At 45.8% G+C, this 57671-nt stretch carries 54 protein-coding genes and 1 other annotated feature (2 of these 55 running past the window's edge); of the genes, 43 read left to right on the top strand and 11 right to left on the bottom strand.

Going from position 1 to position 57671, the window contains the following annotated elements; genetic code table 11:
- The 8 genes in view from MHI44_RS07925 to MHI44_RS07890 are tightly spaced (at most 4 nt apart) and all read left to right on the top strand, a layout consistent with a single transcriptional unit that may run on beyond the window.
- Positions 1-949, top strand: the 3' portion of a protein-coding gene (locus MHI44_RS07925) for a glycosyltransferase family 2 protein (protein WP_181217455.1). 86 nt of this gene lie to the left of the window's left edge; the window shows 949 of its 1035 coding nt (coding positions 87-1035); the start codon falls outside the window, past its left edge; it ends in the stop codon at positions 947-949.
- 4 nt (positions 950-953) lie between these two features.
- Entirely contained in the window at positions 954-2030 is a 1077-nt protein-coding gene (locus tag MHI44_RS07920) for a polysaccharide pyruvyl transferase family protein (protein WP_181217454.1), read from the top strand.
- A complete protein-coding gene (locus MHI44_RS07915; protein WP_192858021.1) occupies positions 2027-3061 on the top strand; it encodes a glycosyltransferase in 1035 nt (344 codons plus the stop codon). Before MHI44_RS07920 ends, MHI44_RS07915 begins: the two co-directional genes overlap by 4 nt.
- Complete coding sequence (locus tag MHI44_RS07910) at positions 3058-4575, top strand: MATE family efflux transporter (RefSeq protein WP_033883458.1); 1518 nt, start codon at positions 3058-3060, stop codon at positions 4573-4575. The genes MHI44_RS07915 and MHI44_RS07910 overlap by 4 nt, the downstream gene beginning before the upstream one ends.
- Positions 4572-5180, top strand: coding sequence for a sugar transferase (locus MHI44_RS07905; RefSeq protein ID WP_014480945.1), 609 nt, complete (start codon positions 4572-4574; stop codon positions 5178-5180). Before MHI44_RS07910 ends, MHI44_RS07905 begins: the two co-directional genes overlap by 4 nt.
- On the top strand, positions 5177-5827 hold the full coding sequence (locus MHI44_RS07900; protein ID WP_144458782.1) for an acetyltransferase: 651 nt from the start codon (positions 5177-5179) through the stop codon (positions 5825-5827). Before MHI44_RS07905 ends, MHI44_RS07900 begins: the two co-directional genes overlap by 4 nt.
- A 4-nt stretch (positions 5828-5831) precedes the next feature.
- Positions 5832-6998, top strand: coding sequence for an aminotransferase class I/II-fold pyridoxal phosphate-dependent enzyme (locus MHI44_RS07895; protein ID WP_339203280.1), 1167 nt, complete (start codon positions 5832-5834; stop codon positions 6996-6998).
- The gene (locus tag MHI44_RS07890) at positions 6977-7945 is read left to right on the top strand and encodes a polysaccharide pyruvyl transferase family protein (RefSeq protein ID WP_247470804.1); all 969 of its coding nucleotides are present in this window, start codon (positions 6977-6979) and stop codon (positions 7943-7945) included. The genes MHI44_RS07895 and MHI44_RS07890 overlap by 22 nt, the downstream gene beginning before the upstream one ends.
- Positions 7946-7954: 9 nt before the next feature.
- On the opposite strand, the gene yvfG is transcribed toward MHI44_RS07890, so the two are convergent.
- Positions 7955-8173, bottom strand: coding sequence for a protein YvfG (gene yvfG / locus MHI44_RS07885; protein WP_003219905.1), 219 nt, complete (start codon positions 8171-8173; stop codon positions 7955-7957).
- Between the two features lie 78 nt (positions 8174-8251).
- Here yvfG and rpoN point away from each other — a divergent pair, with 78 nt between their 5' ends.
- Complete coding sequence (gene rpoN / locus MHI44_RS07880) at positions 8252-9562, top strand: RNA polymerase factor sigma-54 (protein WP_041055204.1); 1311 nt, start codon at positions 8252-8254, stop codon at positions 9560-9562.
- A 26-nt stretch (positions 9563-9588) separates the two neighbouring features.
- On the opposite strand, the gene lutP is transcribed toward rpoN, so the two are convergent.
- On the bottom strand, positions 9589-11280 hold the full coding sequence (lutP, locus tag MHI44_RS07875; protein WP_069322915.1) for an L-lactate permease LutP: 1692 nt from the start codon (positions 11278-11280) through the stop codon (positions 9589-9591).
- A gap of 227 nt (positions 11281-11507) precedes the next feature.
- Here lutP and lutR point away from each other — a divergent pair, with 227 nt between their 5' ends.
- From lutR to ganB, 7 genes are all read left to right on the top strand, one after another.
- Positions 11508-12230 (top strand): L-lactate utilization/bacilysin biosynthesis transcriptional regulator LutR, encoded by a 723-nt coding sequence (lutR, locus tag MHI44_RS07870; RefSeq protein WP_029318374.1) that lies wholly within the window; start codon positions 11508-11510, stop codon positions 12228-12230.
- A 182-nt stretch (positions 12231-12412) separates the two neighbouring features.
- Positions 12413-13405: a galactan degradation operon transcriptional regulator GanR gene (gene ganR, locus MHI44_RS07865; RefSeq protein ID WP_122894729.1), complete on the top strand. Its 993-nt coding sequence runs from the start codon at positions 12413-12415 to the stop codon at positions 13403-13405.
- Positions 13406-13545: 140 nt separating this feature from the next.
- Complete coding sequence (gene ganS, locus MHI44_RS07860) at positions 13546-14811, top strand: arabinogalactan oligomer ABC transporter substrate-binding protein GanS (protein ID WP_032722554.1); 1266 nt, start codon at positions 13546-13548, stop codon at positions 14809-14811.
- 39 nt (positions 14812-14850) lie between these two features.
- Positions 14851-16107, top strand: coding sequence for an arabinogalactan oligomer ABC transporter permease GanP (gene ganP / locus MHI44_RS07855; RefSeq protein WP_029946017.1), 1257 nt, complete (start codon positions 14851-14853; stop codon positions 16105-16107).
- A gap of 3 nt (positions 16108-16110) precedes the next feature.
- Positions 16111-16962: an arabinogalactan oligomer ABC transporter permease GanQ gene (gene ganQ / locus MHI44_RS07850; RefSeq protein ID WP_015714737.1), complete on the top strand. Its 852-nt coding sequence runs from the start codon at positions 16111-16113 to the stop codon at positions 16960-16962.
- 18 nt (positions 16963-16980) lie between these two features.
- The gene (gene ganA / locus MHI44_RS07845) at positions 16981-19044 is read left to right on the top strand and encodes a beta-galactosidase GanA (protein ID WP_116315842.1); all 2064 of its coding nucleotides are present in this window, start codon (positions 16981-16983) and stop codon (positions 19042-19044) included.
- 79 nt (positions 19045-19123) lie between these two features.
- Positions 19124-20419 carry an arabinogalactan endo-beta-1,4-galactanase gene (ganB, locus tag MHI44_RS07840; RefSeq protein WP_029318379.1) on the top strand — a complete coding sequence of 432 codons (1296 nt, stop codon included), beginning with the start codon at positions 19124-19126 and terminating at the stop codon, positions 20417-20419.
- Between the two features lie 53 nt (positions 20420-20472).
- On the opposite strand, the gene rsbP is transcribed toward ganB, so the two are convergent.
- Complete coding sequence (rsbP, locus tag MHI44_RS07835) at positions 20473-21684, bottom strand: phosphoserine phosphatase RsbP (protein WP_116315844.1); 1212 nt, start codon at positions 21682-21684, stop codon at positions 20473-20475.
- A 35-nt stretch (positions 21685-21719) separates the two neighbouring features.
- Positions 21720-22529 (bottom strand): sigma factor SigB/phosphatase RsbP regulator RsbQ, encoded by an 810-nt coding sequence (rsbQ, locus tag MHI44_RS07830; RefSeq protein WP_003228292.1) that lies wholly within the window; start codon positions 22527-22529, stop codon positions 21720-21722.
- Between the two features lie 284 nt (positions 22530-22813).
- Here rsbQ and MHI44_RS07825 point away from each other — a divergent pair, with 284 nt between their 5' ends.
- The 9 genes from MHI44_RS07825 to MHI44_RS07785 all read left to right on the top strand — a co-directional run bounded on the left by MHI44_RS07825 (position 22814) and on the right by MHI44_RS07785 (position 32161).
- Positions 22814-23719: an ABC transporter ATP-binding protein gene (locus tag MHI44_RS07825; RefSeq protein WP_167560416.1), complete on the top strand. Its 906-nt coding sequence runs from the start codon at positions 22814-22816 to the stop codon at positions 23717-23719.
- Positions 23720-24457, top strand: coding sequence for an ABC transporter permease (locus MHI44_RS07820; RefSeq protein ID WP_339203274.1), 738 nt, complete (start codon positions 23720-23722; stop codon positions 24455-24457).
- A 3-nt stretch (positions 24458-24460) separates the two neighbouring features.
- Positions 24461-25576: a two-component system sensor histidine kinase YvfT gene (gene yvfT / locus MHI44_RS07815; RefSeq protein WP_029318384.1), complete on the top strand. Its 1116-nt coding sequence runs from the start codon at positions 24461-24463 to the stop codon at positions 25574-25576.
- Positions 25577-25592: 16 nt separating this feature from the next.
- Complete coding sequence (gene yvfU / locus MHI44_RS07810) at positions 25593-26195, top strand: two-component system response regulator YvfU (RefSeq protein WP_230488649.1); 603 nt, start codon at positions 25593-25595, stop codon at positions 26193-26195.
- 174 nt (positions 26196-26369) lie between these two features.
- Positions 26370-27086 (top strand): lactate utilization iron-sulfur protein LutA, encoded by a 717-nt coding sequence (gene lutA / locus MHI44_RS07805; RefSeq protein WP_014480927.1) that lies wholly within the window; start codon positions 26370-26372, stop codon positions 27084-27086.
- 26 nt (positions 27087-27112) lie between these two features.
- Positions 27113-28552 carry a lactate utilization iron-sulfur protein LutB gene (gene lutB, locus MHI44_RS07800; protein WP_014480926.1) on the top strand — a complete coding sequence of 480 codons (1440 nt, stop codon included), beginning with the start codon at positions 27113-27115 and terminating at the stop codon, positions 28550-28552.
- A complete protein-coding gene (lutC, locus tag MHI44_RS07795; protein ID WP_339203271.1) occupies positions 28552-29274 on the top strand; it encodes a lactate utilization protein LutC in 723 nt (240 codons plus the stop codon). The genes lutB and lutC overlap by 1 nt, the downstream gene beginning before the upstream one ends.
- Positions 29275-29381: 107 nt before the next feature.
- On the top strand, positions 29382-30416 hold the full coding sequence (locus MHI44_RS07790) for a glycoside hydrolase family 18 protein (protein ID WP_339203269.1): 1035 nt from the start codon (positions 29382-29384) through the stop codon (positions 30414-30416).
- 97 nt (positions 30417-30513) lie between these two features.
- Positions 30514-30749: a binding site (T-box leader), on the top strand.
- A 68-nt stretch (positions 30750-30817) separates the two neighbouring features.
- Positions 30818-32161: an amino acid permease gene (locus MHI44_RS07785; RefSeq protein WP_003228313.1), complete on the top strand. Its 1344-nt coding sequence runs from the start codon at positions 30818-30820 to the stop codon at positions 32159-32161.
- Positions 32162-32201: 40 nt separating this feature from the next.
- Here the strand turns inward: MHI44_RS07785 and MHI44_RS07780 are convergent, their stop codons facing one another.
- Positions 32202-33119 carry a DMT family transporter gene (locus MHI44_RS07780; RefSeq protein ID WP_003228315.1) on the bottom strand — a complete coding sequence of 306 codons (918 nt, stop codon included), beginning with the start codon at positions 33117-33119 and terminating at the stop codon, positions 32202-32204.
- Between the two features lie 99 nt (positions 33120-33218).
- Between MHI44_RS07780 and MHI44_RS07775 the strand changes: the two genes are divergently transcribed.
- A complete protein-coding gene (locus MHI44_RS07775) occupies positions 33219-34097 on the top strand; it encodes a LysR family transcriptional regulator (protein WP_277736699.1) in 879 nt (292 codons plus the stop codon).
- A 156-nt stretch (positions 34098-34253) separates the two neighbouring features.
- On the top strand, positions 34254-35264 hold the full coding sequence (locus MHI44_RS07770) for an LLM class flavin-dependent oxidoreductase (RefSeq protein WP_151870045.1): 1011 nt from the start codon (positions 34254-34256) through the stop codon (positions 35262-35264).
- Between the two features lie 48 nt (positions 35265-35312).
- Here the strand turns inward: MHI44_RS07770 and araR are convergent, their stop codons facing one another.
- A complete protein-coding gene (gene araR / locus MHI44_RS07765; RefSeq protein WP_003243070.1) occupies positions 35313-36401 on the bottom strand; it encodes an arabinose utilization transcriptional regulator AraR in 1089 nt (362 codons plus the stop codon).
- A 203-nt stretch (positions 36402-36604) separates the two neighbouring features.
- Between araR and araE the strand changes: the two genes are divergently transcribed.
- The 7 genes from araE to eno all read left to right on the top strand — a co-directional run bounded on the left by araE (position 36605) and on the right by eno (position 45516).
- A complete protein-coding gene (araE, locus tag MHI44_RS07760) occupies positions 36605-37999 on the top strand; it encodes an arabinose-proton symporter AraE (RefSeq protein ID WP_003243899.1) in 1395 nt (464 codons plus the stop codon).
- A 297-nt stretch (positions 38000-38296) separates the two neighbouring features.
- On the top strand, positions 38297-39319 hold the full coding sequence (gene cggR / locus MHI44_RS07755; RefSeq protein ID WP_009968188.1) for a gapA transcriptional regulator CggR: 1023 nt from the start codon (positions 38297-38299) through the stop codon (positions 39317-39319).
- 46 nt (positions 39320-39365) lie between these two features.
- On the top strand, positions 39366-40373 hold the full coding sequence (gene gap / locus MHI44_RS07750; RefSeq protein ID WP_003219957.1) for a type I glyceraldehyde-3-phosphate dehydrogenase: 1008 nt from the start codon (positions 39366-39368) through the stop codon (positions 40371-40373).
- 316 nt (positions 40374-40689) lie between these two features.
- Positions 40690-41874, top strand: coding sequence for a phosphoglycerate kinase (locus MHI44_RS07745; RefSeq protein ID WP_003243051.1), 1185 nt, complete (start codon positions 40690-40692; stop codon positions 41872-41874).
- A gap of 30 nt (positions 41875-41904) precedes the next feature.
- Positions 41905-42666 (top strand): triose-phosphate isomerase, encoded by a 762-nt coding sequence (gene tpiA / locus MHI44_RS07740; protein WP_003243394.1) that lies wholly within the window; start codon positions 41905-41907, stop codon positions 42664-42666.
- Entirely contained in the window at positions 42659-44194 is a 1536-nt protein-coding gene (gpmI, locus tag MHI44_RS07735; protein WP_003228330.1) for a 2,3-bisphosphoglycerate-independent phosphoglycerate mutase, read from the top strand. Before tpiA ends, gpmI begins: the two co-directional genes overlap by 8 nt.
- 29 nt (positions 44195-44223) lie before the next feature.
- Positions 44224-45516, top strand: a complete 1293-nt coding sequence (gene eno / locus MHI44_RS07730) for a phosphopyruvate hydratase (RefSeq protein WP_003228333.1) — start codon at positions 44224-44226, stop codon at positions 45514-45516.
- 44 nt (positions 45517-45560) lie between these two features.
- Here the strand turns inward: eno and MHI44_RS07725 are convergent, their stop codons facing one another.
- Positions 45561-46022 carry a GNAT family N-acetyltransferase gene (locus MHI44_RS07725; RefSeq protein WP_021480624.1) on the bottom strand — a complete coding sequence of 154 codons (462 nt, stop codon included), beginning with the start codon at positions 46020-46022 and terminating at the stop codon, positions 45561-45563.
- Positions 46023-46147: 125 nt separating this feature from the next.
- Here MHI44_RS07725 and MHI44_RS07720 point away from each other — a divergent pair, with 125 nt between their 5' ends.
- Entirely contained in the window at positions 46148-47965 is a 1818-nt protein-coding gene (locus tag MHI44_RS07720) for a zinc ribbon domain-containing protein (RefSeq protein ID WP_088272512.1), read from the top strand.
- A gap of 35 nt (positions 47966-48000) precedes the next feature.
- On the opposite strand, the gene MHI44_RS07715 is transcribed toward MHI44_RS07720, so the two are convergent.
- Both MHI44_RS07715 and MHI44_RS07710 read right to left on the bottom strand, forming a co-directional pair.
- Positions 48001-48699, bottom strand: coding sequence for a zinc ribbon domain-containing protein (locus MHI44_RS07715; protein ID WP_038829386.1), 699 nt, complete (start codon positions 48697-48699; stop codon positions 48001-48003).
- A 131-nt stretch (positions 48700-48830) separates the two neighbouring features.
- Positions 48831-49445, bottom strand: coding sequence for a PH domain-containing protein (locus MHI44_RS07710; protein WP_003228342.1), 615 nt, complete (start codon positions 49443-49445; stop codon positions 48831-48833).
- A 149-nt stretch (positions 49446-49594) separates the two neighbouring features.
- Between MHI44_RS07710 and MHI44_RS07705 the strand changes: the two genes are divergently transcribed.
- The gene (locus MHI44_RS07705; protein WP_339203264.1) at positions 49595-50230 is read left to right on the top strand and encodes an NAAT family transporter; all 636 of its coding nucleotides are present in this window, start codon (positions 49595-49597) and stop codon (positions 50228-50230) included.
- A gap of 17 nt (positions 50231-50247) precedes the next feature.
- Here the strand turns inward: MHI44_RS07705 and opcR are convergent, their stop codons facing one another.
- The gene (gene opcR, locus MHI44_RS07700) at positions 50248-50805 is read right to left on the bottom strand and encodes an opuC operon transcriptional regulator OpcR (RefSeq protein ID WP_003228345.1); all 558 of its coding nucleotides are present in this window, start codon (positions 50803-50805) and stop codon (positions 50248-50250) included.
- A 263-nt stretch (positions 50806-51068) separates the two neighbouring features.
- Between opcR and opuCA the strand changes: the two genes are divergently transcribed.
- From opuCA to opuCD, 4 genes are read left to right on the top strand one after another with little or no spacing between them, the layout of a single operon-like run.
- Positions 51069-52211: an osmoprotectant ABC transporter ATP-binding protein OpuCA gene (opuCA, locus tag MHI44_RS07695; RefSeq protein ID WP_128740728.1), complete on the top strand. Its 1143-nt coding sequence runs from the start codon at positions 51069-51071 to the stop codon at positions 52209-52211.
- A 22-nt stretch (positions 52212-52233) separates the two neighbouring features.
- Complete coding sequence (gene opuCB, locus MHI44_RS07690) at positions 52234-52887, top strand: glycine betaine/carnitine/choline/choline sulfate ABC transporter permease OpuCB (protein WP_003228349.1); 654 nt, start codon at positions 52234-52236, stop codon at positions 52885-52887.
- A 19-nt stretch (positions 52888-52906) separates the two neighbouring features.
- On the top strand, positions 52907-53818 hold the full coding sequence (gene opuCC / locus MHI44_RS07685; RefSeq protein WP_003228350.1) for an osmoprotectant ABC transporter substrate-binding lipoprotein OpuCC: 912 nt from the start codon (positions 52907-52909) through the stop codon (positions 53816-53818).
- Positions 53819-53835: 17 nt separating this feature from the next.
- On the top strand, positions 53836-54510 hold the full coding sequence (gene opuCD / locus MHI44_RS07680) for a glycine betaine/carnitine/choline/choline sulfate ABC transporter permease OpuCD (RefSeq protein ID WP_014478003.1): 675 nt from the start codon (positions 53836-53838) through the stop codon (positions 54508-54510).
- A 31-nt stretch (positions 54511-54541) separates the two neighbouring features.
- Here the strand turns inward: opuCD and MHI44_RS07675 are convergent, their stop codons facing one another.
- Positions 54542-55075 (bottom strand): GbsR/MarR family transcriptional regulator, encoded by a 534-nt coding sequence (locus MHI44_RS07675; RefSeq protein WP_003243347.1) that lies wholly within the window; start codon positions 55073-55075, stop codon positions 54542-54544.
- Between the two features lie 283 nt (positions 55076-55358).
- Here MHI44_RS07675 and opuBA point away from each other — a divergent pair, with 283 nt between their 5' ends.
- The 3 genes in view from opuBA to opuBC are tightly spaced (at most 16 nt apart) and all read left to right on the top strand, a layout consistent with a single transcriptional unit that may run on beyond the window.
- Positions 55359-56504 carry a choline ABC transporter ATP-binding protein OpuBA gene (gene opuBA, locus MHI44_RS07670; RefSeq protein WP_003228368.1) on the top strand — a complete coding sequence of 382 codons (1146 nt, stop codon included), beginning with the start codon at positions 55359-55361 and terminating at the stop codon, positions 56502-56504.
- A 16-nt stretch (positions 56505-56520) separates the two neighbouring features.
- Positions 56521-57174, top strand: a complete 654-nt coding sequence (opuBB, locus tag MHI44_RS07665; protein ID WP_003228370.1) for a choline ABC transporter permease OpuBB — start codon at positions 56521-56523, stop codon at positions 57172-57174.
- An 11-nt stretch (positions 57175-57185) separates the two neighbouring features.
- Positions 57186-57671, top strand: the 5' portion of a protein-coding gene (opuBC, locus tag MHI44_RS07660) for a choline ABC transporter substrate-binding lipoprotein OpuBC (RefSeq protein ID WP_131228115.1). The gene runs 435 nt beyond the window's last position; only the first 486 of its 921 coding nucleotides appear in the window; its start codon is at positions 57186-57188; the stop codon falls past the right edge of the window.

Genomic DNA, 57671 nt, shown 5'->3' with positions numbered 1-57671 from the left:
GACAGTGGACAATATTGAAATCATCATTGTCAATGACTGTTCAGCTGACGCCAGCCCGGATATCGCAGAAGAATACGCCAAAATGGACAACAGGTTCAAGGTGATTCATCAGGAAAACCAGGGACTCGGTGCGGTTCGGAATAAAGGCATTGAGGCGGCACGCGGCGAATTTATCGCGTTTATCGATTCAGACGATTGGATTGAGCCTGATTATTGCGAGCAGATGCTCCGGGCAGCAGGCGATGAAACTGATCTGGTCATTTGCAATTACGCCGCAGAGTTTGAGGACACTGGCAAAACCATGGACTCTGACATTGCCCAAACCTATCAGGATCAGCCGAAGGAGCACTATATCAAGGCGTTATTCGAAGGGAAGGTCAGAGGGTTTTCATGGAACAAACTGTACAGAAGAAGCATGATTGAAGCCCATCGGCTATCGTTTCCGCTCCGAGGCGAGCTGGAGCATGTCGAGGATCAGTTTTTCAGCTTCAGGGCTCATTTTTTCGCCCGCTCAGTAGCCTACGTAAAAACGCCGCTCTATCATTACCGAATTCACCTTTCCTCCATTGTGCAGCGCTATCAGAAAAAATTGTTTGAATCAGGACTTGCGCTGTATGAGGCGAATGCGGCGTTTTTACAGGAGAACAACAAACTGGAGGAGTATCGCAAGGAGCTTGATACCTTTATCGTTCTTCACAGCAGCATCTGCATGCTGAATGAATGGAAAACGAGCGGCAGCCGCCGACTGTTTGAAAAGCTTAGAAATGTTGGCGTGATATGCGCGGACCCGGTGTTTCAAGAAAGTCTTTCAAAAACGGGTACTGCTCCTTTTGACGCAAAACGGTCATGCCTGCTTCTGATGGCGAAATACAGAATGATTCCGTTCGTCGCGATGGCATCGGCTGTGTATCAGCGGGTGATCGAGTACAAAATGAGAAACAGAGGGTGAGGACATGTCGTTACAATCGTTGAAAATCAATTTTGCAGAATGGCTGCTGCTAAAGGTCAAATACCCGTCCCAATATTGGCTGGGAGCGGCAGATCAACCGGTAAAGGCCGCAGCACATCAGAAAAAAATCATACTGACCCTGCTGCCGTCCCATGACAATTTGGGAGATCACGCAATTGCTTATGCCAGCAAGGCATTTCTTGAGCAAGAATACCCGGACTTTGACATCGTCGAGGTTGATATGAAGGACATTTACAAATCAGCAAAAAGCCTGATCCGCTCGCGCCATCCGGAGGATATGGTCTTTATCATCGGCGGCGGAAACATGGGGGATTTATACCGTTATGAGGAGTGGACGCGCCGCTTCATCATTAAAACATTCCGTGACTATCGGGTTGTCCAGCTTCCGGCAACGGCTCATTTTTCTGACACGAAAAAAGGGCGCAAAGAGCTGAAACGGGCACAGAAAATTTATAATGCGCACCCCGGCCTGTTGCTGATGGCGCGGGATGAAACAACGTATCAATTTATGAAACAGCATTTTCAAGAAAAAACAATTTTGAAGCAGCCGGACATGGTGCTGTATTTAGATAGAAGCAAGACCCCCGCAGAACGCGAAGGGGTTTATATGTGTTTGCGCGAGGATCAGGAAAGCGTGCTTCAGGAGGACCAGAGGAACCGGGTCAAGGCTGCGCTATGTGAGGAATTCGGCGAGATCAAATCCTTTACGACAACGATCGGCCGCCGGGTCAGCCGCGATACACGCGAACAAGAACTTGAAGCACTGTGGTCTAAGCTGCAAAGCGCAGAAGCCGTCGTCACTGACAGGCTTCATGGCATGATTTTTTGCGCGCTGACAGGAACGCCGTGTGTTGTCATTCGCTCCTTTGACCATAAGGTGATGGAGGGCTATCAATGGCTTAAAGACATCCCGTTCATGAAGCTGATAGAACATCCGGAGCCAGAGCGCGTAACAGCCGCAGTCAATGAGCTTTTAACAAAAGAAACATCCCGTGCAGGCTTTCCGAGAGATGTGTATTTTAAAGGTCTGCGTGACAAAATTAGCGGTGAAGCGCAATGACCCCGCTCGTCAGCATTATTGTCCCGATGTATAATGTTGAACCATTTATAGGGGAGTGCATTGACTCTTTGCTTTGCCAAACGCTTTCGGATATTGAAATCATCCTCGTGAATGACGGAACACCGGATCGTTCAGGCGAAATTGCAGAGGACTATGCAAAACGGGATGCGAGAATCCGGGTCATTCATCAGGCAAACGGCGGGCTTAGTTCAGCGCGAAATACGGGAATAAAGGCCGCGCGGGGCACTTACATCGGCTTTGTAGACGGAGACGATTATGTATCATCCGCCATGTTCCAGAGGCTGACTGAAGAAGCGGAGCAAAATCAGCTTGACATCGTCGGATGCGGTTTTTACAAGCAGTCATCGGACAGGCGGACATATGTGCCACCGCAGCTTGAGGCAAACCGCGTGCTGACGAAACCAGAAATGACTGAACAGCTTAAACATGCTCACGAAACGAGATTTATCTGGTATGTATGGCGTTATCTTTACCGTCGTGAGCTTTTTGAAAGGGCGAATCTGTTGTTTGATGAAGACATCCGTTTTGCTGAAGACTCTCCCTTTAATTTGTCCGCTTTTCGCGAAGCGGAGCGGGTGAAAATGCTTGATGAAGGATTGTACATTTATCGTGAAAACCCGAACAGCCTGACAGAAATCCCTTATAAGCCGGCGATGGATGAACATCTTCAAAAACAATATCAGGCTAAAATCGCATTCTACAATCACTACGGCTTAGCAGGCGCATGTAAAGAAGATTTGAATGTGTACATTTGCAGGCACCAGCTTCCGATGCTTTTGGCAAATGCCTGTGCTTCTCCGAATTCGCCGAAAGACATCAAAAAGAAGATCAGACAGATTTTATCCTATGACATGGTGCGGCAGGCTGTCAGACATACACCGTTTCAGCATGAGAAATTATTAAGAGGAGAGCGTTTGGTATTAGCACTGTGTAAATGGCGGCTCACTTTTCTCATCAAGCTGTTTTTCGAGCAGCGGGGGACAATGAAAGGCAGTGCGAAGCAGGCATGAAATTCACGATAAATTTCAGCGCGAATCTCACGGCTTTTCTCTTGTCTGTTTTCCTATCGGTTTGGATGACGCCTTTTATTGTCAAAACGCTCGGTGTCGAAGCGTTTGGCTTTGTTCACTTGACACAAAATGTGATTAATTACTTTTCGGTTATTACCGTGGCGCTCAGCTCGGTTGTCGTTCGGTTCTTTTCTGTTGCTGCCCACAGGGGAGAGCGGGAGAAAGCAAATGCGTATATCAGCAATTATTTAGCGGCCTCTGTTTTGATTTCATTGCTGCTCTTGCTGCCGCTTGCGGGTTCGGCTTTTTTTATTGACCGCGTCATGAATGTGCCGCAAGCGCTTTTGGCAGATGTGCGTTTGTCGATTTTAATCGGCAGTGTGCTGTTTATTTTAACGTTTCTGATGGCGGGTTTCGGTGCTGCACCATTTTATGCCAACCGCCTTTATATCACCAGTTCCATTCAGGCGGTGCAAATGCTTATACGGGTGCTGTCTGTGCTGCTCCTGTTTGCATGCTTTGCGCCGAAAATCTGGCAGATCCAGCTTGCAGCTTTAGCTGGTGCTGTCATTGCGTCTGTGCTGTCTTTCTATTTCTTCAAAAAGCTGATTCCGTGGTTTTCGTTTCGTATGAAGGATCTTTCATTCCGCACAAGCAAGGAGCTGTTTCAAGCGGGCGCATGGAGCTCCGTCAATCAAATCGGCGTCCTGCTTTTTTTGCAGATTGATCTGTTAACCGCCAATTTGATGCTGGGGGCGTCCGCATCCGGGAAATACGCGGCGATTATCCAGTTTCCGCTGCTTTTGCGCAGCTTGGCCGGAACGGTCGCATCCCTGTTTGCGCCCATCATGACTTCATATTATTCAAAAGGCGATATGGAAGGGTTGATGAATTACGCCAATAAGGCAGTAAGGCTCAATGGTCTTTTGCTTGCACTTCCTGCTGCCTTATTGGGCGGATTGGCGGGACCTTTTTTGACAATCTGGCTCGGACCGTCCTTTTCAACGATAGCACCGCTTTTATTTATTCATGCCGGATACTTGGTTGTCAGCCTCGCCTTTATGCCGCTGTTTTATATATGGACCGCTTTTAATCAACAAAAAACACCGGCGATTGTTACCCTGCTGTTAGGTGCGGTGAATGTGGTGCTGGCGGTCACGCTGAGCGGGCCGGCTCATCTCGGTCTGTACGGCATAACGTTGGCAGGGGCCATTTCTCTTATTTTAAAAAATGCCATCTTTACGCCGCTTTATGTATCCCGCATTACAGGCTACAAAAAGCACGTTTTCTTTAAAGGCATAATCGGGCCTCTATCAGCCGCTGTGTTTGCCTGGACGGTCTGTAAGGCAATTCAGTTCGTTGTGAAGGTTGACGGATGGCCGTCACTGATAGCGACGGGAGTGACAGTCAGCTTTTGCTACGCTGTTTTCGCTTTTATGCTCGTTTGTACAAAAGAGGAAAGACAGCTGGTACTAAAACGGTTTCGAAAAACGAAAGGAGCTGTGAATCTTTGATCCTGAAACGACTTTTTGATCTGACGGCCGCCATTTTTTTGTTGTGCTGTACGAGTGTGATCATTCTGTTCACCATCGCCGTTGTCAGGCTGAAAATAGGATCACCTGTCTTCTTTAAGCAAGTAAGGCCAGGCCTGCACGGCAAACCGTTCACCCTATACAAGTTCCGGACAATGACGGATGAACGGGACAGTGAGGGAAATCTGCTGCCCGATGAAGTCCGGCTGACGAAAACGGGCAGGCTGATCAGAAAGCTAAGCATTGATGAGCTTCCGCAGCTCCTGAATGTCCTGAAGGGCGATCTTAGCCTTGTCGGGCCGCGGCCGCTTTTGATGGACTATCTGCCTCTTTATACAGAAAAACAGGCACGGCGCCATGAGGTGAAGCCGGGTATCACAGGCTGGGCGCAAATCAATGGCAGAAACGCGATTTCCTGGGAAAAGAAATTTGAATTAGATGTTTGGTACGTTGACAACCGGTCATTTTTTCTCGATTTGAAAATTTTATGTTTGACGGTGCGAAAGGTCCTTGTTTCAGAAGGGATTCAGCAAACCAATCATGTGACCGCGGAACGGTTTACCGGAAGCGGAGATGTGTCCTCATGAAAAACGTGGCCATTGTGGGTGACGGCGGTCATGGAAAGGTGATCAGGGAGCTGATAAACGCCCGCTCAGATACGCGCTTAGCCGCGGTGCTGGATGATAAATTCAAAACATTCGAAGGCGGAAAAGAATGGTACACAGGACCGCCGGAAGCCGTTACTGAACTGCGCAGGCTCATTCCTGATGTGCTGTTTCTGATTGCTGTTGGGAATAACAGTGTCAGAAAACAGCTGGCGGAGCGACTGGGTCTGGGGAAAGATGATTTTATTACATTGATTCACCCGTCAGCCATCGTCAGCAGGTCGGCTGTCATTGGGGAAGGGACAGTGATTATGGCGGGCGCGATCATTCAGGCGGATGTGCGCATCGGCGCCCACTGCATCATCAATACGGGTGCAGTGGCAGAGCACGACAATCAAATCAGCGATTACGTTCATCTGTCCCCGCGTGCCACGCTGTCAGGAGCGGTTTCCGTTCAGGAAGGCGCTCACGTCGGAACCGGTGCATCCGTCATACCGCAGATCACAATCGGGGCTTGGAGCATTGTCGGAGCCGGCTCCGCGGTGATCCGTTCCATACCGGACAGGGTAACGGCGGCCGGTGCTCCGGCACGCATCATTTCTTCCATTCAAACATCAAACAAAGGATGATTCTATGCATAAAAAAATCTACTTATCTCCCCCTCATATGAGCGGCAGGGAGCAGCACTATATTTCAGAAGCCTTTCGCTCAAACTGGATTGCGCCGCTTGGGCCGCTCGTGAATTCATTTGAAGAACAGCTGGCAGAACGAGTCGATGTAAAAGCAGCAGCTGCGGTCAGCTCAGGAACGGCGGCGATTCATCTCGCGCTGCGTTTACTTGAGGTAAAAGAAGGTGACAGCGTGTTTTGCCAGTCCTTCACATTTGTAGCAACCGCCAATCCGATTCTATATGAAAAAGCGGTGCCCGTCTTTATCGATTCTGAGCCTGATACGTGGAATATGTCGCCGACAGCCCTTGAAAGAGCATTGGAGGAAGCGAAAAGAAATGGAACACTGCCAAAAGCGGTGATTGCCGTCAATCTATATGGGCAGAGCGCGAAAATGGATGAAATCGTAAGCCTGTGTGATGCATACGGAGTTCCTGTCATTGAGGACGCAGCCGAATCTCTCGGCACAGTCTATAAAGGGAAGCAAAGCGGAACTTTCGGGCGCTTCGGCATTTTTTCATTTAACGGGAACAAAATCATTACCACATCAGGGGGAGGGATGCTTGTTTCAAATGATGAAGCAGCAATTGAAAAAGCAAGATTTCTCGCTTCGCAGGCACGAGAGCCGGCTGTTCATTATCAGCACAGTGAAATTGGTCATAATTACAGGCTGAGCAATATCTTAGCCGGCGTCGGCATTGCCCAGCTTGAGGTGCTGGATGAGCGAGTGGAGAAAAGAAGGACCATTTTCACGAGATACAAAAATGCGCTCGGTCACATAGCCGGCGTCCGCTTTATGCCGGAGTACGCAGCAGGCGTATCCAATCGCTGGCTCACCACGCTCACACTTGATAACGGGCTCAGCCCATATGACGTAGTTCAACGTCTTGCTGAAGAAAACATTGAAGCCCGTCCGCTGTGGAAGCCGCTCCATACCCAGCCGCTGTTCGATCCGGCTTTATTTTATTCTCATGAAGATACAGGAAGCGTATGCGAAGATTTGTTCAAGCGAGGAATCTGTCTCCCATCGGGGTCCAATATGACAGAAGATGAGCAAGGCCGGGTCATTGAAGTGCTACTGCACTTATTCCAAACTGCCGAGGTGAAGAAATGGACAGCAAGCATTCGATGATCAGCCTGAAACAGAAACTGTCCGGGCTGCTCGACGTCATACCGAAACAATCAGAGATTATATATGCTGACTATCCTCTATATGGGAATGTAGGGGATTTATTTATTATGAAAGGAACAGAAGCCTTCTTTAAAGAACACGGGATTCGGGTCAGAAAACGCTGGAATCCTGACAATTTTCCAGTCGGGCGAAAGCTGGATCCTCATCTCATCATCGTCTGCCAGGGAGGCGGAAACTTCGGGGATCTGTATCCGTATTATCAAGGCTTTAGAGAGAAAATCGTCCAAACCTATCCGAACCACAAAATTGTGATCCTGCCGCAATCGATTTATTTTCAAAATAAAGACAACCTCAAACGGACGGCAGAGATATTTTCTAAGCATGCGAACCTTCACATCATGACAAGGGAAAAAGCCTCCTATGCTACGGCGCAGGCTTATTTTTCAGGAAATCACATTCAGCTTCTGCCTGATATGGCTCATCAGCTGTTTCCCGTCATTCCCACGCAGCAGCCGTCCAATCAAAAGCTGAGATTTATCCGAACAGATCATGAAGCAAACCAGGCGCTTCAGGAACACGCAGAAGCGGAAAGCTACGACTGGCGCACGGTGCTGTCAGCTTCAGACCGCCGGACGATTGCTTTTCTCCAAACGCTGAACGTCCTGAATAAAAAAGCAGGCAACCCTTTGCCCATTGCGTATATATGGGGAAAATACTCGGATTATATCGTCCAAAAAGCCATTCGGTTTTTCAGCCGTTACGAATCGGTGGAAACATCAAGGCTGCACGGCCACATCTTGTCTTCTCTTCTTCAAAAAGAAAACACGGTCATTGATAATTCCTATGGGAAAAACGCCAATTACTTTCATACCTGGATGGAAGGAGTGCCGAGCACCCGGCTCATCCAGAACGCCTCAAAGAAGGAAAACCTTCCTGCTCACATGTGAGCGGAAGGTTTATTTTGATTCTCCACGTTTGACTTTGTTGTATGCTTCATCTAAATGCTGAATCCGTTTCAGGACAACTGCGTTTTTCGTCAGCTGGTCCTGCACTAGTGTTGAGACGACGGAACGGTAGTAGCTGTTCATCGCGTGGATTTTATCCTCAGACTGATTCATTTCAATATGCTGTTTTAAATTCTCAATAAAATAAGGGACGGAAAAAAGTTCAGACATTTCTTTGGCAGCTCCTTTTTCATAAATGTATACGGTGTGATCTCAATCATGTACAATGAAGAAAGGGGAGTGAGCAAGATGGATATGAAACTTCAGCAAGTACAAGTATTAAAGCCTCAACTGACACAGGAGCTCAGGCAGGCCATCACGCTGCTTGGCTATCATTCGGCAGAACTCGCCGAGTACATTGATGAGCTCTCACTGGAAAACCCTCTTATTGAACGAAAGGAAACAGACACACCGCCACTATCTTACCATAAAACAAACAAAAACAGGATGAATGCACAGGAAGCGGGCCTTCAATTAAGTAATCCGCAAAAAACATTGCAGGATGCGTTAAAACAGCAGTCACTCGATATGAATCTGACAAACACTGAAAAAAAGATTTTTAATTATCTGATTCATTCGCTTGATTCAAACGGGTACTTGGAAGAAGATATAGAGGAGGCAGCACGGCGATTATCTGTATCGGCCAAGGAAGCGGAGGCTGTTTTGGCAAAACTCCAGTCATTAGAACCGGCTGGAATTGGCGCGAGATCTTTGCAGGAATGCATCCTTCTTCAATTACAGCGGCTGCCGAACAGAAATGAACAAGCGGAAATGCTGGTTTCAGCTCATTTTGATGCTTTTGCGCAAAAAAAATGGAAAGCGCTTTCAGTGGAGGCAGGAATTCCGCTTCATACTATTCAAGATATCTCAGATGATATCGCGGCTCTTCATCCTAGACCTGGCCTTCTGTTTGCCCGGCCAGAGCAAGATGTGTATATTGAGCCTGACATTTTTATCACTGTAAAAAACGGGCACATCGCAGCGGAACTGAATACCCGCTCGTTTCCCGAGATCGATCTGCATCCGCAGTACAGAACGCTTTTATCATCCGGCTCCTGTCAGGATACTGTCTCCTATTTATCTGCGAAATATCAGGAGTGGCGCTGGCTGAGCCGCGCGCTGAGGCAGCGAAAACAGACAATCACGAGAATTATCAATGAACTGATCACACGCCAAAAGGATTTCTTTCTGAAAGGGCGAAGCGCAATGAAGCCGCTGACTCTGAGAGAGGTGGCGGACTGTCTAAGCCTTCATGAATCAACTGTGAGCCGGGCCATTAAAGGGAAAACAATACAAACGCCTTACGGGCTGTTTGAGATGAAGCTCTTTTTCTCAGCAAAAGCCGAGGCTTCAGGAGAGGGAGATGCGTCGAATTATGCAGTCAAAATGCATCTTGAAGACCTGATCAATCAAGAGGACAAAACAAAACCGCTTTCAGATCAAAAGCTTGTCGATTTGCTGTATGAACAACACGGCATCCAAATCTCGAGACGCACCGTGGCAAAATATCGCGATCAAATGAATATTCCGTCATCGGCAGCGAGAAAGCGATATAAATAAAATCCTCCCTAGACGGGAGGATTTTTTTAAGGAATCATCCAGCTGAATACGTGATGCTGCAAAAAGGTGATGATACAAACGAGCAGCAGCAAAAACAGACTGTGTTTAATGGTAAAGCGGAAAAGATCTGACTCCTTTCCGGCGAGTCCTACCGCGGCGCACGCCACCGCTATCGACTGCGGTGAAATCATTTTTCCTGTGACACCGCCTGAAGAGTTGGCGGCCACAGACAGAACGGGGTCCATGCCGACTGATAATGCGGTGACTTTCTGCAGGTTGCCGAACAGCAGGTTGGCGGAAGTATCCGAGCCGGTAATGAAGACGCCGAGCCAGCCGAGAACGGGCGCAAAGAAGGTAAACATCGAACCTGTCAGCGCGAGTGTCATCCCGAGTGTCGTGCTCATTCCCGAGGAGTTGGTGACATAGGCAAAACCAACGACAGAAGCAATGGTCAAAATCGGAAGCTTCAATTCTTGGACTGTTTCTTTAAAAACGGTTCCCCAGTCTTTCCATGAAATCGCCGTGATGAACTTTGACAGCACTGCGGCAATCAAAATCGCGGTGCCGGCCGAACCAAGCACCTCCAACTTGTAAACCGCTTCAATCGGTGTACCGTCAGCATTGACAATCTGATTGTTCAAAAAAGGCACACCTGGGGAAAAAGTCAGTTTTTCTCCAACAGCATTCAGCCACTTCAAGAACACCGCAGAGCCTTCATAATGCCCGGTCAGCGCGGATTTGACAGATGGAATGCCCCATACGGAAATCATCGCCGTCAGCAGCAGAAATGGCGACCAAGCCTTAAAAATCTGTCCGCCGCTGTACGCAGGCGCCGCCGGATTTGTGCGCGCCGTTTCAATTGAGGCGGCCGACTCTTGTTCACCGGCAAACCGGAATGTTGTTTTCGGCGTCCACCATCTCAAAAACACAGCAAGCGCAGCCATTGAAACAAGAGCTGACAAAACATCGGGCAGCTCAGGCCCTAAAAAATTGGAACTGAGATATTGAACAACGGCAAAGGAAACACCAGATACGAGAATCGCCGGCCAGATCTCCAAGGCTTTCCTGAACCCGCTCATGATGATGATTAAATAAAGAGGAATAAATACGGATAAAAACGGCAGCTGCCGCCCGACCATTTGCGAAATCTCCATCGCCGGAATCCCTGTCGGCCCTTCTACGGCTGTAATTGGAATCCCAATTGCCCCAAAGGCAACCGGCGCCGTATTGGCGATCAAACAGATCCCCGCAGCATAAAGAGGATTAAAGCCGAGACCGACCAGCAGCGCGGCAGAAATGGCGACCGGCGCTCCGAAGCCTGCTGCCCCTTCTAAAAAAGCCCCGAATGAAAAAGCGATCAAGAGAGCTTGAAGCCGTCGGTCATCAGTAATTGAGAGAACAGAGCTGCGAATGATATCAAACTGTCCCGTTTTCACAGTGATTTTATACAAAAAAACAGACGTCACAATGATCCAGCCGATCGGCAACAATCCGTATACGGCTCCTTGTGTCGCGGACATCAGCGCTTTTTCCGCCGGCATCCGATAAACCAATACAGCAATGATAAGGGCGATCCCCAATGTGGCCAAGCCTGCTGTATACCCCTTCATCCGTTTAATCGCGAGTGCCCAAAAAAAGAAAATAATCGGTACAAGTGCGGCAAGCGCTGATAATAGCAAATTTCCCCCTATAGGCGTATATGCCTGTGTCCATTGCATCCCAAACCCCTCCTTGAAACATAAACTGGCGCCATATGTAAGCGGTTTCTATAGATGATATGATCATCTGATGACTGGGTAATAAGACCAGTTACCTAGCATTATATTTTGAAAAAAATCAAAGTACAAGACTTTTTGACAAAATAGTCAAAATCTTTTGGCGGCCCACAAAACAGAGTATAATAGATCGTAAACAGCCAGACCTACAAGTTACGGGGTGAATTGCATTGAAATACAAACAGATTAAAACAAAAAAAATATATGAAGAAGTAGCGGATGCACTATTAGATATGATCAAAAACGGCGAATTGAAGCCGGGGGATAAACTGGACTCTGTTCAGGCGCTTGCTGAGAGCTTTCAAGTCAGCCGTTCAGCGGTTCGCGAGGCACTTTCTGCGCTAAAAGCGATGGGGCTTGTCGAAATGAAACAGGGAGAAGGCACGTACCTGAAGGAATTTGAGCTCAATCAAATTTCTCAGCCGCTCTCAGCCGCCCTTCTGATGAAAAAAGAGGACGTCAAGCAGCTGCTCGAGGTCAGAAAACTGCTTGAAATCGGAGTGGCTTCACTAGCGGCTGAAAAAAGGACAGAAGCAGATCTCGAAAGAATTCAGGATGCACTAAAGGAAATGGGCAGCATTGAAGCGGACGGGGAGCTGGGAGAGAAAGCAGACTTCGCATTTCATCTTGCGCTTGCGGACGCTTCTCAAAATGAACTTCTTAAACACTTGATGAATCACGTGTCATCATTGCTGCTGGAAACAATGAGGGAAACGAGGAAAATCTGGCTGTTTTCCAAGAAGACCTCCGTTCAGCGGCTGTATGAGGAGCACGAACGGATTTACAATGCTGTGGCTGCCGGGAACGGTGCAGAGGCGGAAGCCGCAATGCTGGCGCATTTGACGAATGTGGAAGATGTGCTTTCGGGATATTTCGAGGAAAATGTGCAATAACCAACTCATTTCCCGGGCAATTCCGTCGGTTCCGACTGATACGAACAACTGAGACTGAGCCGCGAATGGTTCAGTCTTTTTTACATGAGGCAGCCAGAGGGCTTTGTGCACTTGACATTTGCGAAAAAGAAAGTAGAATATTTTACTAAAACAATGCAAGCTGAATAATGGAGGCAGATGCAATGGCGACAATTAAAGATATCGCGCAGGAAGCGGGATTTTCAATCTCAACCGTTTCCCGCGTTTTAAATAACGATGAAAGCCTTTCTGTTCCTGATGAAACACGGGAGAAAATCTATGAAGCGGCGGAAAAGCTCAATTACCGCAAAAAAACAGTAAGACCGCTGGTGAAACATATTGCGTTTTTATATTGGCTGACAGATAAAGAAGAATTAGAAGATGTCTATTTTAAAACGATGAGATTAGAAGTAGAGAAACTGGCGAAAGCATTCAATGTCGATATGACCACTTATAAAATAGCGGATGGAATCGAGAGCATTCCTGAACATACGGAAGGGTTTATTGCCGTTGGCACATTTTCAGATGAAGAGCTGGCTTTCCTCAGAAATCTCACTGAAAATGGCGTGTTCATCGATTCAACTCCTGATCCCGATCATTTTGACTCGGTAAGGCCCGATTTGGCACAAATGACAAGGAAGACAGTAAACATCCTGGCTGAGAAGGGGCATAAGAGCATCGGTTTTATCGGCGGCACATACAAAAATCCGAATACCAATCAGGATGAAATGGACATCCGTGAACAAACCTTCAGATCCTATATGAGGGAAAAAGCCATGCTGGACGAGCGCTATATTTTCTGTCATCGCGGATTCTCTGTAGAAAACGGCTACCGCCTGATGTCAGCAGCGATCGACACATTAGGCGATCAGCTTCCGACTGCTTTTATGATTGCAGCGGACCCGATAGCAGTGGGCTGTCTGCAAGCCCTGAACGAAAAAGGAATTGCTATACCAAACAGGGTAAGCATTGTGAGTATCAACAACATCAGCTTCGCGAAGTATGTCTCGCCTCCTCTGACGACGTTTCATATTGATATACATGAATTATGTAAAAATGCTGTTCAATTACTGCTTGAACAAGTGCAGGACAAGAGAAGAACGGTAAAAACATTATATGTGGGCGCAGAATTAATCGTCAGGAAGAGTATGAATTAAGGATGACTTAGGACACTAAGTCATTTTTTATTTAGGTAAAAAAATTTACTCTATGAAGTAAATAGTTTGTTTACACATTTTCTCAGGCGTGCTATATTATCTTTAAAGCGCTTTCATTCCTACCGAAAGGGTGACAATCAATGAAAATGGCAAAAAAGTGTTCCGTATTCATGCTCTGCGCAGCTGTCAGTTTATCCTTGGCGGCTTGCGGCCCAAAGGAAAGCAGCAGCGCCAAATCGAGTTCAAAAGGGTCAGAGCTTGTTGTATGGGAGGATAAAGAAAAGAGCAACGGCATTAAAGACGCTGTGGCTGCATTTGAAAAAGAGCATGATGTGAAGGTCAAAGTCGTTGAAAAACCGTATGCCAAGCAGATTGAAGATTTGCGAATGGATGGACCGGCCGGCACAGGCCCTGACGTGTTAACAATGCCAGGGGACCAAATCGGAACCGCTGTCACGGAAGGATTACTCAAGGAATTACATGTCAAAAAAGACGTTCAATCACTTTATACTGACGCTTCCATTCAGTCTCAAATGGTAGATCAAAAGCTTTATGGACTGCCAAAAGCGGTCGAAACGACTGTGCTTTTTTACAACAAAGATCTCATCACAGAAAAGGAATTGCCCAAAACGCTGGAAGAGTGGTACGACTATTCCAAAAAGACTGCTGACGGCAGCAAATTTGGCTTTTTAGCCCTATTCGATCAAATTTATTATGCAGAAAGTGTGATGAGCGGATATGGCGGATACATTTTTGGAAAGGCCAAAGATGGGAGCTATAACCCGTCAGACATTGGAATCAATAATGAAGGAGCTGTCAAAGGTGCGGCGCTGATTCAGAAGTTTTACAAAGATGGCCTGTTCCCGGCTGGCATTATTGGAGAACAAGGGATTAACGTGTTGGAATCGCTGTTCACAGAAGGAAAAGCCGCCGCAATTATTTCTGGTCCATGGAATGTAGAAGCCTTTTCGAATGCAGGAATCAATTATGGCATTACGAAACTGCCGAAGCTGGAAAATGGGAAAAACATGAGCTCCTTTATCGGCGTCAAAAGCTACAACGTCAGTGCATTTTCAAAGAATGCAGAGCTGGCGCAAGAATTAGCCGTTTTCCTGGCAAATGAAAAAAATTCTAAAACACGATATGAAGAGACGAAAGAAGTTCCTGCTGTGAAATCCCTAGCCAATGACCCGGCTATTATGAAAAGCGAGGCGGCACGGGCAGTTACTGAACAATCCCGTTTCTCAGAGCCAACACCAAATATTCCGGAAATGAATGAAATATGGACGCCGGCTGATTCAGCATTACAGACGGTTGCCACAGGGAAGGCGGATCCGAAACAAGCATTGGATCAAGCCGCTGAAACCGCCAAAGGACAAATTAAGGCAAAGCACAGCGGAAAATAAAGAGAAAGCTAGATTTGTATTGTAAGAGAGGTGAAAACGGTGCAGCATCGTCAAGTCGCTTTGTTGCTTTCTATCATTCCGGGACTCGGGCAATTTTATAACAAGCAATGGATAAAAGGTATTGTCTTTCTTTTCTTAGGCGCATCGTTTTTTGCGGTCTTTGGAGATCTGCTCAATATGGGGTTTTGGGGAATCTTTACACTGGGAACAGAAGTGCCGCGGGATAATTCCGTTTTTCTGCTGGCGGAAGGAATTATTGCTGTCATCGTGACCTGCTTTGGCCTTGCGGTGTATTATGTAAATCTTCGCGATGCGTTCCAAAGCGGAAAACAGCGTGATGAAAACAAGCCATTAAGTTCGTTAAAGGAACAATACCAGCATATCATTTCTGAGGGCTATCCTTATGTCGTCAGCGGCCCATCTTTGTTTATTTTAATTTTCGCCGTGATCTTTCCTATCTTATTCAGCTTTGCATTAGCGTTTACAAACTATGATTTGTATCATTCTCCTCCTGCAAAATTAATTGATTGGGTCGGTTTTCAAACGTTCGCAAATATTTTCACAGTTGATATTTGGAGGTCGACTTTTTTTGATGTACTGGCTTGGACGGTGGTTTGGACACTTGCTGCATCCACACTGCAAGTCAGCTTGGGGATTTTTCTCGCGATCATTGTTAACCAGAAAGACCTTCGGTTTAAACGTTTTTTTCGGACCATTCTGATTTTGCCATGGGCCGTTCCCGGTTTTGTGACGATTTTAATTTTTGCGGGACTGTTTAATGATAGCTTCGGTGCGATGAATCACGACATCTTGGCTTTCTTTGGGATAGATCCGCTTCCGTGGATGACAGATGCCAATTGGTCGAGGCTTGCGTTGATTCTCATGCAGGGCTGGCTCGGATTTCCGTACATCTTTCTCGTCTCAACAGGCGTATTGCAATCCATCCCGGACGATCTGTATGAAGCAGCTACGATTGATGGCGCTTCTGTCTTTTCAAAGCTGAGATACATCACGCTTCCGATGGTGTTCATTGCAATGGCTCCGATTATCATTACTCAGTTTACGTTTAACTTTAATAACTTTAATATTATCTATCTATTCAATGGCGGAGGTCCGGCTGTAACCGGATCAACAGCCGGCGGGACAGATATCCTCGTTTCATGGATTTATAAATTGACAATGCAGTCAAGCCAATATTCACTTGCTGCGGCTTTAACCATTTTATTATCTGTATTTGTTATCTCCATCGCATTGTGGCAGTTCAGACAGACAAAGTCTTTTAAAGAGGAGGCATAAGGCATGCTGGCAGATATGAAGGTCAGAAAATATATCCGTCTCCTTTTCTCTTACTTGTTGCTAGCCTTTATGGCGGTCATCATTGTTTATCCTCTCCTTTGGACAGCAGGCGCAAGCTTTAACCCTGGCAACAGCTTAATCAGTACATCCATCATTCCGAAGCATCCGACATTCGACCATTACAAAGAATTATTTGCGGGCAAAGAAAGCCTTCAATATGTGCAGTGGTATGTCAACTCAATGAAGATCAGCCTGTTTACAATGGCAGGGTCTTTGCTCTGTGTGACGTTTACAGCCTATGCGTTTTCGCGCTTTCGCTTCAAAGGCAGAAAATACGCTTTAACGCTCTTTTTATTGCTGCAGATGATTCCTCAGTTTTCAGCTTTAATTGCCTTGTTTGTGCTGGCGCAAATCTTGGGAATGATCAATAGCCACTGGCTGCTAATCTTGCTTTATATCGGCGGCTTGATCCCGATGAATACGTATTTGATGAAGGGGTACATGGATTCCATTCCGATGGATTTAGACGAAAGCGCCAAGATTGACGGAGCCAGCAGCACCAGAATCTTCTTCCAGATCATTCTGCCATTATCAAAACCGATGGCGGCAGTCGTGGCCATGAACGGCTTTACCGGTCCGCTCGGAGATTTTGTGCTGTCCTCAACCATATTGAGAACGCCTGAATCATATACATTGCCCGTCGGTCTATTCAATTTAGTGAATGATGTCATGGGGGCCAGCTATACGACATTTGCGGCCGGAGCCCTGCTTATCAGCATACCGGTGGCCATCATCTTTATCATGCTGCAAAAGAATTTTGTATCCGGATTAACCGCAGGCGGAACGAAGGGCTAAGAGAACAAGGAGGAGAATGTGATGTCAAAGCTTGAAAAAACGCACGTAACAGAAGCGAAATTTATGCTCCATGGGGGAGACTACAACCCCGATCAGTGGCTGGATCGGCCCGATATTTTAGCTGACGATATCAAACTGATGAAGCTTTCTCATACGAATACGTTTTCTGTCGGCATTTTTGCATGGAGCGCACTTGAGCCGGAGGAGGGCGTATATCAATTTGAATGGCTGGATGATATTTTTGAGCGGATTCACAGTATAGGCGGTCGGGTCATATTAGCAACGCCGAGCGGAGCCCGTCCGGCCTGGCTGTCGCAAACCTATCCGGAAGTTTTGCGCGTCAATGCCTCCCGCGTCAAACAGCTGCACGGCGGAAGGCACAACCACTGCCTCACATCTAAAGTCTACCGAGAAAAAACACGGCACATCAACCGCTTATTAGCAGAACGATACGGACATCACCCGGCGCTGTTAATGTGGCACATTTCAAACGAATACGGGGGAGATTGCCACTGTGATCTATGCCAGCATGCTTTCCGGGAGTGGCTGAAATCGAAATATGACAACAGCCTCAAGACATTGAACCATGCGTGGTGGACTCCTTTTTGGAGCCATACGTTCAATGACTGGTCACAAATTGAAAGCCCTTCGCCGATCGGTGAAAATGGCTTGCATGGCCTGAATTTAGATTGGCGCCGGTTCGTCACCGATCAAACGATTTCGTTTTATAAAAATGAAATCATTCCGCTGAAAGAATTGACGCCTGATATCCCTATCACAACGAATTTTATGGCTGACACAGCGGATTTGATCCCGTATCAGGGCCTCGACTACAGCAAATTTGCAAAGCATGTCGATGTCATCAGCTGGGACGCTTATCCTGTCTGGCACAATGACTGGGAAAGCACAGCTGATTTGGCGATGAAGGTCGGTTTTATCAACGACCTGTACCGAAGCTTGAAGCAGCAGCCTTTCTTATTAATGGAGTGTACGCCAAGCGCGGTCAATTGGCATAACGTCAACAAGGCGAAGCGCCCGGGCATGAATCTGCTGTCATCTATGCAAATGATAGCCCACGGCTCGGACAGCGTTCTCTATTTCCAATACCGCAAATCACGCGGGTCATCAGAAAAATTACACGGAGCGGTTGTGGATCATGACAATAGCCCGAAGAACCGCGTCTTTCAAGAAGTGGCCAAGGTAGGCGAGACATTGGAACGGCTGTCGGAAGTTGTCGGAACAAAGAGGCCGGCTCAAACCGCGATTTTATATGACTGGGAAAATCATTGGGCGCTCGAGGATGCTCAGGGGTTTGCGAAGGCGACAAAACGTTATCCGCAAACGCTTCAGCAGCATTACCGCACATTCTGGGAACACGATATCCCTGTCGACGTCATCACGAAAGAACAAGACTTTTCACCATATAAACTGCTGATCGTCCCGATGCTGTATTTAATCAGCGAGGACACCATTTCCCGTTTAAAAGCATTTACGGCTGACGGCGGCACCTTAGTCATGACGTATATCAGCGGGATTGTGAATGAGCATGACTTAACATACACAGGCGGATGGCATCCGGATCTTCAAGCTATATTTGGAGTTGAGCCTCTTGAAACGGACACCCTGTATCCGAAGGATCGAAACGCTGTCAGCTACCGTAGCCAAATATATGAAATGAAGGATTATGCAACTGTGATTGATGTAAAGACTGCTTCAGTGGAAGCGGTGTATCAAGAAGATTTTTATGCGCGCACGCCAGCGGTCACAAGCCATGAGTACCAGCAGGGCAAGGCGTATTTTATCGGCGCGCGTATGGAGGATCAATTTCAGCGTGATTTCTATGAGGGTCTGATCACAGACCTGTCTCTTTCTCCAGTTTTTCCGGTTCGGCACGGAAAAGGCGTCTCCGTACAAGCGAGGCAGGATCAGGACAATGATTATATTTTTGTGATGAACTTTACGGAAGAAAAACAGCTGGTCACGTTTGATCAGAGTGTGAAGGACATAATGACAGGAGACATATTGTCAGGCGACCTGACGATGGAAAAGTATGAAGTGAGAATTATCGTAAACACACATTAGGCTGATGCTCCGCTCGATATGGGCGGATTCTTTTTTCTATAGAATGAAACCGCTTACTAAGTCTTGGGGGGATGAAATCATGAAAAGCAAAGTGAAAATGTTCTTTGCGGCTGCCATCGTGTGGAGTGCATGTAGTTCAACAGGATATGCCGCTGCCATTGAGAAGGAGAAGCACGTGTCAGAGCTTCGGACAGAGGATGAGGATCTTTTTGTTAAAAAAGTAGAGGGGATGAACAAGGATTTTATCAAAGGGGCAGATGTGTCCAGCGTTATTGCTTTGGAAAACAGCGGTGTCACCTTTTATAATACAAGCGGAAAACGTCAGGACATCTTTACAACCTTAAAACAGGCTGGGGTCAACTATGTTCGCGTCCGCATCTGGAATAACCCGTATGATTCAAATGGCAACGGGTATGGCGGGGGAAACAATGATGTTCAAAAAGCAATCGAAATCGGAAAAAGAGCGACAGCGAACGGAATGAAGGTGCTGGCCGACTTTCACTACTCTGATTTCTGGGCCGATCCAGCGAAACAAAAGGTGCCCAAAGCCTGGGCGAATCTCAGCTTTGAAGCAAAAAAAGCAAAGCTCTATGAGTATACGAAACAAAGCCTGCAAAAGATGATCAAGGAAGGCGTTGACATCGGCATGGTTCAGGTCGGAAATGAAACAACAGGAGGATTTGCCGGTGAGACTGATTGGACGAAGATGTGCCAATTATTTAATGAAGGAAGCCGAGCGGTCAGGGAGACAAATTCAAATATTTTGGTCGCCCTGCATTTTACCAATCCTGAAACGGCTGGAAGGTATTCATTTATTGCGGAAACACTCAGCAAAAACAAAGTGGATTATGATGTGTTTGCGAGCTCCTATTATCCTTTCTGGCATGGGACATTACAAAATTTGACCTCCGTGCTGAAGGCTGTTGCCAATACGTACGGCAAAAAAGTCATGGTGGCGGAAACATCGTACACCTATACCGCTGAGGATGGCGATGGGCATGGAAATACAGCGCCAAAAAGCGGGCAGACGCTGCCATATCCAATTTCTGTTCAAGGCCAGGCAACTGCAGTAAGAGATGTAATGGAGGCAGTGGCGAATACGGGCAAAGCAGGACTCGGTGTTTTCTACTGGGAGCCGGCGTGGATTCCAGTCGGGCCGAAGACACAGATAGAGAAAAACAAAGTGTTATGGGAAACATACGGGTCAGGGTGGGCGTCCAGCTATGCTGCTGAATACGACCCTGAAGACGCCGGGAAGTGGTATGGGGGAAGTGCTGTAGATAATCAAGCTTTATTTGATTTTAATGGACACCCGCTGCCTTCTTTGCAGGTGTTTCAATATGCGGAGTCAGGACATATTCCAAAGAAACGCTGAAACAAAAAAATCCATGAGATGTAACAAATCATTGTTATGTCTCATGGATCATTTTATTTTACATCAACTAATATAAAACATTCGTCATCACTCTTATGATGAGCTTCCTTTTGATGCTGCAGTGATGTAAGGATGTTCTCCTTCAGGTCAGCGATCGGCGAATCAGGATGATCCTTTAGTAAATCAAATAAATAACATGAAGCCGTAGGATCCATCACGCCATCCGTATACAGAAGCAATCTTCCGTCCTCCGTGTATGAAAGGCTGCTTGACTGAAACTCTAAGTCTTCAAACATCCCGATCGGAGGCGAGGTCGCGTGAAGCAGATGTTGAGTTCCGCTATCGTCCTGCCAAAGTGCCGGCGGATGCCCTGCGTTGACATAATCAATTCTTTGCCGTGCTATATCAATCTCGAGATAAATAGCAGTGCAATAATGTCTTGCTTCCTCATCATTTTGAAACAAGCTGTGAAGGTGCCGGTCCAATTCCTTCATAACTTTAACGGGGCTGAGACCTTGCGTGATCTGGCGCTGGAACAAAGGATGAAGAGACATCGTAATCAATGCAGATGAAATTCCGTGCCCCATCACATCAAGGATAATAATGCCGTAACGGTGTTCATCGATTTGATAATATCCGTAAAGATCACCTGACAATTCACTCGATGCGTTGTAATAAGAGTCAATCTGAACCTGATCGTTTACAATCGGTTCAGTCAACGAGTTTTTCTGGATCTTTCTGGCGAGTTCAAGCTCTCTTTTGGTGTTTAATTTAAATTGTTGATTTTGTTTATTGATCTCAAGAAGTTCTTCTTGTTTTGCTTTAAGCGTTTCCAAGGCAATTTTTAACTCCGCATTGGCTTTCTGTTTGGCAAGCAAAGCTTCCTGAGCCTCATTTCTGGCTATCAGCAGCTCATTTTCATATTCATTTCGCTTTCGCATTGGAATAAGAACACAATCAAAGACAGAAGCCTCGCTATCGTGTCTCGCAATAGCATTGATAAGGACGGGAATTTCTTCTCCATCTCTTGCTTTCAAGGAAATGTATATTTCTTCGATGTGATGCTCCAATTTCAAAAGCGGAAAAAAATAAAGCTGGCAGAAAAGCTGTGCGGGAATGGTCAACATCATATTCATGTGCTGGCCGATAACCTGCTCCGGTTCATAATCCAGAATCTTGATAAGGGTGCGGTTGGCAGCTATGATCGACCCCTCTTCTGACAAAGCGAGGAAACCGCATGGTGCATCATTCAATTGTTTGTCCATCTAAGAGGGTCACCTCTATCCCTTTCGTTCCTATATCACACGTGTGCTTTTAAATAATCGCCGATCAGCTGTATCGTCTCATCTGGATGGCTCATATGAGGGCAATGTCCGCGAGCCTCCATTTGTTTCAGACTGCTATAAGGCAGATGCTGATGCATATACTTACCTACTGTTGCAGGTGCGATGATATCATCTGCACATTGGAGAATAAGAGAGGGAACCGTTACCTTCGAAAGATCCTCTCGGTGATCAGAAAAAAACGCCGCTTTCGCGAATTGGCGGGCAATGACAGGATCAGTAGAACAAAAACGGCTTTCAAGCTCTTCCTTAATTTCAGGCCGATCTGGCTGATTCAGAACGGTTGCCGCAAATACAGTCGCCCAGCCGATATAATTTTTCTCCATCATCTCCAGCAAGCCAAGGAGCTGCTCCTCTTCAAATCCTCCGTAATACTCAGGCGGATCATTCAAATAGCAAGGAGAAGGCCCCACCATCACCAGATGGGAAAAAAGCTCCGGGCGGCGGATGGATGCAAGCATCCCAATCAAGGCCCCGACGGAGTGACCCACAAACACGGTTTCCTTCAGATCTAAAGCTTCACAAACATCAAGAACATCCTGGGCATAGCCGTCAAGTGTCTGGTAACGATTCAGGTCATATGCGCGCAAATCTGAATGTCCCGAACCGACGTAATCAAATAAAATCACCCGATGATCTTCTTCAAAGGCAGGTGCCACGGCATTCCACACGCTTTGATCGCATCCAAAACCAGGTGCGAACATGATAGATGCTTTGCCGCTGCCTTTCACCTTCACATGATTTCTAGACAAAATCGCTTCGTTCATGATTGGCTCCTTTCAGCCGGAAAGTAATATAAAGTTCAATAGATCTATCATAACACTCGGATGGTTTGAAGAGTGTATCTTTCTATGAATGTCACAGCAGTTTAAAAGAAAGAGGACATGGGAGATAAAAAAGGTGGATGAATTGGAAGATGCAGGAGGAGGATTGCCTAGATACCGGGGTGAGTAAGAAAATGACATTTGTCACTTCATCATCATGACACCCCATACTAACATCGTCTTCTCCGTCATTTTACAATCAATGTAAACGATCAGGAGGTGCTCATGTGATGAAAGAAGCAGTAACAGTAAGCAACGTGACAAAACATTTCCATCGAAAAACCGCTGTAAACCACATCAGCTTCAGTATTGAAAAAGGAGAAATTGCAGCCATTCTCGGGCCAAATGGGGCAGGGAAGACGACCGTCATCTCGATGATATTAGGACTGCTGAAACCGAGTGAGGGAGAAATCAAACTATTTAACCGGGTTCCCGATGATCAACAGGTTCGTGAAAAAATAGGTGTAATGCTTCAGGAAGTAAGTGTCATGCCGGGCCTTAAGGTGGATGAAATCCTTGAACTCTTCCGGAGCTATTATCCGAATCCATTGTCCATGAAAGAACTCGTTTCGTTAACAGCACTCACCAAAGAAGATTTGAAAACAAGAGCAGAAAAATTATCCGGCGGACAAAAACGCCGTTTGAGCTTTGCTTTGGCTCTTGCCGGGAACCCGGAGCTGCTTATACTTGATGAACCGACAGTCGGCATGGATACTTCATCAAGACATCGATTCTGGCAGACAATTCACAGACTGTCGGACCAAGGAAAAACAATTATTTTTTCAACTCATTATTTACAGGAAGCAGACGATGCCGCACAGCGAATCCTATTTTTTACTGAAGGACAGCTTGTTGCAGACGGCTCACCAATGCAAATCCGCTCAAGAATTCAAAAACAGTCTGTTTCCTTTACGCTTCATTCAAGTGAATCAGTGGAAAGACTGTCTTGTCACCCGGAAGTCGAGAGAGTGATCCACGAGCATGAGAGAACCATCATCCAGACATCAAATACAGACAAAGTGTTGGCGCTGATCTTTCAAGAAAACATCCCAGCACGAAATATTCGAATTGAGCAAGCAACGCTCGATGAGGCATTTCGCCAGCTGGCTGACGGCAACAGGGAGGCGATGTGAGTGAACGTGCTGCAAAAGCAAAGCATCGCTGAAATGAAAAGGGTGCTTAGGAACAAGTACTTTGTGCTTTGGTCTCTGATCATGCCGATTGCCTTTTATTATTTCTTTACAAATGTAGTGAATACCAACGTCCCTGATCAACGTGCATGGGAAGCCCATTACCTGATGTCGATGACAGTCTTCAGCGTGATGGGTTCCTCTATCATGACGCTTGGCATCCGAATGGTACAAGAACGGTCACAAGGCTGGGCCGCCTTTATCCGCCTTACGCCTCTTCCGGATCATATCTATTTATCAGCTCAGATGATCGGCCAAAGTGTCATTCACATTTTATCAATTACCGTCATATTTCTGTTCGGCGCAATCATCAATGATATTGCCTTGTCACCGTTTGAATGGATGATGAGCGGACTGTGGATTTTGTTTGGCGCATTGCCTTTTTTAGCATTAGGCACACTAATCGGCCTCATGAGAAAAGTAGAAACAGCGGCCGGAATCAGTAATGTGCTTTATATGCTGCTGGCTTTAGGCGGAGGGATGTGGATGCCGTTTGAGGTCATGCCTGACATGATGCAGAGCATTGGCCAGTGGCTTCCGTCTTATCATTTCGGGAGCGGAGCGTGGGAACTTGTCCAGGGTGGGAGTCCGACTTGGAAAAATATTCTGATATTAATCGCTTATATGATGCTCTTCATGCTACTATCTAAATATATAAGAAGAAAACAAGAAGCGGTGTAATACATGAAAAAGGCAATATCTATTTTCCCGAAGGAATTCGGGTTTTTCCCTTATATCTTTCTGGTGTATACGATTATGCCGTTCCTCTCTTTATTAAAAGAATCAGGGGTCAAACAGGGGATCGGATATGGCATGCTGCTCCTTTTTGTAGCGGCATATCGCCAGTTATTCTGCAGCGTGGGCAAAGCTTCGTTTACATATTGGCTTATCGTGCAAATGGCGGTTATTTTGATGTATAGTGTGTTTTACAATATCACCTATATATACTTAGGTTTTTTCCCGGCAAACTTTGTTGGCTATTTCAAAGAGAAAACGAATTTTAACCGTGCGTTCTGTGCTTTAATCTTTATACTGCTTTTTCCATGCCTATACCAATTTATCGCGAATTCGGTCTCGCTCCGGGAGCTTTTTTCTGTTCTCCCGTTTCTCGTCATTATGCTCATTTCTCCATTCGGCATTCGTTCTATGTTTCGGAGAATTGAGCTTGAAAATAAGCTTGCACAAGCCAACGAACAGATAAAAGAACTCTCTAAAAGAGAGGAGCGTGTTCGAATCGCCCGTGATCTTCACGATACTCTTGGCCACACCCTGTCGCTGCTTACATTAAAAAGCCAGCTCATTCAGCGGCTGGCTGCATCTGATCCAGAACGGACCAAGCTTGAGGCAAAAGAAATGGAAACCAGCTCACGCTCCGCACTCAAGCAAGTTCGAGAGCTGGTTTCTGATATGAGGACGGTCACGATAACAGAGGAGCTCGTAAACATTCAGCACATATTAAGAGCGGGGAACATTACCTTTCAATACGAAGGAGCCGACGACTTTTCAGCGATATCTCCCGTCACTCAAAATATTATCAGTATGTGTATGCGGGAAGCCGTGACTAACATTATCAAGCACAGCAAAGCAACCCACTGTGCCATCACCATTTCTCAGTTTGCTGACAAAATGAGGATCGTGATACGGGATGACGGAAAGGGAGCGCCGAAGGAGAAAATGTTTGGGAATGGCCTGCGGGGAATGGAAGAACGGCTCATGCTCATTGAAGGGGGATTAACGGTTTCAGATCATAACGGAACGGTTGTGGCACTGACGATTCCGCTTATTAAAAAAGCAGAATGATTGGAGGACGAAAAGAATGATTCGTCTGTTTATTGCTGAGGACCAGCGAATGCTTTTAGGCGCTTTGGGATCTTTGCTTGATTTAGAAGAGGATATGACAGTCAGCGGACAAGCATTAAACGGGGAAGAGGCGCTACATGCTATTTTGAAGCTGGAGCCGGATGTATGCATTATGGACATTGAAATGCCGGTTCGAAGCGGGCTGGATGTGGCAGAGGAATTAATGAAAAAAGGCTGCGTCAGCAAGGTCATTATTTTAACCACCTTTGCTCGCCCCGGATATTTTGAACGCGCCGTAAAGGCCGGTGCACATGGCTATCTGCTGAAAGACGGCGAAATTGACGATCTGGCCGATGCCATTCGAAAATGTGTAAAGGGAAAACGTGTCTTCAGCCCTGAGCTGACGTTTAATATGATGCGAGACGAAAATCCGCTAACCGTTAGAGAGCAAGAAATTCTGAGGCTTGCGGCTTTAGGCAAGACAACAAAAGACATTACGCTGGAGCTCTATTTATCTCAAGGCACAGTTCGAAACTATATCTCAGAAATCATCCAAAAGCTTAATGCGAAAAATCGGACAGAAGCCGCCAGCATTGCTGAGGAAAAGGGCTGGATTTAACCATATACTGCACTCCTGGGAGATCGGGAGTGTTTTTGATATGCCACAAATGAAAATATCCCTAGAAAACCCTTCCCTTCTATTATCAGAATAGTGTACGATATTCATATAGTTATTTTAACTCAGGTCATCAGATGACCTGATCATATATTGGGGATGAGAGAGGGGTTCATCATGAAAGTCTCACTTTTTGTCACTTGTCTTGTTGATATGTTTCAAACAAATGTCGGAAAAGCAACGGTTGAGCTGCTGGAGCGGCTTGGGTGTGAGGTTGATTTTCCGGAAGGGCAGATTTGCTGCGGGCAGCCGGCTTACAACAGCGGCTATGTACATGACGCCAAAAAAGCAATGAAACGGATGATCGAAACGTTTCAGGATTCCGAATATGTTGTCAGTCCTTCCGGTTCCTGCACAACGATGTTCCGGGAGTATCCGCACCTGTTTCAGGATGATCCGAAATGGGCCGATAAAGCGCAAAAGCTGGCGGATAAAACGTATGAACTGACAGATTTTATTGTGAACGTACTTGGAGTAGAGGATGTCGGCGCTACCCTTCATACAAAAGCGACCTTACATACGTCGTGCCATATGACAAGGCTGCTGGGTGTTCGGGAGGAGCCGATGAAGCTGTTGAGCCATGTGAAGGGCCTGCAGTTTACAGAGCTTCCGGGCAAACATAACTGCTGCGGATTCGGAGGAACGTTCTCCGTCAAGATGGCGCAGATTTCTGAGCAGATGGTCGATGAAAAAGTCGAATGTGTGGAGGAAACGGGAGCAGAGGTGCTGATCGGTGCTGACTGCGGCTGTTTGATGAATATCGGGGGACGGCTTGACCGAAAAGATAAGAATGTCAAAGTGATGCACATCGCCGAAGTGCTCAACAGCAGATAAAACTGGATTCAGAGGGGGAAAGGATCATGGCGATGAAAATCGGTACTGACGCTTTTAAAGAGCGGGTATCACAGGGGATTGATAATGAATTTATGAGAGGTGCTGTTTCGGGTGCACAGGAGCGTCTGCGGACGCGGCGCCTAGAGGCAGCAGAAGAACTGGGAAACTGGGAGGAGTGGCGCTCATTATCAGAGGAAATCAGGCAGCATGTCCTTGAAAACCTTGATTTCTATCTCGGACAGCTTGCCGAAAATGTGGCGAAAAGAGGCGGACATGTCTATTTCGCGGAAACAGCGGAAGAGGCGTCTTCCTATATTCGGGATGTCATTCAAAAGAAGAACGGGAAGAAAATTGTGAAATCTAAATCAATGGTCACAGAGGAAATCAATCTGAATGAGGTGCTGGAGAAGGAAGGCTGTGAAGTCGTAGAAACCGATCTCGGCGAGTATATTTTGCAGATTGATGATCACGATCCGCCGTCACATATCGTAGCGCCCGCCCTTCATAAAAATAAAGAGCAGATACGCGATGTGTTTAAAGAAAGACTGGACTATCAACATACAGAAAAACCGGAAGAGCTGGTGATGCATGCGCGCGCCATTCTCCGGAAAAAGTTTCTGGAAGCGGATATCGGCATTACCGGCTGTAACTTCGCCATCGCTGACACGGGTTCCGTCAGCCTTGTGACCAATGAAGGAAATGGACGGCTTGTGAGCACCTTGCCGAAAACACAAATTACCGTCATGGGAATGGAGCGGATTGTCCCGTCATTTTCTGAATTTGAAGTGCTAGTCAGCATGCTGACAAGAAGTGCTGTCGGACAGCGGCTGACAAGCTATATTACAGCTTTGACGGGTCCGAAGCTGGAAGGTGAAGTGGACGGTCCGGAAGAATTCCATCTTGTCATCGTTGACAATGGACGATCCAATATCCTTGGAACGGAATTCCAGTCTGTGCTGCAATGTATCCGCTGTGCCGCCTGTATCAATGTCTGTCCTGTGTACCGCCATGTCGGCGGACATTCATACGGCTCAATCTACTCGGGGCCGATCGGAGCGGTTTTATCACCGTTGCTCGGCGGTTATGACGATTATAAGGAGCTGCCGTACGCATCTTCACTGTGCGCTGCTTGTTCAGAAGCCTGCCCGGTCAAAATCCCGCTTCATGAGCTGCTACTCAAGCATCGTCAGAATATCGTCGAAAAAGAAGGCAGGGCGCCGATCAGTGAAAAGCTTGCAATGAAAGCATTCGGACTTGGCGCATCCTCCTTATCGCTTTACAAAATGGGCTCAAAATGGGCGCCGGCCGCCATGACGCCTTTTACAGAGGACGAAAAAATTTCGAAAGGGCCCGGCCCGCTTAAAAATTGGACCCAGATCCGCGACTTCCCGGCACCGCATAAATCGAGATTCAGAGACTGGTTTGCGGACAGAGAAACAAGTGAACGCACGAAGGAGGAGCAGTGATGACGAAGGGAACCATTCAGAATCAAGAGAGCTTTTTAAACCGAATCGCATCCAGCCTGGGCCGTGAAAGAAGAACAGGAGGCGTGGCAGCCCCTGAATGGGCGCATCAGCCGCAATATAAAACACTTGAAGGATATTCAGCTGATGACTTAGTCACAGTGCTCAAAAACCATTGTGTCAAAATCCATACAGAGCTGATTGAAACGGATTCAACCGGCCTTTACGATGCCCTGCGCGAGCAAGTCAGCCGCTTTTACGGAGGCCCTGTCATCATTCCGAAGGACCCCCGCTTTGAAGAATACGGGCTGAAAAGCCTGCTCACCAAGGACTGGCCGAGTGAAGGAACGCCGGTCTGGGAGTGGGATGCTGACAAAGGCGAGGAAAATATCAAAAAAGCGGAGCAAGCCAATGTAGGGATTACATTCAGTGAAATTACATTGGCTGAGTCGGGGACGGTTGTCCTCTTCTCCTCAAAAGACATCGGCCGCTCTGTCAGCCTTCTGCCGACGACTTATATTGCGATCGTGCCGAAATCAAGCATTGTACCGAGAATGACACAAGCCAGTGATATCATCCGCCAAAACATTGCGAACGGTGTCACTGTTCCTTCATGTATCAACTACATTACCGGACCGAGCAACTCAGCAGACATTGAAATGGATTTAGTTGTGGGAGTGCACGGACCTGTAAAGGCAGCATATATTCTCGTCTCTGACCGCTGAACTCAGGAAGCCCGGCAGGCATATGCCGGGCTTTTTGCTTGTAAAAACTTCAACTTCCAATTTTTTGGCCGATGAGAAGAGTATGACTTGAAATAGGAGGAAATGCGATGAAAAAATGGCTGATCATAGCGGTTTCACTGGCGATTGCGATTGTTCTATTTATGTATACAAAAACAGAAGCGAAGGCAGCCGGTATGACAGTAGGCTACACGACTGGGGATACGGCTTCATACAATGCTCTTACGAAATATCATACATACATGAATGCCATCGCAACCGATACATTTGCGTTTGAAAAAAACGGACAAATCATTGGCGATGCCCCAACTAAGCAGCTGACATATGCGAAAAAGAAAAAAATCAAGACATGGGCTGTCATTTCAAACTATAATGATGCCATTTATGATTTTGACGGAGATTTAGCGAGTCGGGTCATGAGCAATAAAACAGCGAAAAAACGATTCACAGATCAGTTAATTACACTGGCCAAAAAGCACTCATATTACGGAATCAATATCGATTTTGAAGCAGTAAATCCAGAAGACCGCGCTGCATACTCGAACTTCATTCAATATGTCTCACAGGCTTTGAATAAGAAACATATTAAAACAATGGTATCCGTTCCGGCCAAAAGCGCCGATGATAAAAATGATGACTGGAGCTGGCCGTATGATTATGCGAAAATCGGCAAATATGCCGACTTCGTACAAGTCATGACCTACGATGAACACGGCATTTGGGGTGAGCCGGGGTCAGTGGCAAGCACAAACTGGATCAAAAGCTCTCTGCAGTTTTCAGTCAAAAAGATCAAAGCCAATAAAGTCATCATGGGAATCCCTGCGTACGGCTATGACTGGGATGTAAAAGACGGAAGTACCAGCACAATAAGGGAATGGAATGAGCTCAAATCCCTCATCAAAAAACAAAAAGCAAAGCCGGCATTCAACAAAAAATCAGGCTCGATGACGTTTTCTTATGTTGACAAAAAGAAGCATAAACATGTCGTGTGGTATGAAAACGAAAAAACCGTTCAAACGAAAAGCCATCTGGCAAAGCAATATAAAATAGCAGGTGTTTCAGTTTACGCATTAGGAAACGAGTCAGAATCCTTTTGGAAAGCCATTCGAAAAGGGACAAAATAACAGTTTCTTTTTTCTCTGAAGTTATTGACAGTTAAAAGAGAAGCACGTATATTATGTTAATATATTCAGATCATAAAATTTGAGTTTTTCAGAAAACTAAAACACATAGATTGGGAGCAGTAAAAGAAAGTGATCAGAACAGAGAGCTGCGGGGTGGTGCGACGCAGCCTGATTCTTCTTTGAACTCGCCCGGGAGTGGTAAGACGGAACGGAATAGATTGAATATTCCCTATGTTTTAACGGCTAACCTTCGTTACAGGTCAAAAGCAGGATTCTTCATGAAGAATCAACAAGAGTGGTACCGCGGTCAGCCGAAGGCTCGTCGTCTCTTTATCTATTAGATTAGGTAGGAGACGGCGGGCTTTTTTGTTTTTGAAAACGAGAAGGAGAGGTAGAAGAGGATGAAAAACGACAATCAAACGTTAAAACGCACGATGACGTCCCGCCATATTATGATGATGGCGCTGGGCGGAGCAATCGGCGCAGGTTTATTTAAGGGGAGCAGCTCAGCGATCGATGTGGCAGGGCCATCTGTCATTATCGCATACCTGCTCGGCGGGATTATTTTGCTGTTTATTATGCAGGGGCTGGCGGAAATGGCTGTTCGAAACCGTAACGCCAGAACCTTCCGTGATCTTGTCCAGCAGGTATTGGGAAATTACGCTGCTTACTTTTTGGACTGGATCTACTGGAAAATGTGGGTGCTTAACATTGCGGCTGAAGCTGTTGTAGCTGCGATTTTCATTCAATATTGGCTGCCGGGCTGCCCGATCTGGGTGTTGGCATTAGGAATTTCTCTTATCGTCACGATTGTAAACTTGCTTTCTGTTAAAATCTTCGCCGAAACTGAATATTGGCTGGCAATGATCAAGATTACCGTTATTATTATCTTTATTATTCTGGGATTGCTGCTCTTATTTGTATCATTCGGTGATCATACAGCATCCGGATTTTCCAACCTGACAGACCACGGCGGATTTTTCCCGCACGGCGGCACAGGGCTGATCACGGCGATGCTTGTCGTCATCTACTCTTACGGCGGTACAGAAATTATCGGTGTAACGCTTGCAGAGACAAAAAATCCGGAAAAGGTTGTCCCGAAAGCTGTCCGCAGCACACTGACACGGATTGTCGCGTTTTACCTGCTGCCGTTTTTCATCATCGTCAGCCTGATTCCATGGAACCAAGTCAATTCCGTTCCGGAAAGTCCTTTCGTGATGGTCTTTAAAATGGTAGGCATTCCGGGCGCGGATCATATCATGAATGCAGTCATCCTGCTGGCGATCATTTCTTCTATGAATTCAGGTTTATACGGATCATCACGCATTTTGTATACACAGGCAAGTGACGGAAGGCTTCCAAAGGTCTTCTCGAAGCTTTCATCGAAAAACGTACCGATGTTTGCGATTCTGATGTGCACTTCTTCTCTCTATATTGGCGTATTGATTTCTCTGTTCGCAGGAAGCCAAACATTTAATTATTTAATGGGATCATTGGGATATACCGTTTTATTCATTTGGCTGATCATCGGATTCGCTCATTTAAAATCGAGAAAACAGCAAACGGAAACACCGGCCTATTATGTAAAATGGTTCCCGTACACGACATGGTTTGCGATTGTGGCATTACTCGCCATTCTGATCGGGGTCATCATGACAACATCAATTGTCATTACCGGTATTACTGCGGCGATCTACCTTTTGATTACAGTTGCATATTTGGTCAAAGGACGCAAGCATCAGTAAATAAGAAACCCTCTTGCCGCATCCGGCAAGAGGGTTTTTATTATTGTGCAGCCTTCTCGTTTATACCAATCGCCGCAGCTTTCTGCGCTTTTGATTTTGTATTCACGAGACAGATGCTCGTGACAATCAGCAGCAGCCCTGCCAAGAGGCTAAGGGTGAGCGGTTCATGCAGGAAAATGGAGCTGGCCACGATTGATATGAGCGGAATCAAAAAAGTATAAGATGCGACCTTGCTTGCTTCTCCTGAACCGACAAGCGTAAAAAAGACAAGCCAGCCGAGCGCGATAACGAATACGGAGATGAACAGCAGGCTCGTGATAAACGGAGCTGTCCATTGGATCGCCGAAAAGCTTTCTGTCCAAAAGCCGGATATAAGCAGAAACACGCTTCCGATCGTCAGCTGCAGAGCGACCATCCAGATGGAATCGACGCGGCTGCCTGTTTTTTTCATATATACCGTCCCGAGCGCCCAGCTGACTGCGGAGCCGAGAGCCAGCAGAACCCCAATGACAGAAATATGCCCGCCAAAGCCCGCAGCACTAATGACGGCTACTCCCGCAAAACCGAGGATGAGGCCGATCACTTTCATTACAAACATGGATTCGCCGAGCCACAGCCAAGAAAATACACCCATCAGAACAGGCTGGAAGAAGACGATTGCAGAAAACAGGCCGGCCGGAAGATAATTCAGCCCGATCGTTTGCAGGCCGTAGAATAACGTAATATTTAAAAGAGCAGAAACAAGATAAATCGGCCACGTTTCTTTTAAGCGTAATTTATGAATACGCGGCAGTGCGACAATGACTAATAAAAGCCCGCCGATCAGCGTTCGGATGCCCGCGAACAATAATGGCGGAGAATAGGCGAGCGCGGCTTTGGACAGCGGCCAATTGACGCCCCACATGATGACGAGAAATGCGAGCAGGAGAGCTGTCCGCGTTTTTGAGAGCTGCTTCATTGTTCATTCACTCCTTGTAGAACTTTTCCATCATATGATACGGTAGAACATAAGATAAATAAAATGAATCTTTTTTATAAGGAGCATAAGTAAATTGTTATGACCATTACACAATTAAAGGTTTTTGTGAAAATAGCTGAAACGGGAAGCTTTACAAAAGCGGGTCAGGCGCTGAACATGACACAGCCGGCTGTCAGCCATGCGATTTCTGCGATCGAAGCTGAGCTTGATGTAAAGCTGATCATTCGTGACCGCCGCAATGGCCTGATGCTGACGGATACGGGAAAACAGATCTTAGTACACATTAGAGAAGTCTTAAAAGGCATTGAAAAAGTTGAGCAGGTAGCAGCAGCGGAAAAAGGGCTTGAACTGGGAACGATTCATATCGGCACATTCTCAACTGCCTCGGCTTATTTTATGCCAAAGCTGATCAGTGAATTTAAACAAAAATATCCGAAACTTGAGCTCGTGCTGCACGAGGGAACTGTAAATGAAGTCAAGGAGTGGCTTCATACGCGGATGATAGATGTTGGGATTCTTCTGTATCCAACAGAGGAGATGGAGTACATTCGTTTGAAAAAAGACAAAATGGCTGTCGTGCTCAGGGACGATCACCCGCTTGCCAGTCATTCGGCCATTACGCTGAAAGATCTTGACCATGAACCGATGATCGTCTGTGACGGAGGCTATGAATCACCATTTGTCGATATGTTCAGGCAGGCGGGCGCTACGCTGCACCCAGCTTTCACGGTCTATAACATCAACACCTCGATCAGTATGATCAGAGAAGGCCTGGGCCTGGCCATTTTATCAGAAATGTCCATGTCGGGGATGCCGCTGCCAGAGCATGTGGTGACCCGGGAATTGGACCCGCAGGTATACCGTGATGTGCAGCTTGCTGTTCCGTCGCTAAAGGAGGCTTCTCTGGCGGCTAAGCTCTTTATTGAGATGGCTAAGGAGCTGTTTGGAGCAGAATAATGTTTCAAACCGTTCGTTTTATATTGTTCGAATTTCATCGAATCAAATTCTTTTATTCCTGAATGCAGTTGTGTTATGGTGTGATAGAAGTTCTTTCAATCATGACCTGACAGCTTTGGGCTGTTTACTGATAACACATTTGCAAAGGAGAACAATATGTCTAACAACCAACGCAAAGATACCTTGCTTTCTGTCTTGAATTTATCTCCGGTTGTTCAGGGAGGAACGATTGCAGAATCATTCCGAAACAGCATGGACTTGGCGCGCCGGGCAGAGGAATGGGGCTATCACCGTTACTGGCTTGCTGAACATCATAATATAGAAGGTGTTGCAAGCTCTGCCACCGCAGTTTTGATTGGCCATATTGCCGGAGGCACGAAGAAAATCCGCGTCGGTTCCGGCGGCATTATGCTCCCGAACCACTCTTCATTAGTCATTGCTGAACAATTCGGCACACTGGAAACACTGTATCCCGGGCGGATTGATCTGGGGCTTGGACGTGCGCCGGGAACAGACCAATTGACAGCCAGAGCGCTCCGCAGAAACATCAACAGCGGGGAGGATTTTCCAGAACAATTAGAGGAACTGCGCAATTACTTTAAACCGAAGGGAAATGTGCGCAATCAAGTCCGCGCTATTCCGGGAGAGGGCATAGATGTGCCGATTTGGCTGCTGGGCTCAAGCGGCTTCAGCGCCCGTCTGGCTGGCGAACTTGGTCTTCCGTTTGCGTTCGCGGCCCATTTCTCACCGGCGAATACGGTTCCCGCTTTGGAGCTGTACCGCAATTCCTTCACGCCGTCAGACGTGCTCGACGAACCGTATGCGATGGTCGGTGTCACCATTATCGCGGCAGATACAAACGAGAAAGCGCAGCACCTTGCGACTTCGCATTATCAAAGGTTTCTTGATCTTGTCCGCGGTACGCCGAACCAGCTTAAACCGCCTGTTGAGGATATGGATCAAATCTGGAGCCCGTATGAAAAAGCGATGGTCAATGAGCAGCTGAGCTCCACGATTGTCGGAGGTCCGGAAGAAGTGAAGGCGAAGCTTGAAGATTTCGTCAAAATGACACAGGCTGACGAAATTATGGTTAACTCAGAAACCTTTGAACACGCAGACAGAATGCGTTCGTTTGAAATCATCGCTGACGTTTGGAACAACAGATAACAGCTATAAAAAAAGCAATGTAGCGGGGAGACCCATACATTGCTTTTTTTATTCATTCAGTTTTCGTGCGGACTGGCGAATGATCAACTCAGGCTCAAATATGACATCCTCTTGCTTCGGCTTTTTATGCTCTAAGCAGTCAATGACATATTTGGCGGCTGCTTTTCCAAGCACTGATTTCGGATGTTTGACAGAGGTTAGTTTCACTTCTGAGATTTGGGCGAAATGTGAATCATCGTACCCGACAATAGACATATCCTCCGGCACTTTAAGATCCATCTCCCTCAGCATATCAATCACCTTCAGCGCAATTTCATCGTTATAACAAAGAATGGCTGTCGGCATGTGCTTGCTGTTTTTCTCCAGTGTGGCTTTTACTTTCTCCAGAAGTTTTGATTCTTTTTCTTCCGTTGTAAATGTCACGATCATATCCGGAGAAGGAAACAACTCACGCTCCCGGTGCGCCTGTATAAATCCGTTCATCCGTTTCACGCCTTGTGTGTCATCAGCTTTAAAAATACCCATCATATGCGTGTGGCCGAGAGAAAGCAAATGCTCCGCCGCCATCATCCCGCCTTTCACATCATCCAAGGTAAAACTTGGCGCGGCAAGCTCGGCATATGACGCGTTAATCATCGCAAAAGGAATGCCGTTTTTCTCCAAGTTCAGATAATAGCCGATGTTTGGGGTTTGAAGGGCGCTTTTTGTCGGTTCTACGATGAGTCCGTCAATATGCTGGGACAGCAGGTTTTCTAAGCCTCTTCTTTCATTGTCCGGGTTGTTGTTTGTGCTTGTCAAAAGCATAGAATACCCCTGCTCGCTTAAATAGGACTCGATTCCTCTGATGATGCTCGGAAAAATATAGTCTGATATGTAGGTTGTCAAAACACCGATCGTTTTATTGGAATGCAGCGCTGACTTAGCAGAGCGTGAAGCGACAAAGGTGCCTCCGCCTTGCACGCTGTACAGCAGACCTTGTGATACGAGGTCTCCGATCGCTTTACGGATGGTATGCCGGCTGACGCCGAATTGCTGCATTAATTCGTTTTCGGTAGGGATTTTTTGATCGGGCAGTATTTTGCCTTGATTAATCCAAGAACTGATTTCTTCTTTTACTTGCGCGTATTTTGGTAACATATCCATTCCTCCAAAATGTATACGGACAAATTTCAGTATATCACAGCGTTCTTTGTAAGAAAACATTGACAGAAAATGCAAACAAGATTATTCTATATTTGTACGTACTAATTATATGTAATTTTCGTTAAATTTTAATATAAGTACGTACAATTGAAAAGTGGAATGTAAACGCTTTATTCAACATTCGGGAGGGCAGGGAAATGAAGAATACTCCAACTCAATTAGAACCAAATGTTCCTGTAACAAGAAGCCATTCAATGGGATTTGTCATTTTGATCTCATGTGCGGCGGGGCTTGGCGGCTTATTGTATGGCTATGACACGGCAGTGATTTCTGGCGCCATCGGTTTTCTGAAAGATTTATACAGCCTGAGTCCGTTTATGGAGGGACTTGTCATTTCAAGCATTATGATTGGAGGAGTTGTGGGCGTCGGGATATCCGGATTTTTAAGTGACAGATTCGGCCGGAGAAAAATTTTAATGACAGCCGCTTTGTTATTTGCGATATCAGCAATCGTTTCAGCACTTTCTCAAGACGTGTCCACCTTAATCATTGCAAGGATTATCGGGGGGCTGGGAATCGGGATGGGCTCATCGCTCTCTGTTACGTATATTACAGAAGCGGCACCGCCCGCCATACGCGGAAGTTTATCTTCGTTATATCAGCTCTTTACGATACTGGGTATTTCCGCAACATACTTTATTAATCTAGCTGTGCAGCGGTCCGGAACATACGAATGGGGCGTGCACACCGGCTGGAGATGGATGCTTGCTTACGGAATGGTGCCGTCCGTCATCTTTTTCCTTGTCCTGCTCGTCGTCCCGGAAAGTCCGAGATGGCTGGCGAAAGCGGGCAAAACAAATGAAGCTTTAAAGATCCTGACACGTATTAATGGAGAAACTGTTGCAAAAGAAGAATTAAAGAACATTGAGAACTCTTTAAAAATAGAACAAATGGGGTCGCTCTCCCAGCTGTTTAAGCCGGGTCTCAGAAAGGCGCTTGTCATTGGAATCCTGCTGGCGCTGTTTAACCAAGTCATCGGCATGAACGCCATTACTTACTACGGGCCGGAAATCTTTAAAATGATGGGATTCGGGCAAAACGCCGGATTTGTGACAACTTGTATCGTCGGTGTTGTAGAAGTCATCTTTACCGTTATTGCGGTGTTGCTGATTGATAAAGTCGGACGAAAAAAACTGATGTCCATCGGTTCTGCTTTTATGGCTATTTTTATGATTTTAATCGGGACGTCGTTTTATTTTGAGTTAACAAGCGGGATCATGATGATCGTCCTTATATTAGGTTTTGTCGCTGCTTTCTGTGTCTCGGTCGGACCGATCACATGGATTATGATTTCTGAAATCTTCCCGAACCATCTGCGTGCGCGGGCCGCGGGCATTGCGACCATCTTTTTATGGGGAGCAAACTGGGCGATCGGACAGTTTGTGCCAATGATGATCGATTCTTTCGGGCTCGCCTATACATTTTGGATCTTTGCGGTGATTAACATCCTTTGTTTCCTGTTTGTCGTTACGATCTGTCCGGAAACGAAGAACAAATCGCTCGAGGAAATTGAAAAGCTTTGGATAAAATGAAAACGCTTTAATGAAACAGCCCTTTCTACGGGAAGGGCTGTTTATATTGGGATGCACCATTTGGCGCTTTCTGTATAAGATAAAGATATATAGGATAAAATATTGCTGGATAAAACGACGCGGCATGAAAACTCTGCGAATATTGTCGATGAATTGGCTCTTAACAGTTGAATAAACAATTCCACCCTGTTAAAATAATTAAAGAAAGCAGAAATGATTTTTTTTGGCTATGACGGGACGTTTTTTGTCATAGCGGGACATATAATGTCCAGCGAAAAAGGAAGGAACGTTTGAGTCATGAACCAGTTAATACAAGCTCAAAAAAAATTATTGCCTGATCTTCTGCTCGTTATGCAAAAGAGGTTTGAAATCTTGCAGTATATCAGGCTGACAGAACCCATCGGGCGAAGAAGCCTGTCTGCCAGTCTCGGAATCAGCGAGCGTGTGCTGAGGGGCGAGGTTCAGTTTTTAAAGGAACAGAACCTGGTCGATATTAAGACAAACGGCATGACATTGACAGAAGAGGGCTATGAACTGCTTTCTGTTTTGGAAGATACGATGAAAGATGTTTTAGGTTTGACTCTTTTGGAAAAGACATTAAAAGAACGTTTAAATCTAAAGGATGCCATTATCGTATCCGGAGACAGCGATCAATCCCCATGGGTCAAAAAAGAAATGGGAAGAGCGGCTGTCGCATGTATGAAAAAAAGATTTTCAGGCAAAAATATCGTCGCTGTAACTGGCGGTACGACAATTGAAGCTGTCGCCGAAATGATGACGCCGGATTCTAAAAACCGCGAGCTTTTGTTTGTGCCTGCAAGAGGCGGTTTAGGCGAAGATGTGAAAAACCAGGCGAACACCATATGCGCGCATATGGCGGAGAAGGCTTCAGGCACTTACCGGCTTTTGTTTGTTCCGGGACAGCTGTCACAAGGCGCCTATTCATCTATTATTGAAGAGCCTTCTGTCAAAGAGGTGCTGAACACCATTAAATCAGCGAGTATGCTGGTTCATGGAATCGGCGAAGCTAAAACTATGGCTCAGCGCAGAAACACGCCTTTAGAAGACTTAAAGAAAATAGATGATAACGACGCGGTGACGGAAGCGTTCGGCTACTATTTTAACGCGGACGGCGAAGTGGTTCACAAAGTGCATTCTGTCGGAATGCAGCTGGATGACATAGACGCCATCCCCGATATTATTGCGGTAGCGGGCGGATCATCAAAAGCCGAGGCGATCGAGGCTTACTTTAAAAAGCCACGCAACACGGTTCTCGTCACAGACGAAGGAGCCGCAAAGAAGTTATTAAGGGATGAATAATCCCTCAATATAAATATCTCTCACTTATTTAAAGGAGGAAACAATCATGGCAGTAAAAGTCGGTATTAACGGTTTTGGTCGTATTGGACGTAACGTATTCCGCGCAGCATTAAACAATCCTGAAGTTGAGGTAGTAGCGGTTAACGATTTAACAGATGCTAACATGCTGGCTCACCTTTTACAATATGATTCTGTACACGGAAAATTAGACGCTGAAGTTTCAGTTGACGGTAACAACCTTGTTGTTAACGGCAAAACAATTGAAGTTTCTGCAGAACGCGATCCTGCTAAACTTAGCTGGGGCAAACAAGGCGTTGAAATCGTAGTTGAATCTACTGGTTTCTTCACAAAACGCGCAGACGCTGCGAAACACTTAGAAGCTGGCGCGAAAAAAGTAATCATCTCTGCTCCTGCTAACGAAGAAGATATCACAATCGTTATGGGTGTTAACGAAGATAAATACGATGCGGCTAACCACGATGTTATCTCTAACGCATCTTGCACAACAAACTGCCTTGCGCCGTTTGCAAAAGTACTTAACGATAAATTCGGCATCAAACGCGGTATGATGACAACTGTTCACTCTTACACAAACGATCAGCAAATCCTTGATCTTCCGCACAAAGACTACCGTCGTGCGCGTGCAGCAGCTGAAAACATCATCCCAACATCAACTGGTGCTGCTAAAGCAGTTTCTCTAGTTCTTCCTGAACTAAAAGGCAAACTGAACGGTGGAGCAATGCGTGTTCCAACTCCAAACGTTTCTCTAGTTGACTTGGTTGCTGAACTGAACCAAGAAGTAACAGCTGAAGAAGTAAACGCAGCTCTTAAAGAAGCGGCTGAAGGCGACCTTAAAGGAATCCTTGGCTACAGCGAAGAGCCATTAGTTTCTGGCGACTACAACGGAAACAAAAACTCTTCTACAATCGATGCTCTTTCTACAATGGTTATGGAAGGCAGCATGGTAAAAGTAATCTCTTGGTACGATAACGAAAGCGGCTACTCTAACCGCGTTGTTGACCTTGCAGCTTACATCGCAAAAAAAGGTCTTTAATTTATAGCTGAAAAAGGACCTGACTTGGTTCTTTCGAATAGAAGCGCTATAATGAAAGCGGACAAGGGAAGGGGACGGACTCCCTTTCCCTTTTTCCATGAAGACCGGCTTTCAGAAAACGCTCTGTGATAGAGAAACGACCGCGTTTTAAGCAGCTTTGCCGGCGCTTTCGCCTAAGGCCGCTGCCCTGGCTTTTAGACGAACTGCCCTGTGCCGAAAAAGACTGCGATCTGCCCTAGCGGAGTTATCGCTTGAACAGACGGTTTCACGTTTTTCGTGCTGTATGCAAACCATTTTGAAGGAGGATCTCCTAGGCATGAATAAAAAAACTCTCAAAGACATCGACGTAAAAGGCAAAGTTGTATTCTGCCGCGTTGACTTTAACGTTCCAATGAAAGACGGGGAAGTAACAGACGATACACGTATCCGTGCTGCGCTTCCAACAATCAAACACCTTGCAGACCAAGGCGCAAAAGTCCTTCTTGCGAGCCACCTAGGCCGCCCGAAAGGCGAAGTGGTTGAGGAGCTTCGTTTAACTCCTGTCGCTGCACGTCTCGGCGAACTGCTTGGCAAAGAAGTGAAAAAAGCGGATGAAGCATACGGCGATGCTGTAAAAGCACAAATTTCCGAGATGAAGGACGGAGACGTTCTTGTATTGGAAAACGTACGTTTCTATCCTGGTGAAGAGAAAAATGACCCTGAGCTTGCAAAAGCATTTGCTGAGCTTGCAGATGTATATGTAAATGACGCATTCGGTGCTGCCCACCGTGCTCACGCATCTACAGCTGGAATTGCCGAGCATCTGCCAGCAGTTGCAGGTTTCTTAATGGAAAAAGAGCTTGATGTACTTGGAAAAGCGGTTTCCAACCCTGACCGCCCGTTCACAGCGATCATCGGCGGAGCGAAAGTAAAAGACAAAATCGGTGTAATCGAAAGTCTTCTTGATAAAGTAGACAACCTGATCATCGGCGGAGGTCTTGCTTATACTTTCGTAAAAGCGCTTGGCTATGAAGTCGGTAAATCTCTTCTTGAAGAGGATAAAATCGAGCTTGCGAAATCATTTATGGACCGCGCTAAAGAAAAAGGCGTTAACTTCTACATGCCTGAAGATGTACTCGTTGCAGATGATTTCTCTAACGATGCAAACGTGAAAATTGTGCCGATCTCTGAAATCCCTAGTGATTTAGAAGCAATCGACATTGGTACGAAAACACGCGAAACGTATGCTGACGTCATCAAAAACAGCAAACTTGTCGTGTGGAACGGACCAATGGGCGTATTCGAAATCGACTTGTTCGCTCAAGGAACAAAAGCGGTTGCGGAAGCATTGGCAGAGGCGAAAGATACATACTCTGTCATCGGCGGAGGAGACTCTGCGGCAGCGGTTGAAAAATTCGGCCTTGCTGACAAAATGAGCCACATCTCAACAGGCGGCGGCGCATCCCTTGAGTTTATGGAAGGCAAAGAGCTTCCAGGGGTAGCTGCACTGAACGATAAATAATCTCAAAACTGCTATAAGGAAGTGGAACAGATGAGAAAACCAATTATCGCCGGTAACTGGAAAATGAACAAAACACTCGGCGAAGCTGTCAGCTTCGTTGAAGAAGTGAAATCTTCCATTCCAGCAGCAGACAAAGCTGAAGCTGTTGTTTGCGCGCCAGCGCTTTTCTTAGAAAAGCTTGCTTCTGCTGTGAAAGGCACTGACCTAAAAGTCGGCGCTCAAAACATGCACTTCGAAGAAAGCGGCGCGTTCACAGGCGAAATCAGCCCGGTTGCTCTGAAAGACCTTGGCGTTGACTACTGCGTCATCGGCCACTCTGAGCGCCGTGAAATGTTCGCTGAAACTGATGAAACAGTTAACAAAAAAGCACACGCAGCTTTCAAACACGGCATTGTGCCGATCATCTGTGTAGGTGAAACGCTTGAAGAGCGTGAAGCTGGCAAAACAAATGATCTTGTTGCTGACCAAGTGAAAAAAGGCCTTGCTGGTCTTTCTGAAGAACAAGTTGCTGCTTCTGTTATTGCGTATGAGCCAATCTGGGCAATCGGAACAGGCAAATCTTCTACAGCGAAAGATGCGAATGACGTGTGTGCGCATATCCGTAAAACCGTCGCTGAAAGCTTCAGCCAAGAAGCTGCAGACAAGCTTCGCATCCAATACGGCGGAAGCGTAAAGCCTGCAAACATTAAAGAATATATGGCAGAGTCCGATATTGACGGTGCTTTGGTCGGCGGCGCGAGCCTTGAGCCACAGTCATTCGTTCAATTATTGGAGGAAGGTCAATATGAGTAAAAAACCAGCTGCACTCATCATTCTTGATGGGTTCGGATTACGTAACGAAACAGTAGGGAACGCAGTCGCTTTAGCGAAAAAACCGAATTTTGACCGCTACTGGAACCAGTATCCTCATCAAACATTGACTGCTTCAGGCGAGGCTGTAGGTCTTCCTGAAGGGCAAATGGGGAACTCCGAAGTAGGTCACTTAAATATTGGTGCGGGACGTATTGTGTACCAAAGCTTAACACGCGTAAATGTTGCCATTCGCGAAGGAGAGTTCGAACGCAATCAAACATTCCTTGACGCGATCAGCAACGCGAAAGAAAACAACAAAGCCTTGCACCTGTTCGGTCTTTTATCTGACGGAGGCGTGCACAGCCATATCAACCATTTATTCGCACTGTTAAAGCTTGCGAAAAAAGAAGGGCTGACAAAGGTTTATATCCATGGCTTCCTTGACGGCCGTGATGTAGGTCCGCAGACAGCGAAAACGTACATCAACCAGCTGAACGATCAAATCAAGGAAATCGGTGTGGGTGAAATCGCCAGCATTTCCGGACGTTACTACTCTATGGACCGCGACAAACGCTGGGACCGTGTAGAAAAAGCGTACCGCGCAATGGCGTACGGCGAAGGCCCATCTTACCGCAGCGCCCTGGATGTTGTTGATGATTCATATGCAAATGGTATCTACGATGAATTCGTGATTCCATCTGTCATCACAAAAGAAAACGGTGAGCCTGTTGCGAAAATCCAAGACGGCGATTCTGTGATTTTCTATAATTTCAGACCGGACCGCGCCATCCAGATTTCCAACACGTTCACAAACAAAGACTTCCGTGACTTCGACCGCGGCGAGAATTATCCAAAGAACCTGTATTTCGTCTGCCTGACTCACTTCAGTGAAACAGTTGACGGCTATGTAGCGTTTAAACCGATAAATCTTGATAACACAGTCGGAGAAGTATTATCTCAGCACGGGTTAAAACAGCTTCGAATTGCAGAAACTGAAAAGTATCCGCACGTCACGTTCTTTATGAGCGGCGGCCGTGAAGCTGAATTCCCGGGTGAAGAGCGTATTCTCATCAACTCGCCTAAAGTTGCAACGTATGACTTGAAGCCTGAGATGAGTGCGTATGAAGTGAAAGACGCGCTTGTCAAAGAAATTGAAGCTGACAAGCATGACGCGATCATTCTTAACTTCGCAAACCCTGATATGGTCGGCCACTCCGGAATGGTTGAACCAACAATTAAAGCAATTGAAGCAGTGGACGAATGCTTGGGCGAAGTCGTTGACGCGATCCTTGCTAAAGGCGGACACGCTATCATTACCGCTGATCACGGTAATGCTGACATTCTGATTACAGAATCAGGCGAACCGCACACTGCGCATACAACAAACCCAGTCCCTGTGATTGTAACGAAAGAAGGCATTACGCTGCGTGAAGGCGGAATCCTAGGCGACCTTGCACCAACGTTATTAGACCTTCTTGGTGTTGAAAAACCGAAAGAAATGACAGGAACATCTTTAATTCAAAAATAATTTGAAAATCAAAAGGAGAGACAAAACTCATGCCATACATTGTTGATGTTTATGCACGCGAAGTATTAGACTCCCGCGGCAACCCAACAGTTGAAGTTGAAGTATATACAGAAACAGGAGCTTTCGGCCGCGCATTAGTGCCAAGCGGAGCTTCTACAGGTGAATACGAAGCGGTTGAGCTTCGTGACGGCGACAAAGACCGTTACCTTGGAAAAGGCGTGTTAACAGCTGTTAACAACGTAAACGAAATCATTGCTCCAGAGCTTCTTGGCTTTGATGTAACTGAACAAAACGCAATCGATCAGCTTTTAATCGAGCTTGACGGTACTGAAAACAAAGGTAAACTTGGTGCGAACGCAATCCTTGGCGTATCTATGGCTTGTGCGCGTGCTGCTGCTGATTTCTTACAGATTCCTCTTTACCAATACCTTGGAGGATTCAACTCAAAAACGCTTCCTGTACCGATGATGAACATCGTAAACGGCGGAGAGCATGCTGATAACAACGTGGATATTCAAGAATTCATGATCATGCCTGTAGGTGCTCCTAACTTCCGTGAAGCACTTCGCATGGGCGCTCAAATCTTCCACAGCCTGAAATCAGTATTAAGCGCAAAAGGCTTAAACACTGCTGTAGGTGACGAAGGCGGATTCGCTCCAAACCTTGGTTCTAACGAAGAAGCGCTTCAAACAATCGTTGAAGCAATCGAAAAAGCCGGCTTCAAACCTGGCGAAGAAGTTAAACTTGCTATGGATGCTGCATCTTCTGAGTTCTACAACAAAGAAGACGGCAAATACCATCTGTCTGGCGAAGGCGTTGTGAAAACATCTGCTGAAATGGTTGACTGGTATGAAGAGCTTGTTTCTAAATACCCAATCATCTCTATCGAAGACGGACTTGACGAAAACGACTGGGAAGGCCACAAGCTTCTTACTGAGCGTCTTGGCAAAAAAGTTCAGCTTGTTGGTGACGACCTCTTCGTTACAAACACGAAAAAACTTTCTGAAGGTATTAAAAACGGCGTAGGCAACTCTATCCTGATCAAAGTAAACCAAATCGGTACATTGACTGAAACATTCGATGCGATCGAAATGGCGAAACGCGCAGGCTACACAGCTGTTATCTCTCACCGTTCTGGTGAAACTGAAGACAGCACAATCGCTGACATCGCTGTGGCAACAAACGCAGGACAAATCAAAACAGGTGCTCCGTCTCGTACGGACCGTGTTGCGAAATACAACCAGCTTCTTCGCATCGAAGATCAGTTGGCTGAAACTGCTCAATACCACGGTATCAACTCTTTCTACAACTTAAACAAGTAATAAAAAGACCGCCGGGATTTTCTCTCGGCGGCTTTTTTATGCTTTCAGAGATCCAAATAAAGCCTTACCATATCGCGGCATTGAATCCCGTTTTCAAAAATGTCCTCATCATAATGTCTGAGAAAGAAATCGTGGTCGATCGCCTGAATGCGGAATCCGCATTTTTGATAGAGGGAAAGCTGATGAATGCTCGAATTCCCCGTTCCGATTTCAATCGTGTCCGCCCCCAACTCCTTCGCTTTTTCAATGGCGTCAAGTACAAGCTGTTTGCCAAAGCCCTTCTTCTGAAGAGATTCTTTTACCGCAATATTTACAATTTCAACTGTTTGCGGCCTTGTTTTTAGCAATACATAAACACCTGCAAGCTCATCACCGGCCCAAGCTGTGTAACATTCTCCCCTCTCAAGATATTCATCTACAATGTCTTTCGATGGATCGGCGAGCAGCAATAGATCATATAATTCGTCATTTGTTTCTTCTCCTAATTCAATCCTGAGCTTTTGCATATTCGTACCACCTTTTTAGTCTGATAGACATTTAATTTTTTCATTCGTTCCCAATTTCATTCTGTTTTATTATAAAATATGAAAAGCAGTAAATGTTATCAAATTAGTAGAATAGGAGGAAAGTCATGTTTTTTTGTAAGAATTGCGGCTCCCAGAATAATGAAGGAGCCAAGTTTTGTAAACAATGCGGCACCCCGATCGGAGGGGGTAGCAAACAGGCAAATCAAGAAACAGCTAGCACTGCAGAAACGAGGCAGGCTCCGCGAAAACCGATCCCTAAGAAAACCATCATTTTATGGAGCAGCATTGCCGCGGCGTGCGTTATATTATTCGCCGCATATAAAACCGGAGCGTATTTTACTTCAAAGGATAGGTTAGTAGACAAGTTTGAACAGGCCGTAAATGATGGGGATCAGGACCAAATCGCGACTCTGCTTACACCGGTAAATGACAATCTTAAACTCACTAAAAATAATGTAAAACCGTTTCTTACATATTTGAAGGATCATCCAGACAAAAAAGATGAACTTTTTGCATCGCTGCGGGATGAAACAGCCCAGAAGGATATCGTATATGCAGAAAAAGACGGGAAAAGCCTGCTGGTATTTGACCATTATGACTTAAAGGTAGCACCTGTTTATTTTGAAGTGAGCAGCAATTATAAAAATACCGATCTATATGTCAATAAAGAGGAAGCCGGATCTGTAAAGAAAGCAGATCAAGCACAAACCCTTGGTCCGTACATTCCCGGCGAATATACAGTCTCAGCCAAACTGAAAAACGATGTCGTTGACCTTGTGAAAAAGGAAGACATTCAGGCGATTGGCGATAGCAGCTTTCGTGTTGATCTCTCATTGGAAGCAGACGATGTGACATTCAGCTTAGCGGATGACATCAAGAGCGGGAAGGGAGATTTGCTGATTAACGGTAAATCAATTCATAAAGATCCGTTCAAATCCGTAACATATGGTCCGCTGCTGACAGATGGATCAATGACAGCTTCAGTCGAGGCAGAATTTCCGTGGGGAAAAACAAAAACTGCCGGCGTTCCGATCGATGATAAAGAAATGGAGTTAACGTTAATTCCTGATCAAGATACACAGGAACAGATTATGAACACAATTGTCAAAACAACAAAACAATACTCCAAAGCTCTATCTGATGGGAATACAGCCCAGATGACAGAGGCAAGTGCCAATTGGAAGGCGGAGACGAAGGACACCGTCGATTCTATGAAAAGCGCGGATTCATACTTAAAAGATAGATACTTGGAAACTGATTTTGACCTGGACACATTTGCCCTCTCTCAGAAAAACGACGGAACGTGGCAGGTATCGGTAACAGGAAAAGAACTTCACCAGTCTTCTTCGTATAACGACTATACAAAATCTGAAATGACTGACGACAGTCCGAGTTATGAATATCTTCTTTCATATGATAAAAAACAGAAAAAGTGGATTTTCGAAGATGCAGAATCAACATTCGAATCTGCAGGTACAAATATAAAGAAAATCAAAAATGATAAACCAGAGACATACACTTCCGCCTGGGCTGGCTCGAAAAACAAAGGCAGTGAAAGCTCTGCAAGCGGCGATGTTACGGATGAACAAGTGACATTATTTATGGGCAGTTATCTGCAAAGTCAGGCAGATGCCGTGAATCAAAATAATTTCTCACTGATGGAAGACAGCCTTGAAAAAGGCAGTTCCCTTTATTCCGACCAGCAGCATCTCGTGTCGAAATTAAATAAAGAGGGGACAACAGAAGACTTTAATAACTATGAAGTGAAAAGCTGGAGCCAAAATGGGTCGGCTATCACGATTAAGACGTATGAAGAATTCTATATCACAAAATCAGGCGGCAGTCCAAAGCTCAGAACATATAACTGGACCTACACCGGCGTAGTGAAGAACGGAAGAATTTACTTAACGTCTATTCAATAAAACAACCCCATCACCAGCAGGTGATGGGGTTGTTTTTAAAAGAGCATATAACGGAAAATTTCTTTGACATAGTGTTCGATAATAAGCTGAAATGTAACGCAGATGATCAGATAAATCACAATCGTTGAGTAAATGACATCAATTTTCCCTTTATATGAATGCTGGTAACTGCCCAGCATCGCAGGAGGAATGGCGAAGAATGCACCGATTAAACCAACGGCTAATATGGTAAAGCAAATGTCTGTATGTAATAAAAAGAAGAAAAGGGCAAGAATCAAAATAGCCGTAAACGGTATGAGAAACGCTCCGAATCTTGAGAATGAATCCTTGAAAGATACTTGGTTTCCCGCGATTTTCAGGGCGAAAAAGATGCATGCATGCAGGCCAAATAGAAATAAAATAAAATAAATGGTTGGCTCTAAGAAGATTGCTGTAAAGCTTACGCTTCCGGGACCGTCTGAAAAAAGAATATAAAACATCAAAGGGGTCAGCAAACTGAAAAGAACCAGCGTAATCACCGCGCTGATCAACTGCTCTCCGCCTGTTGCTTTACATTCCTGATAAGGGCGTTTCAGGACGGATAAGACAAATGAACCGAACTGTTTTGCTGCTTGCTTTGCAGCGGCTCCAGTTTGAGCTGGATGCTGGTGGCCTGATTGACCGGGGAGCGGTGATCCGCATTTCTCACAAAAATTTCCGCCATCTGTTTGATGGCCGCATTGAGGACAATACATAAAATAACTCCTTTACATGTAATATAGGGAAAATAGACTAATAGTTTTATTATAAAAGAAAAAATTTGTAAAGTAATCAATATTCATACAAAAAAAGACACGAGCCCGATAGCAGCTGTGTCTTTTTTTATCTAGTTATTCATATATTTCTCAAATACATCCCCAAAATCCTTGATATGATACTGTGAGCGAACGGATGTCAGCCAAGTGAATCCGAATTCGGTCAGCTCTTTGTATTGCGTTTCAATATTAACGTGCTCAGGGCGGGTATGGTGAAGAATCGTCACTGCTTTATCTAAGCTTTGCTCCGCTTGATTGATTAAAATGTCATTTTCATAGGTTGTTTCAGCGATGCGAAGCAGTGCTTTATAAAGGTCTTTTAACTTTTCAATCTGGTCTTTGTGGACATCAATGTCGAATTGTTCACCGCCCAGCTTGAACTTAATTTCAACATCCAAATCCACTTTTCCGGCAGTTTCAAGAAAAACGTCAGAGATTTTATATTGCGAATAAGGATAGCGTTTCAACGTTCGTTTCGAGGAAGTGGCGCGTTCGCCGTCTACATGGATCAGGGCCAGGTTCGTAAAGCAATACTCGTCTGCTTTTGTTTTAATCAAGAAATAAATTTTCTCATTATCTTCATGCATGACATAATCATCTGCGTCTGTTTTGTCATAGTCCTGAGGTTCGATAATTTTTCCGATATCAGATAAGCCCAAGGCATCTGCCGCAATTTTTTTGAACATCTGTATACGTCCTTCCTATTCAATTTGTCACTTCATTGTAGCATGGCGCGTTTCTGACAGGCTATAAAGGTTTACCGGGAAATCGCCTCCGGGTAAAAGGGTGGAGAATAATTCTATTTCCTGTGCAGAGACTATCAACAAGGAGGTATATGATGTTCTCATTCATCGTTCACGTCTTCATTTCTTTATTCGCAGTATCGAATCCGATCGGAAACGTACCGATATTTCTGACGCTGACAGAAGGCTATACTGCAGCGGAAAGAAAAGCGATTGCCAGGAAGGCAGCTGTTTTATCCTTTTTTATTCTCGTGGCTTTTTTGGTTTTCGGCCATCTTATCTTTAAACTGTTTGATATCAACATTCACGCGCTCCGAGTGGCGGGCGGCATATTCATTTTCGGCATTGCCTATAATCTATTGAATGCGAAAGAATCACACGTGCAATCTCTTCACCATGATGAACATAAGGAAAGCAAGGAAAAAGCGGATATATCAGTCACACCTTTATCCATTCCGATTATTGCTGGGCCCGGAACGATTGCAACAGTAATGAGCCTTTCCGCCGGTCATAGCGGCATTGGTCATTATGCGGCTGTCATGATCGGCATAGCCGCCGTTATTGCCCTGACCTTTCTCTTTTTCCACTATTCTGCTTTTATCAGCAGCAAACTCGGAAAAACCGAGATGAATGTGATTACCAGACTGATGGGATTAATCTTAGCCGTGGTTGCGGTCGGGATGATTGGTGCCGGGCTGAAAGGCATGTTTCCGGTCTTAACCTCATGATGCAAAAAGCAGCTCTCTTATTTTAGAGAGCTGCTTTCTTTTGTTTTCGGCACATACCGAAAGACTTCCTCACTCTCAAAAAATTCAATCAACCTGCTCAGCCAATCATAGTAATGAAGCCATTCTTTTAATTCATTCAGCAGCTGATTGACTTTCTCTTCCGCTTCCGGGGTAAGCCCGTCCCTTTGTAAAAGATCACTCAGCTCCCGGTTTAATTTTTTATACAGCACTTTGTTTTTGCTCACGACCTTTGTCCAATTCGCCGCGAATAAAGAAATGAAGGTTTGATAATAATCCTGCTCGACGTCATAAAGGTCTTTTCGTACGCCTTTTTCAAACACCTTTTCGGCGATATTGGCATCGATCATTTCCCGGACAACCTGGCTCATCCGTGTTTTGCTCATGCCCGTTGCCTCAGAGAGCTCGCTTAAGGTCATTGGTTTTCGATTCATATAAATAATTCCGAGCACACGTCCGACAGTTGAAGGCATTCCAAACGTATGCATATTCTCGGCAATCTTCTCAATGAGATGCTCTTCAGCATGTTCAATGATGTCGAGAGCGGTTTTTTTCACAGCTGATCATCCCTTCAAATGGCAATTGATGGTGTCAATATATCATATTTCTTCCTGGTGTTGAAAATAGCTGAATGCAGAGGAAGTGGGAGGTATCCGGCGTAATTGTAAGAACACCCTTTCCGTCTCGGTCATAACAATAAATAATCTATAAATAACATATAATTTCAACACATTGTAAACTTTTTATTTTACAAAGTTCAAACTATAATAAGGATTATACTTTTCAGAAAATTTAAAGGAAACCTGCGGAGGTGCACGGATTGCTGAAATTGGAACAAGTGTCAAAAGTATATAAAGGCGGCAAAAAAGCTGTGAACAGCATTGATTTAGTTATTGCCAAAGGTGAATTTATCTGTTTTATCGGCCCGAGCGGCTGTGGAAAAACGACGACGATGAAGATGATCAACAGACTGATAGAACCATCGTCTGGAAGGATCTTTATCGACGGAGAAAATATTATGGAACAGGACCCGGTTGAGCTGAGGAGAAAAATCGGCTATGTGATTCAGCAGATTGGTTTGTTCCCCCATATGACCATCCAGCAGAACATCTCACTCGTACCAAAGCTGCTGAAATGGCCTGAGGAAAAACGGAAAGAACGGGCGCGCGAGCTGTTAAAGCTTGTGGATATGGGCCCAGAGTATTTAGACCGTTATCCGCATGAGCTCAGCGGCGGACAGCAGCAGAGAATCGGCGTGCTGCGCGCCCTGGCAGCGGAACCCCCTCTCATTTTAATGGATGAACCGTTCGGAGCGCTTGATCCGATTACGCGTGATTCCCTTCAGGAAGAATTCAAAAAACTGCAGAGAACCTTAAACAAAACGATTGTGTTTGTAACCCACGATATGGATGAAGCGATTAAGCTTGCTGACAGGATTGTGATATTAAAAGCGGGAGAAATCGTTCAAGTCGGCACACCTGATGAGATTCTTCGAAACCCGGCAAATGAGTTTGTTGAAGAATTTATCGGGAAAGAGCGCCTGATTCAGTCAAGACCGGATATCGAGCGGGTAGAGCAAATGATGAACAGAACGCCGGTGACGGTATCTGCGGACAAAACGCTTTCTCAGGCGATTCAGCTGATGAGAGAAAAACGTGTTGACTCGCTGCTCGTTGTGGACCGGCAAAACGTGCTGAAGGGCTATGTTGATGTGGAAATGATTGATCAAAACCGCAAAAAAGCGAGCATCGTTGGCGACGTATACCGTTCAGATATATATACCGTTCAAAAAGGGGCGCTTCTTCGCGATACAGTCCGAAAAATTTTGAAGCAGGGGATCAAGTATGTTCCGGTGGTCGATGAACAGAACCATTTAGCAGGGATTGTGACAAGAGCGAGCCTCGTTGATATCGTATACGATTCCATTTGGGGCGACGAGGAAAACCAGCTCATGACGATCTGACCAGGGGAGGAGCTCTTTTAAGATGAATCAAATGATGACTTTTTTGCAAACGAACGGCGGAGAGCTGCTGTATAAAACAGGAGAGCATTTATATATTTCACTCATAGCCGTTGTATTGGGCATTATCGTTGCAGTGCCGCTCGGCGTTGCTCTTACCAGAATGAAAAAAGGCGCAGGTGCGGTAATCGGTTTCGTAAACATTGTGCAAACCCTGCCGAGTCTGGCGATTTTAGCCTTTTTTATTCCGCTTCTCGGCGTAGGAAAAGTGCCTGCGATTGTCGCTTTATTTTTCTATTCGGTGCTGCCGATCCTGCGCAATACGTATACCGGCATTAAAGGTGTAAATAAAAACCTCCTGGAATCGGGGAAAGGGATTGGCATGACCGGCTGGGAGCAGATTCGGCTCGTTGAAATCCCGCTGGCGATTCCCATCATCATGGCGGGGATCCGCACATCAACGATCTACCTAATTGGCTGGGCGACACTTGCGTCGTTTATCGGGGGAGGCGGCCTCGGGGACTATATTTTTATCGGACTGAACCTATACCAGCCTGAATATATCATTGGCGGTGCCGTGCCTGTCACAATTCTGGCAATTATTATTGATTATGTGCTGGCTGTGACAGAACGAAAGGTGACGCCGAAAGGCTTGCAAGGGATGAAGGAAGTTTCGTAAGGAGTTGGCACTGTTGAAAATGACAAAAATCAAATGGCTTGGCGCGTTTGCTCTCGTCTTTGTCATGCTGCTAGGCGGCTGCTCTCTGCCGGGTCTCGGCGGCGCTTCTGACGACACGATCAAAATCGGGGCGCAAAGCATGACAGAATCAGAAATTGTAGCGAATATGATCGCGCAGCTTATTGAACATGATACAGATTTGAATACCGCTTTAGTGAAAAACCTCGGCTCAAACTATGTTCAGCACCAAGCGATGCTGGGCGGTGACATTGATATTTCAGCCACGCGCTATTCCGGAACAGATTTAACAAGCACCCTCGGCAAGGAAGCGGAGAAAGATCCGAAAAAAGCGCTGAACATTGTGCAGAACGAGTTTCAAAAGCGCTTTTCCTATAAATGGTTTGATTCCTACGGCTTTGATAACACATATGCCTTCACCGTAACAAAAAAGTTTGCGGAAAAGGAGCATATTAACACCGTGTCTGACCTGAAGAAAAATGCCTCCCAATATAAATTAGGCGTCGACAATGCTTGGCTGAAACGAAAAGGCGACGGGTATAAAGGCTTTGTCAGCACATATGGCTTTGAGTTCGGCACAACTTATCCAATGCAGATCGGGCTAGTCTATGACGCAGTCAAAAACGGGAAAATGGATGCGGTTTTGGCTTATTCAACGGATGGACGGATTAAAGCATATGATCTGAAAATCTTAAAAGACGATAAGCGTTTCTTTCCGCCGTATGACTGTTCACCGGTGATTCCGGAAAAGGTGCTTAAGGAGCATCCGGAACTTGAAGGTGTGATCAATAAGCTGATTGGGCAAATCGACACGGAAACGATGCAGGAACTTAATTATGAGGTGGATGGCAAGCTGAAGGAGCCGTCTGTCGTAGCAAAGGAATTTTTAGAGAAACATCATTATTTTGACTAAGAAAAGAGGTGGATCATATGGAAGTACTACAGCAGCTTGGCACATACTATTCGCAAAACGGCGGTTATGTGCTGCAGGAGTTTTACCGCCATTTTCTGATGTCGGTATACGGCGTTTTATTTGCCGCCATTGTTGGAATTCCGCTCGGCATCCTGATAGCCAGATACAGAAGATTAAGCGGATGGGTTTTTGCGGTCACGAACGTCATTCAGACGATCCCGGCTCTCGCCATGCTCGCCGTGCTGATGCTTGTCATGGGGCTGGGCGCTAATACGGTGATATTGTCATTATTTCTGTATTCTCTTCTGCCGATTATCAGAAATACGTATACTGGGATTATCAGTATTGAGCACGCCTATCTTGAATCCGGAAAAGCAATGGGGATGACAAAATTTCAAGTGCTGCGGATGGTCGAGCTTCCGCTTGCGCTTTCTGTCATAATGGCCGGCCTGCGCACCGCGCTTGTCATTGCCATCGGCATTACGGCCATCGGGACATTTGTCGGTGCTGGCGGTCTCGGGGACATCATCGTCAGAGGATCAAACGCCACAAACGGAACCGCGATTATATTAGCGGGAGCGATCCCCACAGCTCTGATGGCGGTGATTGCCGATTTGGTCATGGGCTGGCTTGAACGAGCATTAAGCCCGATTAAAAAGAGAAAGAAGAAAAATCTGGCAGGTGCCGCATAAGAAAAAACGCCTTGTAATGACAGGGCGTTTTTTACGGCTTCGGCACATATTTAAAAATGTCTTCGCTCTCAAAAAACTCAATCAAACGGCTGAGCCAATTATAATAATCGAGCCATTCCTTTAATTCCTTCAGCAGCTCATTCACTTTTTCTTCCGCTTCAGGAGTAAGCTCTTCATCCAACACGCTAAGCAGCTCCCGATTGAGTTTTTTATGCATCATTTTGTTTTTGCTGACGACTTTGCTCCAGGTGGCTGAAAACAGCGTGATAAATGTTTGATAGTAGTCCTGCTCAACCTCATATAAATCTTTTCGCACGCCTTTTTCGAATACCTTCTCGGCAATGTTGGCATCAAGCATTTCCCGCACTACCTGGCTCATACGTGTTTTACTCATGCCGGTGGCCTCAGATAATTCCGTAAGCGTCATCGGTTTTCGATTCATATAAATAATGCCCAGCACTCGTCCGACGGTAGAGGGCATTCCAAATGCATGCATGTTTTCCGCGATTCTTTCTATAAAATGGTCCTCGGCTTGTTCAATGATCGTTAACGGATCTTTCTCCAACGGTTTCATCCTTTCAGCTAACAATTCCGATGTCAATATACCACATTTTTGATACGGCGAAAATGCTGTCAAAAGAGAATTTGGCAGGAAATTGGAGCAATAAGGAGATCAACACACGTCAATGCGGGTAAATCAGCGTTTACACATACTTTATAAATAATATGAACAAATTGTAAACTTTTTATTTTATAAACTTTATTCTATAATGGGAAGCATTCAATTGTCTGAAAAATTAAATTTAAACTGAACAAATTGAATAAACTTAATTTTGGAGGTGCGATGTTTGCTGACATTAGAAAATGTCTCGAAAACATACAAGGGCGGCAAAAAAGCCGTGAACAACGTAAATCTTAAGATTGCAAAAGGCGAATTTATCTGCTTTATCGGGCCGAGCGGCTGCGGAAAAACGACAACAATGAAAATGATTAACCGATTAATTGAGCCTTCCGCCGGGAAGATTTTCATTGACGGCGAAAACATCATGGACCAGGATCCTGTAGAGCTCAGGCGCAAAATTGGCTATGTGATTCAGCAGATCGGCCTGTTTCCCCATATGACCATTCAGCAGAATATCTCACTCGTCCCAAAACTGCTGAAATGGCCGGAGCAGCAGCGGAAAGAGCGGGCGCGTGAGCTTTTAAAATTGGTCGATATGGGGCCAGAATATGTAGACCGTTACCCTCATGAATTAAGCGGGGGGCAGCAGCAGCGAATTGGTGTATTACGGGCACTTGCCGCGGAGCCACCGCTTATCTTAATGGATGAACCGTTTGGGGCACTCGACCCGATTACGAGGGATTCCCTCCAGGAAGAATTTAAAAAACTGCAAAAAACCTTACATAAAACCATCGTATTTGTTACCCATGATATGGATGAAGCGATTAAGCTGGCAGACCGGATTGTGATTTTAAAAGCGGGAGAAATCGTTCAAGTAGGAACGCCCGATGACATTTTAAGAAATCCGGCAGACGAATTTGTTGAGGAATTTATCGGCAAGGAGCGGCTGATTCAGTCATCCAGCCCGGATGTTGAACGGGTTGACCAGATTATGAACACACAGCCTGTAACGATCACCGCGGATAAAACGCTTTCTGAGGCCATTCAGCTGATGAGGCAGGAACGGGTCGATTCATTGCTGGTCGTCGATGACGAGCGCGTTCTGCAAGGCTATGTCGATGTTGAAATCATTGATCAATGCCGGAAAAAGGCCAATCTCGTCAGTGAAGTTTTACATGAAGATATATACACAGTACTGGGTGGCACACTGCTGCGCGACACGGTCCGCAAAATTTTAAAACGGGGTGTCAAATATGTTCCCGTTGTGGATGAAGACCGACGCCTGATCGGAATTGTGACGAGGGCAAGTCTGGTCGACATCGTGTATGACTCCCTCTGGGGAGAAGAAAAGCAGCTCGCAGCATTGTCATAGGGAGGGGCGATAAGTCATGCATCATATTGTTCAATTTTTGCAAACCAATGGGGGCGAGCTTCTTTATAAAACATACGAGCATATTACGATATCGCTCATTGCTGTGATCTTAGGTGTGCTGGTTGCCGTCCCCCTCGGAGTTGTGCTTACCAGAATGAAAAAAGGAGCCGGCACCATTATCGGCATTGTCAATATCATTCAGACGCTGCCGAGTCTGGCCATCCTCGCTTTTTTTATTCCGCTCCTTGGTGTAGGGAAGGTTCCGGCCATTGTGGCTTTGTTTTTCTATTCCGTATTGCCGATTCTTCGCAACACGTATACCGGCATTCGCGGCGTCAACAAAAATCTGCTCGAGTCTGGTAAAGGAATCGGAATGACGCCGGCTGAACAAGTCCGCTTGGTGGAGCTGCCGCTTGCCGCGCCAGTAATCATGGCGGGAATCAGAACATCGACGATTTACTTAATCGGCTGGGCCACGCTTGCTTCCTTTATCGGAGGCGGCGGATTGGGTGATTACATTTTTATCGGACTGAATTTATATCAGCCGGAATATATCATCGGGGGCGCGGTACCTGTCACGATATTGGCAATTGTGATTGATTATGTGCTGGCAGTTGCTGAACGAAAACTGACACCTGCCGGCATGCAGAGATTGAAGGAATTGTCATAAGGAGGCGGCTCATGAAAAGAAAATATCTCAAATTAATGATAGGTTTAGTACTTGCGGCAACGCTGACGCTGAGCGGCTGTTCGCTTCCTGGTCTCAGCGCTGCTGCAGACCAGACCATTAAAATCGGCGCGCAAAGCATGAGCGAATCAGAAATCATCGCCAGCATGCTTGGCCAGTTGATCGAACACCATACTGATCTCAAAACAACAACGATTAAAAATCTTGGCTCCAACGCGGTGCAGCAGCAGGCTTTAATGAACGGGGAAATCGACATTGCGGCCACAAGATATACGGGAGACGCGCTGACAGGCACGTTGAGAATGGAACCTGAAAAAGATCCGGACAAAGCGCTGGCGCTTACTCAGCGGGAGTTTAAAAAAAGATATGATTTAAAGTGGTATGACTCCTACGGGTTTGATAATACATATGCCTTTACAGTCAGCAAGGAGCTGGCCGACCAATACCATTTAGAGACCGTATCAGACGTTAAAAAATGG

Source organism: Bacillus sp. FSL K6-1366, assembly GCF_037976695.1.
In the GTDB taxonomy this organism is placed as follows: domain Bacteria; phylum Bacillota; class Bacilli; order Bacillales; family Bacillaceae; genus Bacillus; species Bacillus subtilis.
Note: the sequence above shows the minus strand (reverse complement) of the source record. Positions and strands in the feature narration are given on the sequence as shown.

Bases quoted from the DNA above. Each gene is read 5' to 3' on its own strand.
- MHI44_RS07920 (WP_181217454.1), top strand. From the start codon at position 954: ATGTCGTTACAATCGTTGAAAATCAATTTTGCAGAATGGCTGCTGCTA.
- MHI44_RS07915 (WP_192858021.1), top strand. From the start codon at position 2,027: ATGACCCCGCTCGTCAGCATTATTGTCCCGATGTATAATGTTGAACCA.
- MHI44_RS07910 (WP_033883458.1), top strand. From the start codon at position 3,058: ATGAAATTCACGATAAATTTCAGCGCGAATCTCACGGCTTTTCTCTTG.
- MHI44_RS07900 (WP_144458782.1), top strand. From the start codon at position 5,177: ATGAAAAACGTGGCCATTGTGGGTGACGGCGGTCATGGAAAGGTGATC.
- MHI44_RS07895 (WP_339203280.1), top strand. From the start codon at position 5,832: ATGCATAAAAAAATCTACTTATCTCCCCCTCATATGAGCGGCAGGGAG.
- MHI44_RS07890 (WP_247470804.1), top strand. From the start codon at position 6,977: ATGGACAGCAAGCATTCGATGATCAGCCTGAAACAGAAACTGTCCGGG.
- yvfG (WP_003219905.1), bottom strand. From the start codon at position 8,173: ATGTCTGAACTTTTTTCCGTCCCTTATTTTATTGAGAATTTAAAACAG.
- rpoN (WP_041055204.1), top strand. From the start codon at position 8,252: ATGGATATGAAACTTCAGCAAGTACAAGTATTAAAGCCTCAACTGACA.
- lutP (WP_069322915.1), bottom strand. From the start codon at position 11,280: ATGCAATGGACACAGGCATATACGCCTATAGGGGGAAATTTGCTATTA.
- ganR (WP_122894729.1), top strand. From the start codon at position 12,413: ATGGCGACAATTAAAGATATCGCGCAGGAAGCGGGATTTTCAATCTCA.
- ganS (WP_032722554.1), top strand. From the start codon at position 13,546: ATGAAAATGGCAAAAAAGTGTTCCGTATTCATGCTCTGCGCAGCTGTC.
- ganQ (WP_015714737.1), top strand. From the start codon at position 16,111: ATGCTGGCAGATATGAAGGTCAGAAAATATATCCGTCTCCTTTTCTCT.
- ganB (WP_029318379.1), top strand. From the start codon at position 19,124: ATGAAAAGCAAAGTGAAAATGTTCTTTGCGGCTGCCATCGTGTGGAGT.
- rsbP (WP_116315844.1), bottom strand. From the start codon at position 21,684: ATGGACAAACAATTGAATGATGCACCATGCGGTTTCCTCGCTTTGTCA.
- rsbQ (WP_003228292.1), bottom strand. From the start codon at position 22,529: ATGAACGAAGCGATTTTGTCTAGAAATCATGTGAAGGTGAAAGGCAGC.
- yvfT (WP_029318384.1), top strand. From the start codon at position 24,461: ATGAAAAAGGCAATATCTATTTTCCCGAAGGAATTCGGGTTTTTCCCT.
- yvfU (WP_230488649.1), top strand. From the start codon at position 25,593: ATGATTCGTCTGTTTATTGCTGAGGACCAGCGAATGCTTTTAGGCGCT.
- lutA (WP_014480927.1), top strand. From the start codon at position 26,370: ATGAAAGTCTCACTTTTTGTCACTTGTCTTGTTGATATGTTTCAAACA.
- lutB (WP_014480926.1), top strand. From the start codon at position 27,113: ATGGCGATGAAAATCGGTACTGACGCTTTTAAAGAGCGGGTATCACAG.
- lutC (WP_339203271.1), top strand. From the start codon at position 28,552: ATGACGAAGGGAACCATTCAGAATCAAGAGAGCTTTTTAAACCGAATC.
- MHI44_RS07790 (WP_339203269.1), top strand. From the start codon at position 29,382: ATGAAAAAATGGCTGATCATAGCGGTTTCACTGGCGATTGCGATTGTT.
- MHI44_RS07785 (WP_003228313.1), top strand. From the start codon at position 30,818: ATGAAAAACGACAATCAAACGTTAAAACGCACGATGACGTCCCGCCAT.
- MHI44_RS07780 (WP_003228315.1), bottom strand. From the start codon at position 33,119: ATGAAGCAGCTCTCAAAAACGCGGACAGCTCTCCTGCTCGCATTTCTC.
- MHI44_RS07775 (WP_277736699.1), top strand. From the start codon at position 33,219: ATGACCATTACACAATTAAAGGTTTTTGTGAAAATAGCTGAAACGGGA.
- MHI44_RS07770 (WP_151870045.1), top strand. From the start codon at position 34,254: ATGTCTAACAACCAACGCAAAGATACCTTGCTTTCTGTCTTGAATTTA.
- araR (WP_003243070.1), bottom strand. From the start codon at position 36,401: ATGTTACCAAAATACGCGCAAGTAAAAGAAGAAATCAGTTCTTGGATT.
- araE (WP_003243899.1), top strand. From the start codon at position 36,605: ATGAAGAATACTCCAACTCAATTAGAACCAAATGTTCCTGTAACAAGA.
- cggR (WP_009968188.1), top strand. From the start codon at position 38,297: ATGAACCAGTTAATACAAGCTCAAAAAAAATTATTGCCTGATCTTCTG.
- gap (WP_003219957.1), top strand. From the start codon at position 39,366: ATGGCAGTAAAAGTCGGTATTAACGGTTTTGGTCGTATTGGACGTAAC.
- MHI44_RS07745 (WP_003243051.1), top strand. From the start codon at position 40,690: ATGAATAAAAAAACTCTCAAAGACATCGACGTAAAAGGCAAAGTTGTA.
- tpiA (WP_003243394.1), top strand. From the start codon at position 41,905: ATGAGAAAACCAATTATCGCCGGTAACTGGAAAATGAACAAAACACTC.
- gpmI (WP_003228330.1), top strand. From the start codon at position 42,659: ATGAGTAAAAAACCAGCTGCACTCATCATTCTTGATGGGTTCGGATTA.
- eno (WP_003228333.1), top strand. From the start codon at position 44,224: ATGCCATACATTGTTGATGTTTATGCACGCGAAGTATTAGACTCCCGC.
- MHI44_RS07725 (WP_021480624.1), bottom strand. From the start codon at position 46,022: ATGCAAAAGCTCAGGATTGAATTAGGAGAAGAAACAAATGACGAATTA.
- MHI44_RS07720 (WP_088272512.1), top strand. From the start codon at position 46,148: ATGTTTTTTTGTAAGAATTGCGGCTCCCAGAATAATGAAGGAGCCAAG.
- MHI44_RS07715 (WP_038829386.1), bottom strand. From the start codon at position 48,699: ATGTATTGTCCTCAATGCGGCCATCAAACAGATGGCGGAAATTTTTGT.
- MHI44_RS07710 (WP_003228342.1), bottom strand. From the start codon at position 49,445: ATGTTCAAAAAAATTGCGGCAGATGCCTTGGGCTTATCTGATATCGGA.
- MHI44_RS07705 (WP_339203264.1), top strand. From the start codon at position 49,595: ATGATGTTCTCATTCATCGTTCACGTCTTCATTTCTTTATTCGCAGTA.
- opuCB (WP_003228349.1), top strand. From the start codon at position 52,234: ATGAATCAAATGATGACTTTTTTGCAAACGAACGGCGGAGAGCTGCTG.
- opuCC (WP_003228350.1), top strand. From the start codon at position 52,907: ATGACAAAAATCAAATGGCTTGGCGCGTTTGCTCTCGTCTTTGTCATG.
- opuCD (WP_014478003.1), top strand. From the start codon at position 53,836: ATGGAAGTACTACAGCAGCTTGGCACATACTATTCGCAAAACGGCGGT.
- opuBB (WP_003228370.1), top strand. From the start codon at position 56,521: ATGCATCATATTGTTCAATTTTTGCAAACCAATGGGGGCGAGCTTCTT.